The sequence below is a fragment of the Euryhalocaulis caribicus genome (assembly GCF_000412185.1).
GTDB classification, from domain to species: Bacteria; Pseudomonadota; Alphaproteobacteria; order Caulobacterales; family Maricaulaceae; genus Euryhalocaulis; species Euryhalocaulis caribicus.
This window is the reverse complement of the sequence record NZ_ASJA01000011.1, coordinates 55,735-113,244: the sequence shown is the minus strand read 5'-3', so window position 1 is coordinate 113,244 and position 57,510 is coordinate 55,735. Positions and strand designations below refer to the sequence as shown.

At 64.3% G+C, this 57,510-nt stretch carries 53 protein-coding genes and 1 tRNA gene (1 of these 54 only partly in view); 32 read left to right on the top strand and 22 right to left on the bottom strand.

The genetic code is table 11. The features are described 5' to 3' along the window. Window positions 1-135 precede the first annotated feature (135 nt). The 8 genes from L338_RS10420 to L338_RS10385 form a co-directional block, all read right to left on the bottom strand. Window positions 136-402 (bottom strand): DUF4170 domain-containing protein, encoded by a 267-nt coding sequence (locus L338_RS10420; protein WP_022698328.1) that lies wholly within the window; start codon window positions 400-402, stop codon window positions 136-138. Between the two features lie 40 nt (window positions 403-442). After that, window positions 443-1,237, bottom strand: coding sequence for a 3'(2'),5'-bisphosphate nucleotidase CysQ (locus L338_RS10415; RefSeq protein ID WP_022698327.1), 795 nt, complete (start codon window positions 1,235-1,237; stop codon window positions 443-445). Next, complete coding sequence (locus L338_RS10410) at window positions 1,234-2,598, bottom strand: TldD/PmbA family protein (RefSeq protein ID WP_022698326.1); 1,365 nt, start codon at window positions 2,596-2,598, stop codon at window positions 1,234-1,236. Before L338_RS10410 ends, L338_RS10415 begins: the two co-directional genes overlap by 4 nt. Before the next feature lie 51 nt (window positions 2,599-2,649). Continuing rightward, window positions 2,650-3,066: a hypothetical protein gene (locus tag L338_RS10405; RefSeq protein WP_022698325.1), complete on the bottom strand. Its 417-nt coding sequence runs from the start codon at window positions 3,064-3,066 to the stop codon at window positions 2,650-2,652. Between the two features lie 19 nt (window positions 3,067-3,085). Further along, window positions 3,086-3,538, bottom strand: a complete 453-nt coding sequence (locus L338_RS10400; protein ID WP_022698324.1) for a hypothetical protein — start codon at window positions 3,536-3,538, stop codon at window positions 3,086-3,088. A gap of 64 nt (window positions 3,539-3,602) precedes the next feature. Next, a complete protein-coding gene (locus L338_RS10395; protein WP_033311106.1) occupies window positions 3,603-4,241 on the bottom strand; it encodes a DsbA family oxidoreductase in 639 nt (212 codons plus the stop codon). Window positions 4,242-4,297: 56 nt separating this feature from the next. Continuing rightward, a complete protein-coding gene (locus L338_RS10390; RefSeq protein WP_022698322.1) occupies window positions 4,298-4,753 on the bottom strand; it encodes a hypothetical protein in 456 nt (151 codons plus the stop codon). 94 nt (window positions 4,754-4,847) lie between these two features. Continuing rightward, complete coding sequence (locus L338_RS10385) at window positions 4,848-5,168, bottom strand: 2Fe-2S iron-sulfur cluster-binding protein (protein WP_022698321.1); 321 nt, start codon at window positions 5,166-5,168, stop codon at window positions 4,848-4,850. Window positions 5,169-5,276: 108 nt separating this feature from the next. Between L338_RS10385 and tsaE the strand changes: the two genes are divergently transcribed. The 6 genes from tsaE (at window position 5,277) to trxA (ending at window position 14,515) form a co-directional block, all read left to right on the top strand. Continuing rightward, the gene (gene tsaE / locus L338_RS10380; protein ID WP_022698320.1) at window positions 5,277-5,738 is read left to right on the top strand and encodes a tRNA (adenosine(37)-N6)-threonylcarbamoyltransferase complex ATPase subunit type 1 TsaE; all 462 of its coding nucleotides are present in this window, start codon (window positions 5,277-5,279) and stop codon (window positions 5,736-5,738) included. Continuing rightward, the gene (locus tag L338_RS10375) at window positions 5,725-6,807 is read left to right on the top strand and encodes an aminoglycoside phosphotransferase family protein (RefSeq protein WP_022698319.1); all 1,083 of its coding nucleotides are present in this window, start codon (window positions 5,725-5,727) and stop codon (window positions 6,805-6,807) included. The genes tsaE and L338_RS10375 overlap by 14 nt, the downstream gene beginning before the upstream one ends. Then, a complete protein-coding gene (locus tag L338_RS10370; protein ID WP_022698318.1) occupies window positions 6,804-7,523 on the top strand; it encodes a nucleotidyltransferase family protein in 720 nt (239 codons plus the stop codon). Before L338_RS10375 ends, L338_RS10370 begins: the two co-directional genes overlap by 4 nt. A gap of 5 nt (window positions 7,524-7,528) precedes the next feature. After that, a complete protein-coding gene (gene addB, locus L338_RS10365) occupies window positions 7,529-10,561 on the top strand; it encodes a double-strand break repair protein AddB (RefSeq protein ID WP_022698317.1) in 3,033 nt (1,010 codons plus the stop codon). Beyond that, entirely contained in the window at window positions 10,558-14,097 is a 3,540-nt protein-coding gene (gene addA, locus L338_RS10360) for a double-strand break repair helicase AddA (RefSeq protein WP_022698316.1), read from the top strand. The genes addB and addA overlap by 4 nt, the downstream gene beginning before the upstream one ends. Window positions 14,098-14,176: 79 nt before the next feature. After that, window positions 14,177-14,515, top strand: a complete 339-nt coding sequence (gene trxA / locus L338_RS10355; protein ID WP_022698315.1) for a thioredoxin TrxA — start codon at window positions 14,177-14,179, stop codon at window positions 14,513-14,515. Window positions 14,516-14,600: 85 nt separating this feature from the next. On the opposite strand, the gene L338_RS10350 is transcribed toward trxA, so the two are convergent. Further along, a complete protein-coding gene (locus L338_RS10350) occupies window positions 14,601-15,503 on the bottom strand; it encodes a hypothetical protein (protein WP_022698314.1) in 903 nt (300 codons plus the stop codon). Window positions 15,504-15,587: 84 nt separating this feature from the next. Here L338_RS10350 and L338_RS10345 point away from each other — a divergent pair, with 84 nt between their 5' ends. The 3 genes from L338_RS10345 to mdoH all read left to right on the top strand — a co-directional run bounded on the left by L338_RS10345 (window position 15,588) and on the right by mdoH (window position 20,313). Beyond that, on the top strand, window positions 15,588-16,250 hold the full coding sequence (locus L338_RS10345; protein ID WP_022698313.1) for a Fe2+-dependent dioxygenase: 663 nt from the start codon (window positions 15,588-15,590) through the stop codon (window positions 16,248-16,250). 296 nt (window positions 16,251-16,546) lie between these two features. Beyond that, entirely contained in the window at window positions 16,547-18,217 is a 1,671-nt protein-coding gene (locus L338_RS10340; RefSeq protein WP_022698311.1) for an OpgD/OpgG family glucan biosynthesis protein, read from the top strand. Continuing rightward, window positions 18,214-20,313: a glucans biosynthesis glucosyltransferase MdoH gene (mdoH, locus tag L338_RS10335; protein ID WP_152485872.1), complete on the top strand. Its 2,100-nt coding sequence runs from the start codon at window positions 18,214-18,216 to the stop codon at window positions 20,311-20,313. The genes L338_RS10340 and mdoH overlap by 4 nt, the downstream gene beginning before the upstream one ends. A 23-nt stretch (window positions 20,314-20,336) precedes the next feature. Here mdoH and L338_RS17395 read toward each other — a convergent pair. Then, a tRNA-Arg gene (locus L338_RS17395) sits at window positions 20,337-20,421 on the bottom strand. Window positions 20,422-20,573: 152 nt separating this feature from the next. Here L338_RS17395 and L338_RS10330 point away from each other — a divergent pair. Further along, a complete protein-coding gene (locus tag L338_RS10330) occupies window positions 20,574-21,932 on the top strand; it encodes a tyrosine-type recombinase/integrase (RefSeq protein ID WP_022698309.1) in 1,359 nt (452 codons plus the stop codon). Window positions 21,933-22,056: 124 nt separating this feature from the next. Continuing rightward, complete coding sequence (locus L338_RS10325; protein ID WP_022698308.1) at window positions 22,057-23,130, top strand: restriction endonuclease PLD domain-containing protein; 1,074 nt, start codon at window positions 22,057-22,059, stop codon at window positions 23,128-23,130. 49 nt (window positions 23,131-23,179) lie between these two features. On the opposite strand, the gene L338_RS10320 is transcribed toward L338_RS10325, so the two are convergent. The 7 genes from L338_RS10320 to L338_RS10290 form a co-directional block, all read right to left on the bottom strand. Continuing rightward, window positions 23,180-24,697, bottom strand: coding sequence for a UvrD-helicase domain-containing protein (locus L338_RS10320; RefSeq protein ID WP_022698307.1), 1,518 nt, complete (start codon window positions 24,695-24,697; stop codon window positions 23,180-23,182). Beyond that, on the bottom strand, window positions 24,687-26,453 hold the full coding sequence (locus L338_RS10315) for an ATP-dependent nuclease (protein WP_022698306.1): 1,767 nt from the start codon (window positions 26,451-26,453) through the stop codon (window positions 24,687-24,689). Before L338_RS10315 ends, L338_RS10320 begins: the two co-directional genes overlap by 11 nt. Further along, window positions 26,450-29,695, bottom strand: a complete 3,246-nt coding sequence (locus L338_RS10310; RefSeq protein ID WP_027068450.1) for an N-6 DNA methylase — start codon at window positions 29,693-29,695, stop codon at window positions 26,450-26,452. Before L338_RS10310 ends, L338_RS10315 begins: the two co-directional genes overlap by 4 nt. After that, a complete protein-coding gene (locus L338_RS10305; RefSeq protein ID WP_081639585.1) occupies window positions 29,692-31,845 on the bottom strand; it encodes an N-6 DNA methylase in 2,154 nt (717 codons plus the stop codon). Before L338_RS10305 ends, L338_RS10310 begins: the two co-directional genes overlap by 4 nt. Next, window positions 31,781-33,631: a DNA methyltransferase gene (locus tag L338_RS10300; protein WP_051122761.1), complete on the bottom strand. Its 1,851-nt coding sequence runs from the start codon at window positions 33,629-33,631 to the stop codon at window positions 31,781-31,783. The genes L338_RS10305 and L338_RS10300 overlap by 65 nt, the downstream gene beginning before the upstream one ends. 17 nt (window positions 33,632-33,648) lie before the next feature. Then, window positions 33,649-33,882 (bottom strand): ribbon-helix-helix protein, CopG family, encoded by a 234-nt coding sequence (locus tag L338_RS10295; RefSeq protein ID WP_022698302.1) that lies wholly within the window; start codon window positions 33,880-33,882, stop codon window positions 33,649-33,651. A 145-nt stretch (window positions 33,883-34,027) separates the two neighbouring features. Then, a complete protein-coding gene (locus tag L338_RS10290; RefSeq protein WP_022698301.1) occupies window positions 34,028-34,621 on the bottom strand; it encodes a DUF6088 family protein in 594 nt (197 codons plus the stop codon). Window positions 34,622-34,907: 286 nt separating this feature from the next. On the opposite strand from L338_RS10290, the gene L338_RS10285 reads away from it, so the two are divergent. Continuing rightward, on the top strand, window positions 34,908-35,816 hold the full coding sequence (locus L338_RS10285; RefSeq protein WP_022698300.1) for an ArdC family protein: 909 nt from the start codon (window positions 34,908-34,910) through the stop codon (window positions 35,814-35,816). Here the strand turns inward: L338_RS10285 and L338_RS17085 are convergent. Further along, complete coding sequence (locus L338_RS17085; RefSeq protein WP_022698299.1) at window positions 35,813-36,685, bottom strand: RES family NAD+ phosphorylase; 873 nt, start codon at window positions 36,683-36,685, stop codon at window positions 35,813-35,815. The two genes, L338_RS10285 and L338_RS17085, sit on opposite strands and share 4 nt — an antisense overlap. 188 nt (window positions 36,686-36,873) lie before the next feature. Between L338_RS17085 and L338_RS10275 the strand changes: the two genes are divergently transcribed. From L338_RS10275 to L338_RS10250, 6 genes are all read left to right on the top strand, one after another. Beyond that, entirely contained in the window at window positions 36,874-38,979 is a 2,106-nt protein-coding gene (locus tag L338_RS10275) for a ParB/RepB/Spo0J family partition protein (RefSeq protein ID WP_022698297.1), read from the top strand. 99 nt (window positions 38,980-39,078) lie between these two features. Next, a complete protein-coding gene (locus L338_RS10270; protein ID WP_022698296.1) occupies window positions 39,079-39,489 on the top strand; it encodes a hypothetical protein in 411 nt (136 codons plus the stop codon). Next, complete coding sequence (locus L338_RS10265; protein ID WP_022698295.1) at window positions 39,486-39,704, top strand: DUF6117 family protein; 219 nt, start codon at window positions 39,486-39,488, stop codon at window positions 39,702-39,704. Before L338_RS10270 ends, L338_RS10265 begins: the two co-directional genes overlap by 4 nt. 94 nt (window positions 39,705-39,798) lie before the next feature. Continuing rightward, on the top strand, window positions 39,799-44,094 hold the full coding sequence (locus L338_RS10260) for a strawberry notch family protein (protein WP_022698294.1): 4,296 nt from the start codon (window positions 39,799-39,801) through the stop codon (window positions 44,092-44,094). Next, complete coding sequence (locus L338_RS10255; protein ID WP_022698293.1) at window positions 44,094-45,158, top strand: DUF7146 domain-containing protein; 1,065 nt, start codon at window positions 44,094-44,096, stop codon at window positions 45,156-45,158. Before L338_RS10260 ends, L338_RS10255 begins: the two co-directional genes overlap by 1 nt. A 324-nt stretch (window positions 45,159-45,482) precedes the next feature. Then, entirely contained in the window at window positions 45,483-46,403 is a 921-nt protein-coding gene (locus tag L338_RS10250; protein ID WP_022698292.1) for a DUF2493 domain-containing protein, read from the top strand. 84 nt (window positions 46,404-46,487) lie between these two features. Here L338_RS10250 and L338_RS10245 read toward each other — a convergent pair whose 3' ends face one another. From L338_RS10245 to L338_RS10230, 4 genes are read right to left on the bottom strand one after another with little or no spacing between them, the layout of a single operon-like run. Beyond that, the gene (locus L338_RS10245; RefSeq protein ID WP_022698291.1) at window positions 46,488-47,642 is read right to left on the bottom strand and encodes an MFS transporter; all 1,155 of its coding nucleotides are present in this window, start codon (window positions 47,640-47,642) and stop codon (window positions 46,488-46,490) included. 8 nt (window positions 47,643-47,650) lie between these two features. After that, entirely contained in the window at window positions 47,651-48,046 is a 396-nt protein-coding gene (locus L338_RS10240; protein WP_022698290.1) for a rhodanese-like domain-containing protein, read from the bottom strand. Beyond that, window positions 48,043-49,209, bottom strand: a complete 1,167-nt coding sequence (locus L338_RS10235; protein ID WP_022698289.1) for a glycine cleavage T C-terminal barrel domain-containing protein — start codon at window positions 49,207-49,209, stop codon at window positions 48,043-48,045. Before L338_RS10235 ends, L338_RS10240 begins: the two co-directional genes overlap by 4 nt. Beyond that, a complete protein-coding gene (locus tag L338_RS10230; protein ID WP_022698288.1) occupies window positions 49,202-49,810 on the bottom strand; it encodes a TetR/AcrR family transcriptional regulator in 609 nt (202 codons plus the stop codon). Before L338_RS10230 ends, L338_RS10235 begins: the two co-directional genes overlap by 8 nt. 211 nt (window positions 49,811-50,021) lie before the next feature. Here L338_RS10230 and L338_RS10225 point away from each other — a divergent pair, with 211 nt between their 5' ends. The 14 genes from L338_RS10225 to L338_RS10165 all read left to right on the top strand — a co-directional run. Continuing rightward, window positions 50,022-50,459 carry a hypothetical protein gene (locus tag L338_RS10225; RefSeq protein ID WP_022698287.1) on the top strand — a complete coding sequence of 146 codons (438 nt, stop codon included), beginning with the start codon at window positions 50,022-50,024 and terminating at the stop codon, window positions 50,457-50,459. A gap of 580 nt (window positions 50,460-51,039) precedes the next feature. Then, complete coding sequence (locus L338_RS10220) at window positions 51,040-51,360, top strand: DUF736 domain-containing protein (protein ID WP_022698286.1); 321 nt, start codon at window positions 51,040-51,042, stop codon at window positions 51,358-51,360. Between the two features lie 184 nt (window positions 51,361-51,544). Then, entirely contained in the window at window positions 51,545-51,805 is a 261-nt protein-coding gene (locus tag L338_RS10215) for a helix-turn-helix domain-containing protein (RefSeq protein WP_022698285.1), read from the top strand. Window positions 51,806-51,825: 20 nt separating this feature from the next. Next, on the top strand, window positions 51,826-52,194 hold the full coding sequence (locus tag L338_RS10210; protein ID WP_022698284.1) for a DNA -binding domain-containing protein: 369 nt from the start codon (window positions 51,826-51,828) through the stop codon (window positions 52,192-52,194). Between the two features lie 117 nt (window positions 52,195-52,311). Further along, the gene (locus L338_RS18240) at window positions 52,312-52,647 is read left to right on the top strand and encodes a transcriptional regulator domain-containing protein (protein WP_422110945.1); all 336 of its coding nucleotides are present in this window, start codon (window positions 52,312-52,314) and stop codon (window positions 52,645-52,647) included. Continuing rightward, on the top strand, window positions 52,595-53,065 hold the full coding sequence (locus tag L338_RS10205) for a DUF2285 domain-containing protein (RefSeq protein WP_033311091.1): 471 nt from the start codon (window positions 52,595-52,597) through the stop codon (window positions 53,063-53,065). Before L338_RS18240 ends, L338_RS10205 begins: the two co-directional genes overlap by 53 nt. A 132-nt stretch (window positions 53,066-53,197) precedes the next feature. Continuing rightward, on the top strand, window positions 53,198-53,470 hold the full coding sequence (locus L338_RS10200; RefSeq protein ID WP_022698282.1) for a helix-turn-helix transcriptional regulator: 273 nt from the start codon (window positions 53,198-53,200) through the stop codon (window positions 53,468-53,470). Between the two features lie 8 nt (window positions 53,471-53,478). Further along, on the top strand, window positions 53,479-54,654 hold the full coding sequence (locus tag L338_RS10195; protein ID WP_022698281.1) for a replication initiator protein A: 1,176 nt from the start codon (window positions 53,479-53,481) through the stop codon (window positions 54,652-54,654). After that, on the top strand, window positions 54,651-55,289 hold the full coding sequence (gene parA / locus L338_RS10190; protein ID WP_022698280.1) for a ParA family partition ATPase: 639 nt from the start codon (window positions 54,651-54,653) through the stop codon (window positions 55,287-55,289). The genes L338_RS10195 and parA overlap by 4 nt, the downstream gene beginning before the upstream one ends. Further along, the gene (locus L338_RS10185) at window positions 55,286-55,537 is read left to right on the top strand and encodes a ribbon-helix-helix protein (protein WP_022698279.1); all 252 of its coding nucleotides are present in this window, start codon (window positions 55,286-55,288) and stop codon (window positions 55,535-55,537) included. The genes parA and L338_RS10185 overlap by 4 nt, the downstream gene beginning before the upstream one ends. Beyond that, a complete protein-coding gene (locus L338_RS10180) occupies window positions 55,534-56,055 on the top strand; it encodes a DUF2840 domain-containing protein (RefSeq protein ID WP_022698278.1) in 522 nt (173 codons plus the stop codon). The genes L338_RS10185 and L338_RS10180 overlap by 4 nt, the downstream gene beginning before the upstream one ends. Beyond that, on the top strand, window positions 56,052-56,597 hold the full coding sequence (locus L338_RS10175; RefSeq protein ID WP_022698277.1) for a S26 family signal peptidase: 546 nt from the start codon (window positions 56,052-56,054) through the stop codon (window positions 56,595-56,597). The genes L338_RS10180 and L338_RS10175 overlap by 4 nt, the downstream gene beginning before the upstream one ends. A gap of 48 nt (window positions 56,598-56,645) precedes the next feature. Continuing rightward, window positions 56,646-56,981, top strand: a complete 336-nt coding sequence (locus L338_RS10170) for a DUF736 domain-containing protein (RefSeq protein ID WP_022698276.1) — start codon at window positions 56,646-56,648, stop codon at window positions 56,979-56,981. A gap of 3 nt (window positions 56,982-56,984) precedes the next feature. Further along, window positions 56,985-57,510, top strand: the 5' portion of a protein-coding gene (locus L338_RS10165) for a lytic transglycosylase domain-containing protein (RefSeq protein ID WP_022698275.1). Its footprint extends 242 nt past the window's final position; 526 of the gene's 768 nt are visible here — the first part of the coding sequence; its start codon is at window positions 56,985-56,987; its stop codon lies beyond the right edge, outside the window.

The following is a 57,510-nucleotide window of genomic DNA, read 5'->3' as shown; positions in this document are numbered from 1 at the left end:
CGGGTTGAACCAGAACGCCCTATCCTGCGCCGCTCCCCTCACCCATTCAGTCGGCCAAATCCCCTGATGAGGATTTGGGACTTCATTGCCCTCTCCCCTTCACAGGGGCGAGGGGAAGGCGAGGGCGGAAAAACGCTACTGCGTCTTCTGATTGTGCTCGGTGCCCGTCTGGGGGTCGAGGAGGCGGTGGGCGTGGATGATGAAGTAGCGCATCATGGCGTTGTCCACGGTGCGCTGGGCGGCGCCGCGCCAGGCGGCGTGGGCTTTCTCATAGGTCGGGTAGGCGCCGACGAAGTCGATCGCCGAGCAATCCTTGAACTCCACGCCCTGCGGGTGTTTCAGCTCCCCGCCGATGACGATGTGCAGGAGCTGTCGTTCGTCGTCCGTGGTCTTTTCGGCCATGGCGTATATTCCCTCTTCGCTTGTCCGGTTCCTTGCCCTGTCAGCGGCGCGGGAAGGCGCGCACCCGCTGCAGGATCTTTTCATGTATCTCTGGCGCGGCGCAAATAACGCCGGAATGCCTTGTGCGCTCTTGATTGTAGCGAAACTCCGCGCCGTCAAGGCCGGTCATCCGCGCGCCGGCCTCCGTGGCCAGAATATCCGCAGCGGCGATGTCCCAGTCCGACTTCGGATTGGGGGCAAGGGCCGCGTCCCACGCGCCGCTGGCCACCAGCGCTATGCGGTAGGCCATGGAATTGCACAGCTCCACATGCATGTCGGGCCACGGCTCGGGCCATTTCTTCGAGGCGATGAAGTCCGGCTGGCAGACCATGCGAATGCCGTCGAGGCTGGCTGGCTGCGTGGCGCGGACGGGCGCATCGTTCAGGAAGGCGCCGCCGCCCAGATGCGCGGAATAAAGCTGTTCCCGCGCCGGGTTATAGACCACGCCCGCGATGGGGCGGCCATCCTCCACCACCGCGGCGCAGACGGTGAAATGCGGCTTGCCGTTGATGAAGGCGCGGGTGCCGTCGATGGGGTCGATGATGAAGACGCGCCTGGCGCTGTGGCGGGCCGGATCCTCCGCCGACTCCTCGGACAGCCAGGCGTAGTCGGGGCGCGCGCCCAGCAGGCGCTCTTTCAGCAGGTCGTTGACGGCGAGATCGGCGGCGGTGACCGGGCCTTCATCGCCCTTCTGCCGGACCTTCATGTCCTTGTCGCCCTCGAACCAGGGCATGGCCGCCGCGCCGGCCGCAAGCGCGGCCTGTTTCAGGAGGGCGAGGTCTTCGCCTGCGCTCATTGCCCCGCGACGCTTAAGTCGTCCACGCGCAGGGACGGCGAATTGATCTTGCCGCGGAAATCCAGATCGTCGGCGGGCTGCAGGCGGCCATAGATGTCGATGAGGTTGCCCGCGACCGTGATCTCGCTGACCGGGGAGGTGATCTCTCCGCCCTCGATCAGGAAACCGGAAACGCCGACCGACCAGTCGCCGGTATTGGCGTTCAGGGACGGGCCGAACATCTCTGTCACGAACAGGCCGGACTGAATATCGGCGATCATGCCGTCGCGGGATTGCGCGCCCGGCTGGACCCAGAGATTGGACGGCGAGACGCCAGGCGATCCGCCGACGCTGCGCGCCGCGTGGCCGGTCGTCTCCAGCCCCAGCTGCCGGGCGGAGGACGAATTGAGAAGCCAGGTCGTCAGGACGCCGTCCTCCACCACGTTCCAGCGCTTCACGCTCACCCCCTCCCCGTCGAACGGGCGGGAGCCGCGGCCGCGCACCAGCGAGGGATCATCAACGATATTGACGCCCGGCGCAAAAAGCTGCTGGCCGTGATGGTTCTTCAGGAAGGAAACGCCCCGCGCCACGGACGGGCCTGAAATGGCCCCGGCGAAGGCGTTGAACAGGGCCGGGGCGACGCGATTTTCGAAGATCACGGTGCGCTTGCCGCTTTTCACCTTGGCGCCGCCAAGGCGGGCCGCGGCGCGGCGGCCGGCTTCCGCGCCGACTTCCTCGACCGATTTCAAATCTTCCAGATGGCGCGCGGAGTGGGCGTCGAAATCACGCTCCATCGCGCCGTCACGCTCGGCGATGGCGGCGACCCCGAAATGGCGGGAGGAGGAACGCCAGCCGCTCCCGAACCCGCCCGTGGTGGCGAGGCGGAACACGCTGCCCGCCCAGCCGGCCCAGGCGTGGTCGGTCTTGGTCACGTCCGGCACGGCGCGTGCGGCGGCCTCCACGGCCAGCGCGCGCTCTTCCAGGTCTTTGGGATCGGGCGTGGTCGCGTCGAACAGGTCCAGCTCCGGCAGATCGCCGGCCGCCAGCCGGTCTTCCGGGGCAAGACCGGCGTATGGCTCGTCCGGGGAGGCCTTGGCCATGGCGATGGCGCGCTCGGCCAGCTCGGTCAGGCTGTCGCCGGAAAGGTCGGAGGAGGAGACGCTGGCGGTCTTCTTGCCGACGAAAACGCGCAGGCCCAGATCGCGCGATTCCGCGCGCTCCACGTCCTCCACCTCGCCATTGCGGACCGTGGCGTCCAGCGCCCGGCTCTCCACAACCACCGCGTCCGCCTGATCGGCGCCGCTGGCGCGGGCATGGCTCAGAAGCTCGTCCAGAAGGGATTCGAATGCGCGCGCGTCGAGCGCGGAGTCATCGCTTGGCATGGGGCGCGGTTATAGGGCTCACACGGCGCCGCACAAGGACGGAGCGCGGCGTCAGTCGGGCAGATTCAGCTGACACTCGACGAAAATCACCTGCATCGTGGTGGCCGTGTCCTGAAGGTCGGAGAGCGTCATCTGGCCCATGATGTCGTCGGCGCGGTCGTCATTGCCCGCCAGCTTGGCGGAGAAAAAGGCATAGACCCGGCCATCCAGCCGTTCCGCGGCCTGATCGGCGGCGCATTCGCAGGCGGCCTCGCTGTTGCCGGTATCGGCGACGCAGGCCTCGACCAGCTGGGCGCGGTCCTCGGCGGGAATATCAAGGGGTTCTTCCGGCGCGGCCTCCGCCGTTTCCGGCGCGGGCGCGGTTTCAGCCGGCGCGGCGTCCTCACGCGCGGCCTCGTCATCGCCGCCGCAGGCGGCCAGCATCAGCGCCGCGCAGGCGGCGAATAGAATTGAACCCCGATTGATCATGTGGAACTCCCCCGTCCGTTTATTCCTCACCGGCCTCGGCGAGGCAGGTTCTGTTGGCTTCAAGATATCCCGCCGCCGCCGCTTCGCGCTCTTCCGCCGTCAGGCGGGCCGTCACGACCGGGGCAAGATCGGCGCGCGCCCCGAAGGTCACGCCGGTGACAAATACCGCATCGGCGCCGAATTCGGCGCGCAGATTATTGCGGATGCAGCCGCACAGGGCGTCATCCATCCCCCGGTCGCGGCACATCTGGTTGAAAACCGAACGCGCATCGGACCACGGGGTCTCGTTCCAGTCGCCGGGCTCGGGCTCTCCGGCGCCGGCGTCCAGCGCGGCCAGATCTTCGGCGATTTCCTCTGAAAAATCGGGCGCCGCCGGCGCGGTTTCGGTCTCGGCGGCTTCCTCTTCCGCCGGACCGCCGCAGGCGGCCAGCGCCAGCGCGGCGGACAGGGCGAGGATGGATCGGGTCATCATAAGCAACGGCCTCTTGCGGGCGTGAACGGGTTAAAGAGATTTTACGGGTGGCGCGGGCCGGGGCTCAAGCGGCCTTGCGGGCCTTTTCGATAATCCCGATGAGGGTTTCAGGCTCCTGCGCGCCGCTGACGCCGTACTGGCCCTCGAATATGAAGGTCGGCACGCCTGAAACGCCCAGGCCGCGGAAATAGTTTTCCTCCGCCCGCACCTCGCTCTTGTCGCGGTCAGTGGCCAGCAAATCCGCGACGATTATGGAATCGAGCCCGGATTCGCCCGCGATTTCGCTGAGCACCGCCAGATCGCCAATATCGCGCAATTCGTCGAAATAGGCGCGGAACAGCGCCTCCACCACGGCGTCGCCCTTTTTCTGACCCTGCGCCCAGCGGATCAGCCGGTGAGCGTTCAGGGTGGAAGGGCGGACAGTCAGTTCGGAGAAGCGGAAATTGATGCCCGCGTCCGGGGCGGCGGCCTCCAGATGCTCGCGCATTTTGGTGAAGCGGTCGTCAGGGCCATCGCCGAACTTGGCGCGCATATAATCTTTGTAGGCGGTCCCGGCCTCCGGAACCGCCGGGTCCAGCTCATAGGGCCGCCAGGTGATTTCGGCGGTCTCGCCGCTTTGCTCAAGCGCGGCCTCAAGCCGCTTCTTGCCCAGCCAGCACCACGGGCAGACGACGTCGGAAACAATATCGATGCGAACAGTCATGACGCCCGCGACCATGCCTCAGCGGCGGCGCGGGCGCCAGTCATGCCGGATGCGGCTCAGGACGCGCAGGATTGCCGCGCGTCTTCAAAGGCGTCCAGCGTGTCGGCGTGCATGTCGCCTTCATAATCGACCGCCATGGCGGCCGCGCCTTCCGTGTCGCCGGTATAGGAGGCGGTCAGATAGGCGGTCTGGTCGGTCTCCAGACGGTCATAGATGCAGGTGCACGCATCGGCGGTCTGGTCCAGAAGGCTGGTGCAGATGCCGGCAAAGCGCGTGGCCGGATCGGATTCGTTGACGCCGGAAGCCTGCATGGAGGCCGGCGCGGAAGCGGGCTCTTCCGCCGTTATGGCGTCGCCGGACATTTCGACGCTGGAATCGGTGTTGGAAGCAGCATCCCCGGCGGCGCTGTCGTCCATCTCGCTCATGTCGCTGATGCCGGACTCGTTATCGTTGCCGCAGGCGGCCAGCGCCAGAATTGACAGGACCGAGGCGGCGTAAAGATGGGCTTTCATGGCAGTCTCCTTCCATACGCGGAGACATTTGCGCCCCGCGGAAGCCAGAGAAACGCCGCGACACGCCGAAAGGTTCTTCGATTTTTGGAAAAAACTAGCCCTGCGTGCGGGGCAGCTTGACGGTCAGGCCGTCCAGATCGTCGGTCACCGGGATCTGGCAGGACAGGCGGGAGTTCTCCTGAACCTCCTCGGCGAAATCCAGCATGGACTGCTCCATCGCCTCCGCCGCGCCGACCTTTTCGCGCCATTCCGGCTCCACATAGACGTGGCAGGTGGCGCAGGCGCAGGCGCCGCCGCAATCGGCGTCGATGCCGGGCACCAGGTTGCGGATGGCGGCTTCCATGACCGACATTCCGGGCTGGGCGTCGACTTCGTGGCGTTCGCCGTCGCACTCGATATAGATGATCTTGACCATATTCACGCAACTAGATGGGTGGGTGCGGGCCGATGTCGATAGTCGGGCCTGCGCGCCCATGCAAGCCGCCCGTCGCATTTACGCCGCGCACGCGCTCTAATGCGCTGTATGGAATCAGCGGAAAAGACCATCGAACTGGCGGATGAACCGGCGACCGAGGCGCTGGGCGCGGCCATCGCCGCGTGCCTTGCGCCCGGCGCGGCGGTCACGCTGACCGGCGATCTGGGCGCGGGGAAGACCACGCTGGCGCGGGGCGCGGTGCGCGCCCTGCTGGGTCAGGTGGAGGTTCCCAGCCCCACTTTCACGCTGGTCCAGACCTATGAGACGCCGGAGTTCGAGCTGTGGCACGCCGATCTCTACCGGATCGAGCATGAAGACGAGCTGGACGAGCTGGGGCTGGAGGATGCGTTCGAGGACGCGGCCTGTCTGGTCGAATGGCCGGAGCGTCTGGGACCCCGCCTGCCGGAGCGGCGTCTTGACGTGAGGCTTTCCTTCGCCGAAGGCGGAGGACGCCGCGCGGTTCTGACCGCGCACGGGGAATTCTGGGTAGGACGACTTGAACAGATCTGAACGGGATGCGGCGATCGCCGCCTTCGTGGCGGAGGCGGGCTGGGGCGATGCGGAAATCGGCCCGCTGGCCGGCGACGCCTCGACGCGGCGTTATCTGCGCCTGACGCGTGGGGCTGAAACCGCGGTGGTCATGGATGCGCCGCCGGGCGCGGAGGCGCCGGCCTGCCCGCCGGACGCCGGGCTGCAGGCGCGCAAGGACCTTGGCTATAACGCGCTGGCGCGTCTGGCCGGCCCGCGCGGCGCTGCCTATGCCGGGCTGGCGGACTATCTGGAAAAACAGGGCCTGTCGGCGCCGCATATCCACGCCGCGGACCTGACCCGGGGCCTGATGCTGCTGGAGGACCTGGGCGACAAGCTGTTCGCCCGGCAGATGGCGCAGGGCGCGGACGAGCGCGAACTATATCACGCGGCCGCCGACGCGCTGGCCATGGTGCATGACCGCAAGCCGCCGGACGCGGTGGAATATCAGGGCGAGACGTGGCCGCTTCTGACCTATGACGACATCGCCGCCATCGCCGAGGCGGACCTTCTGTTCGACTGGTACCTGCCCTGGCAGGGCGCGAAGCTGGACGCCGAAGCGCGGCGCGGCTGGGAAGCGGCCTGGCGCGAGGTATTGGCCGAAGCGCCGGGCGGCTCGGTTCTGACCCTGCGCGACTATCACGCGGAGAACCTGCTTTGGCTGGATGACAGGGAGGGCGCGTCGCGCGTCGGCCTGCTGGACTTTCAGGACGCGCTGATCGGGCACCCGGCCTATGACCTTGTTTCGCTGGCCGAGGACGCGCGGCGCGATGTCTCGCCCGCCATGCAGGCCGATATCATGGACCGCTATTGCAGCGCGGCGGGCATCGCCGACCGCAAGAGCTTCGAGAGCGCCTACGCCATCTGGGGCGCGCAGCGGAACGCCAAGATCCTGGGCATTTTCGTGCGCCTGACACAGCGGGACGGCAAACCGCGCTATCTGGATTTCCTGCCGCGGGTCGAGGCTTATTTCCGCCGCGACATGGCGCACGAGGCCCTGACCCCGGTGCGGCAATGGATGGAGCGCCATGCGCGGGAGCTGATTGCATGAAGGTGACGCGCGCCATGGTGCTGGCCGCCGGCATGGGCCGCCGGATGCTGCCCTTGACCGAGACCACGGCCAAGCCGCTGATCACCGTGCAGGGCAAGGCGTTGATTGATTACGCGCTGGACCGCATGGCCGATAACGGCGTCGAGCGCGCCGTGGTCAATGTCCACCACTTCGCCGACAAGATCGAAGCGCATCTGGCGCAGCGGACCGCCGCGCCGGCCGTCGATATTTCCGACGAACGGGACGGCGTGCTGGAAACCGGCGGCGGGCTGGTTCACGCGCGGTCCCTTCTGGGCGAGGCCCCGGTGTTCGTGACCAATACGGACGCCATTTTCCGCGCCGACGATCCCGCCGTGAAAGGTTTTCCGCAACTGACCGAGGGGTTCGATCCGGCAAAAGAGGACGCCCGCCTGCTGCTGGTCCGCAAGGACCGCGCGCTGGGGCTGGACACCGCCGGCGACTTCCATCTGGAGCCGGACGGGCGGCTGCGGCGGCGCGGGGCGGAGGGCGGCGCACCCTATTATTATACCGGCACGCAGGTGCTGAACCCGGCGATCCTGGACGGCTGGCCGGAAGAGAAATTCTCCCTCAACGAAATCTGGAACCGCAGCCTTGAGGCCGGACGCCTGACCGGCGCGGTCTTCGAGGGCGACTGGCTGCACGTGGGCGACCCGCAATCGCGGGACGAGGCGGAAACACGGATGAGGGCGGCCTGACGGGCGTGAGCGGCCTGTTCGCCATCCCCGGACCCCGCGTCTATTCCATCCCGCCCTCCGCGGCGTTTCTCGACCGGCTGGCGGCGGCGGTGTGGGACGAGGCGGGCCGCGATCCGATGCGCCTCACAGACTTCACCGTGCTGCTGCCCACAAGGCGTTCGGCGCGGGAGTTTGCCGACAGCATCCGCAAGGCGGCGGGTTCCGCCGCCCTCACCCCGGAAATCCGCACCATCGGCGATATCGACACCGACGCCCCGCCCTTCGAACCCGGCTCGACCGCCGCCGATTTTCCGCCGCCCTGCCCGGCAGGCCTGCGCCGGTTCGAGCTGGCGCAGCTGATCGCCGCGCTGGACGCCCGCAAGGGCCTCGCCCCCGACCCGGCGGCCGTTATCGCCGCGGCGGGCGAGCTGGAAAGCGTGCTGGACGAGCTGGCGATTGCGGAGATTGAGGATCTGTCGCCGCTGGAAGACGGCATCGACCGCTTGCCCGAACACTTGCGGGAGGCGGCGCATTTTCTGGAGATCGTCGGGCAATTCTGGCCGGCGCGGCTGCAAGAGCTGGGCTATGCCGATCCGGGGCGCCGCCGTTCCGCCATGCTGCACGCGCTGGCCGATGAATGGATGGCGAAACCGCCGGACCACCCGGTTATCGCGGCGGGGTCCACGGGCTCCATCCCCGCGACGGCGGCATTGCTGGGCGTGATTGCCGGACTGCCTCAGGGTTGCGTGGTGCTGCCCGGTCTGGACGCGGACCTGGACGACAAGGCCTGGAACAAGATCGACCCGCAGCATCCCCAGTCCGGCCTCAAGAGCCTACTGGACCGGATCGGCATGACGCGGGAGGACGTGAAGGCGTTTCCCGGCGTGCGTGAGGACGCCCCGGCCCGCCGCCGCCGGCGTTTCGTGAACGAGGCGCTTCGCCCGGCCGAGGAAACCGCGGACTGGCTGTCCCGGCTGGAGCGGCTGTCGGAGCTGGAAAATCTGGACACCGCGCGCCTGACCGCGGACGCGCTTTCCGGCGTCTCTCTGATCGAGGCGGAAACCCCGGAGGGCGAGGCCGCCTCCATCGCGCTGGCGCTGCGGGAGTTTCTGGAGGCCGAGGACGGCACGCACGCCATTCTGGTCACGCCCGATCTTTCCATCGCGGCGCGGGTCAGCGCGCGCCTGAAACGCTGGGGCGTGGAGATCGACTCCTCCGCCGGGTGCCCGCTGCGCGAGACCGCGGCGGGGGCGTTCCTCAACCTTGTGCTGGCGCTGGCCGAGGACCCGCATGACCCGGTGGCGCTCGCCGCGGTGTGGAAACACCCGCTCTGCGCCCTTGGCATGCCGCGCCCGCGCCTGCGGGAGCTGGCGGCGCGGGTGGAGAAACGGGCGCTGCGCGGGGTGCGGCCCTCTGACCGGGATATTCTGAAAACCCGGCTGACCAGCAAGGAGGGCGCGCTGGACGAACGCGCCTGGGCGCTGATTGAGGCGACGGACGCCGCGCTGGCCCCGCTGCGTGACGAAGCCCTGCAAAGCGCCGCCGACTTCGCGCGGGCGCTGGGGCAGAGCGTGGAGGCGTTTGCGCAGACCGGGGAGGCCGAAAGCGGCAAGCGCGGCTGGGCCGGGCCGGCGGGCGACAAGGCGGCCGCACTGATCCGCGACCTTATGAACGAATCGGCGGCCCTGCCCGCGATGGACCTTTCCGCCTTCGCGCGCATCGTCTCCCTGATGAGCGAGGAGCGCACGGTGCGCGAACCGCCGCCCGATCATCCGCGCCTGCAGATCATGGGACCGCTGGAGGCGCGGTTGCAGCAGGCGGACATGGTGATCCTCGCCGGGCTGAACGAGGGGACATGGCCGACCCTGAAGCGCGCCGAACCCTTCTTCTCTCAGGCCATGCGCAAGGATCTGGGCATGGATCCGGTGGAGCGGCGCATCGGCCTGTCCGCGCATGACTTCGCGCAATTGCTGGGGGCGCCGCGCGTGATCCTGACGCGCGCCGAACGGGTGGACGGGGCGCCGTCCGTCGCCTCCCGCTGGCTGTGGCGGCTGAAAACGCTGGCGCGCGGGGCGCTGGGCGAAGAGGCGGCGCGCCAGGCGCTGGCGCCGGATTCGCCCTATACGGACTGGGCGCGGCGCATCGACCACCCGGCCATGAACGAACTTGCGCAGATCCCCGCGCCCCGCCCCTGCCCGCCGGTCGAGGCGCGGCCGCGGCGCATATCGGTCACCGGGGTGAAGACCTGGGTCCGCGATCCCTATTCCATCTATGCCCGCGACGTGCTGCGCCTGAAGTCACTGGACCCGCTGGACAAACCGCCGGGCGGAATGGAGCGCGGCAACGCCATTCACGACGCGCTGGAAGATTTCCTGAACGCGCATATGGACGATCTGCCCGCAGAAGCAGCGCACAGGCTGACGGCGCTGGGCGAAGCGAAGCTGCACGAGGCCGGGCTGTCCGATGCGCAGATCGTCGCGGAAATCCCCCGCGTGCGCCGCGCCGCCGAATGGTTCGTGGCGCGGGAGCGGGAGCGCCGGGGCGTTGGCTACGCGCCGCTGCTGATCGAGGCGAAGGGCTGTATTGAAATCGACGCCCCCGCCGGGCCTTTCACCCTGACCGCCCGCGCCGACCGCATCGATGCAGGCCCGCTGGGCCCGGCGGTCATCGACTACAAGACCGGCGCGGCGCCGACCGCCAAGGTGGCGCGGCTGGGCTTCGACCCGCAACTGGCGCTGGAGGCGGCGATCCTGGCCGAGGGCGGTTTTCCGGGCGACAAAAGCGCCGCGCGGCAGGCGCCGCAGAGCCTTCTCTATATCCGCATCCGGGGCGGGCGTTCGGTCGGCGAGATGCGGGAGCTGATCGACGCCGACCATGACGGCGAGAGCCTGATGCGCGCTGCCCGCGAGGGGATCGGGGAGCTGATCGCGCGCTTCGACGCGGCCGACCAGCCCTATCTCTCCCAGCCGCGCGCCCAGTACGTGAACGAATATGGCGATTATGACGACCTCGCCCGGCGCAGCGAATGGGCCAGCCAGGCGGAGGGGAGCGGCGAATGAGCGATCCCGTCGCCCTTGCAACGCAGAACCAGCGGAAGGCCGCCGACCCGGCGACCGACGCCTTCGTTATCGCCAATGCCGGGACGGGCAAGACCAAGGTGCTGGTCGACCGGGTGACGCGCCTGCTGCTGCGCGATGCGAAGCCCGACCGCATTCTGTGCCTGACCTATACCAAGGCCGCCGCCTCCGAGATGCAGGAGCGGTTGTTCACCCAGCTGGGCGACTGGTCGGTCACCGATGACGAGGCCCTTGCCGCGGCCATCGAGAAAGTCACGGGAAGCGCGCCGCCGAAAGACGATCTGGCCAAGGCGCGGCGGCTGTTCGCGCGCGCGCTGGAAACGCCGGGCGGGCTGAAGGTCCAGACCATTCACGCCTTCTGCGAGCGCATCGTGCGGCAATTCCCGGTCGAGGCGGGCGCGCCCACCGGCTTCCGCGTTCTGGAGGAAGCCGAGGCCGCGCGCCTGGCGTCCGACGCGCGCGCCGAGGCGGCCCGCACCGCGATGGCTGATCCGGACGGGCCGGCGGCGGAGGCGTTCCGCATCCTAGCCGAGCGCGTGGACGACATGACGGCGGAGTCGCTGTTCAAGGAGATCGTCGCCAAGCGCGTGAAGCTGAATGCAGCCCTGACCGCGCGGGGCGGATATGAGGGCGCGCGGGCGGCGGCGTTCGGACGTCTGGACATAGAACCGGACCTGACCGCGGCCCGCATCAAACAGGCGCTGTGGAACGCCCTGCCCCGCGACGCGCTGCAACGCGCGCGCTCGGCGCTCAGCGCCGGCGGCAAGACGGATGTCAAATGCGCCGAAGCGTTGAACGCGCTGTTCGCCGCGCCGGACGCGGACGCCGCCTTCGAAGCCTTGCTGGCCGCCTGCCTGACGGGCGGCGGCGACGTGCCCGCGCGGGGCGTCGGGACCAAGGGCGCGCGGGAAGCCTGTCCGGAGATCATCGATTTGTTCGGCGATCGCGACGCCCCCGGTTCTGTCACCGAAAGCCTGCTGATGGCGCGCGACCGGCTGGCCCGGCTGAACTGCGCGGAGCTGACAGCGGGCGTCTATGCGCTGGCGGACGTGATGATCGCTGCGTTCGAGCGCCGCAAGCGTCTGATGCGGGCGCTGGATTTCTCCGACCTGATCGAACATGCGCGCTACCTCCTGACCTTGTCGGACGCGCGCGAATGGGTGCGCTACAAGCTGGATGGCGGCATCGACCACATCCTGATCGACGAGGCGCAGGACACCGCCCCCGACCAGTGGAAGCTGGTCGACGCCCTGACCGAGGAATTCTTCGCGGGCGAAGGCGCGGCGGAACTGGACCAGACCCTGTTCGCCGTCGGCGACGAGAAACAGTCCATCTATTCCTTCCAGGGCGCCGAGCCGGCGAAATTCCTGGAACAGACGCAGGACTATATCGGCCTCGCCGCCCATGCCGGCCGGCGGGCCGAACAGATTCCGATGGAGACCTCCTTTCGCTCCTCCCCCGCCATATTGCAGGGCGTGGACGCGGTGTTTGACGGGGAAACCGCCGCCGCCCTGCTGCCGGACCGGCCGCCGGGCGGGGATATTGCCCGCCACATGTCCGGCCGCGCCGACCGGGAAGAACGCCGCGGCGCGGTGGAACTGTGGCCCGCCACGCCGGTGCCGCCCGAGCCGGTGGAGGAAAATCCCTGGGCCCCGGTGGATGCGCCAAGCCCGGACAATGCGCAGGAGAGGCTGGCGCGCGAGATCGCGGCGCGCGTGAAAGCCTGGCTGGATGACGGGCTGGAGGTCTGGGAGCGCGGACGCGGCTATCGCGCCGCCCATGCCGGGGACGTGATGATCCTGATGCGGCGGCGCAGCGGCTTCTTCTATGAGGTGATCCGCCAGCTTAAGGGCGCGGGCGTGGAGGTGGCCGGCGCGGACCGTCTGAAACTGACCGGGCAACAGGCGGTGCGGGACCTGCTGTCGCTGGCGCGGTTCGCCCTGCTGCCCGAGGACGATCTGTCTCTGGGCGAAACCCTCAAAAGCCCCCTCTTCCATCCCTGCAACGCCGATGCGCCGCCCATCGATGACAACGCCCTGTTCGATCTCTGCCACCCGCGCGAGACATACGCCTCCGTCTGGAGCGCGCTGCAGGACACAGGCGATCCGCGCCTGACCGAAGCGAAATCGGTTCTGGGCGAGGTTCTGGCGACGGTCGGCGTGGCGACGCCCTTCGCCTTCTTCTCCAATCTCCTGAACCGGCTGGGGCCGGAAGGGCAGAGCTTCCGCAAGCGGATCCTGCGGCGGCTGGGGCCGGAGGCGGAGGACGCAATTGACGAATTTCTCAGCCGGGCGCTCAGCCATGAAGGGGCGGACGCGCCCTCTCTCCAGCGTTTCGTGTGCGAGATGGAAGCCGATTCCAGCGACGTGAAGCGGGAGCTTCTCCCCGGTCAGCAGGCGGTCCGGGTGATGACCGTGCATGGCTCCAAGGGGCTGGAATCGCCGGTGGTCATCCTGCCCGACACCACCCAGACGCCGAAAAATCGCGGACTGGGCCTGATGGAGGACGAAGCGTGCGGCTATCTGTTCTCCCCCTATAAGAGCGAGGACGCCGGACCGGCCGGCGAACTGCGCGAGGCGCAGGAACAGCGTGATTATGGCGAGTATCTGCGCCTGCTCTATGTCGCCATGACGCGCGCACAGGACCGGCTGGTCGTTTGCGGTTACCGCCACGGACGGCGCGGCAAGGAAGGCGGGCCGACCGAAGAGGGCCGCATTGACGAGGATAGCTGGTACCGGCGGGTGGAGACCGGCCTGTTGCGCGCGGAAGCGGAGCCGATAGACACCCCGCTGGGCGGGGGCCTGAGACTGGGCGAGACCGAACGGACCATGGCCCGCGAGACGCCCCCGGAGACAGCCGCGCCCCTGCCGGGCTGGATTGCCACCGCCGCCGCGCCGCCGGAGCGCCGCGCCCAGAGCGTTGCGCCCTCACGGCTGGGCGAGGACGAGGCGGCCGGGACGGAACGACCCGGCTTCTCCCCGCTGGAGGACGAGACCGGGCTGCGCTACCGGCGCGGCAATCTGATCCATAAATTGCTGGAGCTGCTGCCCGAAATCGAACCCGAACGCCGCGACGGCGCGGCGGAGGCCTGGCTGGACCGGCAGCCCGATCTGGACGCGCAGGCGCGCGCCGATATCCGCGCCAGCGTGTTCGGCGTGCTGGACGATCCGGCGTTCGCCAAAGTTTTCGGCCCGGGCTCGAAAGCGGAAGTCGCCATTGTCGGCGAATCCCCGGAACTGCCCGCCGGGCAGTCGATCAACGGTCAGATCGACCGGCTGGTCGTCACCGATTCCGAAATCCTGATCGTGGACTACAAGACCAACCGCCCGCCCCCGGCAAAGGCGGAGGACGCAGACCCGGCCTATATCCGCCAGCTGGCCGCCTATCGCGCCGTGCTGAGAGAAATTTTTCCCGGGCTGGCCATTTCCTGCGCCCTGCTATGGACCGAATCTGGCACACTGATGGAGCTTCCCGCAGCCATGCTGGACGTCGCGCTGCCCGCACGTCCGGCGACTTGACGGGGTGAAAGGGCATACATACCTGTCTGCCCACGCCGCGGCGGTCTGCGGCCAAAGAATTTGAACAAGGAGGTTCGCAATGGCGACCAAGAATGTGACCGACGATTCCTTCCAGTCCGACGTTCTGGAGTCCTCCGGCCCGGTGCTGGTGGATTTCTGGGCGGAATGGTGCGGCCCGTGCAAACAGATCGGCCCGGCCCTTGAGGACATCGCCAACGAAATGGATGGCAAGGTCACCGTCGCCAAGGTGAACATTGATGACAATCCGGGCGTGCCGACCAAGTACGGCGTGCGCGGCATCCCCACACTGATGCTGTTCCAGAACGGCCAGGTCGCCGGCACTAAGGTTGGCGCCATGCCCAAATCCAAGATCAGCGAGTGGATCGAGGAAACCGTCGCGGCCAACGCCAGCGCCTGAACCGGAGCGCGCGAGCCGCCAGACAGAATAAAGGCCGGAGCGGCGATCCGCTCCGGCCTTTTTCTTTGGCGTTCGGGCTTTGCCTTTACAGGCTGGCCGCCGCCTCCGTGGCCGCCTCGCTCGCCGACATCACGTCCGCCGCCGGAACCGGCGGCGTGTCCGGGCGCTGGCCGTTCGGGTAAGCCTGTCCCAGCAGGGACAGCGCGCTCTCGAACGTGGTCAGCGCCTCGGCGTCCGCGCTCTCGATGGCGGGCAGGGCGGTTTCACCGCGCTTTTCAGCGGCCTTGAACAGGCCATAGCCGTCCAGATAGGCGTGGCTGTCTTCGGCGCTGTTGAGCGCCAGTTGATATTGCAGGGCCGCGCGCTCGATCAGATCGCCAAGGATCTCGCCTTCCACGGCGGCCTGGGTCGCCTCGCCTTCCGGCGCCACGGCCGCCGCCTCGTCGAGCTGAGCCAGGATATCGTCGATCGCGGTGCGGATTTCCGCGTCCTCCGCGCCGTCGAAATGCAGCATCGCCGCGCCGTTCAGCGTCTCGTACATGTCCGGGCCGCCCGCTTCCTGCAGCACCGGCTCGAAATCCAGATAGATTTCGGAAATCGGGTGAGCCAGCAGCTCCGCCGTCGCGCCGCGGTCGCCCGCCTCCAGCGCGTCGATGGCGGCGTAATAATGGGCGCGCATCACGTCGATGGCGGTCAGGAAGACCACCGGATCGGTGGCCGCGGCCTGCGGGTCGATGCCGAACTCGCCGCCGGAGCCGCCTTCGCCCTCGCCTTCTCCTTCACCCTCGCCTTCGCCAACGACGGAAGAGGTCTCGGCTTCGGCGGGCGCGGTATCCTGCGCCGGCGCGGCGTCGGCCGGGGTTTCGGTGGCCGCCGGTTCGGCGGGGGCGGCGTTCTCGCCGCTGTCGCCGCAGGCGCTGACGCCGCCGGCCAGCAGGGCCGCAGCGCCGATGGAGGTCCACAGACGGGTCTTCTTGCGAATGGGCATGAGAAAATTTCCTTCGATATGATTGCATTCGGGCCGCGCGGCGCCAGACTGCGAGGCCTAGCGCACCTGCAAATCATTCGCAACATGATCCTGATACTCGACAGCATCCTTTCCGACGCCGAGCTGAAAACGCTTCGCGACACACTCTCCACGCGCGAGGGGTTCCAGTCCGGCAAGGCGACCGCCGGCTGGGCCGCCAAACCGGTGAAGAACAACCTCCAGACCAGGGCCGGGGCGCGTTCGGACGGGCTGAAGCGCATCGTCGAGGCCGCGCTGATGAAGCACGAAGTCTTCAAGGCCGCCGCCCAGCCCAAGCGGATCGTCCGCACCGTGTTCAGCCGCTATGAGGCCGGCATGGCCTATGGGACGCATATCGACGATGCGATGATGGCCGGCGCGCGCACCGATCTCTCCTTCACCCTCTTCCTCAATCCGCCGGAGGACTATGAGGGCGGCGAGCTGGTCATCGAAAGCCCGGAGGGCGAGGCCGATATCAAGCTGCAGGCCGGGCAGGCCGTGCTTTACCCCACCCAGCGCCTGCATCATGTGGCGGAGGTAACCTCCGGCGCGCGGCTGGCGGCGGTGGGATGGGTGCGCAGCCTGGTGCGCAGCGCGGAACAGCGTGAGATGCTGTTTGACCTGAGCCAGACCGTTCAGCAGCTGCGCAATATCGAAGGCGCGAACGATGCGCTTCTGAAGGTGCTCAAGACCAAGGCCAATCTTCTGCGCATGTGGGGCGACGACTGAAAGCCGCGCGTAGGCGATCCTGTTTCCGGCCCCGCGCGGTTCAAACTCTCGTCTTATTTGTCTATTCATCTGCGCCGGGCAGGGTCAGGGCGTCAAACCTGATCCACGCTGCGGGCCGTGAGGGACAGATCATGCTGCAAGCGCGAATATTTCCGGCGGGCCGCCGGCGTATCAACACGAGCGCGCGAAAGATCGCCTTGTTGTTGCCGCAGCTTGCGTCCATACACATATATGCTGCGGCGCAACATGACGCCGCGATTGATGCGTGCGTCAGGCAGACTCGGCAAGGCCGATAGATGAACCAGAAAATTATATATTCGGTCGTTCTGGCCGTTCTCTTCGCCGGCCTTGTCCTTGCCGGGGTGATGGTGACCCATCAGCGCAACACGTCCACGGACGCGGCGCCGCCGGAACAGGCCGCGCCGGAACCCGCCCCCGTTCAGCCCGTCCCTGCGGAGGAAGAGACAGCCGCGCCGGAAAATACGCCTGTCGACGATGTGGTGCTGAACTGGGCGCGGCCCGTTCCCGCCGCGCCGGAGCCGCAAATGGCGTTCAGCGTGGTGGTGGAGAAAGCGCGCATTCTTGCCGAAACCTCCTATGAAGCCCCGGAATCCAGCCTGCCCGGATCGGTGACGGAGCTGAACTATGACGCCTATCGCCGGATCGAATACCGGCGCGAAGCCGCCGACTGGGCCAATGGCGCCAGCCAGTTCCAGATCCAGTACGACCCGCAGGGCTTCCTGTTCAAGAACCCGATCAAGATCAATCTGGTTGAAAACGGCGAAGCCGCCCCGCGCCCGTTCCGGCCGGAGGATTTCAATTTCTTCGACCTGCCCATCACCGAGGAAGACCGTCAGGCCCTGGGCTTTGCGGGCTTTCGCGTCACCACGCCGCTGAACGCGGCCGGCAAGTTCGACGATTTGATCAATTTCCGCGGCGCCAGCTTCTTCCGGGTGCTGGCGGCGGGCACCCATTATGGCGCGTCGGCGCGCGGCATCGCGGTCTCCACCGCCTCCACCAGCGGCGAGGAATTCCCGGCCTTCCGCGAATTCTGGATCCTCAAGCCCCAGCCCGGCGCCTCGGCCATTATTATCTACGCCCTTCTGGACGGCCCCAGCCTTTCCGGCGCCTACCGCTTCACCGTGGAGCCGGGCGGCCAGACGGTGGTGGATGTCGACATGGTGCTGTTTCCTCGCCGCGGCATTGCCGATTTCGGCATCGCGCCGATCACCTCGATGTTCGATTTCGCCCCGCACGACCCGGCGGACGGGCGGCAGGATTACCGGCCGGAAGTGCATGATTCCGACGGGCTGATGGTGCGCCTGCATAACGGCGAATCCGTCTGGCGCCCCCTGATCAATCCGCGGGAGCTTCAGGTTTCCGTCTTTGCGCGCCAGGCCCCGCTTGGCTTCGGCCTGATGCAGCGCCAGCGCCAGTTCGCCGCCTATCAGGACCTTGAGGCCGATTATCATCACCGGCCCAGCGTCTGGGTCGCGCCCAAGGGCCAGTGGGGCGACGGCGCCCTGACCCTGATCGAGATTCCGACCAGCAACGAATATAACGACAATATCGTGGCTTTCTGGCAGCCCTCCACGCCGCTGGAAAAGGGCAAGGCCGCGCGCTTCGGCTATCGCATGTATTGGGGGCTGGAAGCGCCGATGCATCCGTCCGTCCCGAAAATTTCGGACACGCGGGCCGGGATGGTCCCGGACTCGAAAAACCGCCTGTTCGTGATCGATTTCCAGAGCCAGGACTGGCCGGCGCCCGAAGCCATGGCCGCCGAGGTTTCCGCCTCCACCGGCGAAATCCTGAACAAGCAGATCGTCCGCAACCGCGAAACCGGCGGCCTGCGCCTGACCTTCCAGCACAAGCCCGAAGGCGTGCAGAGCGCCGAGCTTCGCGCCCAGCTGACCCGCGCCGGACAACCGGCCAGCGAAACCTGGCTCTACCGGTGGACGCCGCGGTGACCCTCGACAGCCCGCGGCCGCCCGAGGCGCCGCTTTCCATGCCGGCGCAGTCCTTCGCGAAAAAGCCGGACAAGCGGCATGGCCTGGTGCCCTCGCGCCGCTGGCGCAAGGCGGCGGTGGGCGTGGCCGGGGTCGCCACGTCCGTCTGGGGCACGGCGGAGATGTACCGGGTGCTGGATGTGGCGGGCGTCACGACGCTGGAGTGGATCCTGCTGGCGCTGTTCGCGGTCAATATCTGCTGGATCGCCTTTTCCTTCGCCAGCGCCACGTTCGGCCTCGCCGCCGCGCTGGCCGGCATGAGAGCCGGGCGCAAGGCGGACCGGGACGAATCTCCGATCAAGGGCCGCACGGCCATCGCCTTCCCGATCTATAACGAGGAGGTGCGCCGGGTCTTCGCGACCGTCGCCGCGACCGCGGAGACGTTGAAAGACGCGCCGGGCGCGTTCGACTGTTTCATCCTCAGCGACACCACAGATCCCGAAATCGCGCTGGAAGAGGAAGCGGCGTTCCTGAAGCTGCGGGAGCGCGGCGCGGACAATGTCTATTACCGCCGCCGCACCATCAATCGCGCGCGCAAGGCCGGCAATATCCACGACTTCGTCAGCCGCTGGGGCGGTCGTTACGACTATATGATCGTGTTCGACGCCGACAGCTATATGGAGGCGGACACGATCCTGAAGCTGGCGCGCCGCATGGAGGCCGCGCCCGATATCGGCCTGATCCAGACCGTGCCCAAGCTGGTCGGCGGCGAGACCCTGTTCGGCCGGGCGCAGCAATTCGCCTCCTCCCTCTATGGCCCGATGCTGGGCAGCGGCATCGCCTGGTGGGCGCAGAGCGAGGGCAATTTCTGGGGCCATAACGCCATCATCCGCACGCTTGCGCTGGCCGAGGCGGCGGGCCTGCCGGAAATGCCGGGCCGCGCCCCGTTCGGCGGCAATATCCTCAGCCATGACTTCGTGGAGGCGGCCCTGCTGCGCCGCGCGGGCTGGCGCGTGCGCATCGATCCGGACCTGAACGGGTCCTATGAGGAAGGCCCGCCCACCATGATCGACATGATCACGCGCGACCGGCGCTGGTGTCAGGGCAATCTGCAACACATGGCGGTGCTGGCGCGCGGACGCGGGCTGAAATGGACCAATCGCCTGCATCTGGGCATGGGGATCTGGGCCTATCTTTCCTCCCCCGCATGGCTGCTCTTCATCCTGATCGGCCTGGCGCTGTCGCTGCAGAACAGTTTCCTGATCCCGAAATATTTCGGCGAAAGCGCGATGCTGTTCCCCAGCTGGCCGATCATCGACCCGGCGCGCGCCCTCAACCTGTTCATCATCACCATGGGCATCCTGTTCGCGCCCAAGCTCTACGGCATGATCTACGCCGCCGCATCCGCCAAATGGCGCAACAGCGTCGGCGTCGGGCGCTCCGCCGCCGGCGTGATCAGCGAGACGCTGATCTCCGCCCTCGCCGCGCCCATCCTGATGGCGGAACAGACCTGGGCGGTCATCTCCGTCCTCAGCGGGCAGGACTCCGGCTGGTCGCCGCAAAAACGGGGCGCGGGCAATTACACATTCATCGACGTGCTGCGCCGCCATGCGCTGGCGACGATTCTGGGCATTGTCCTGTTTGCGTTGGCGCTGGCCATCTCGCCCATCTTCGCCGCCTGGCTGTCCCCGGCCGTCGCCGGACTGATCCTGGCCGCCCCGCTTTCCTATTTCATCGGGTCGGAGGCGCTGGGCCGGGCGACGCGCAAAGCCGGCCTGTTGATGACGCCGCAGGAACACGCCGTTCCGCCCGCCTTCGCGGCTTCCCGCCGCGAGCAGGAAAATCTGGACGAACTGGCGCCGCCCGCCTTCCAGACCCTCCTGACCGACGGATCCGCGCGCGAACGCCGCCGCGCCCTGCCCGATGCGCACTGGCCGTTGCTGGAGACGGACGTCCATATCCCGCTGGCCATCGCCCGCGCCCGCGCCGACCGCGTCAACACGCCCCCCGCCTTCGAGGCGGCGCTGTCAAAGCCCGAACTGCTCGCCCTGCTGAACGCCCCGGTCATACTCGACCGGGTCGCGGACAAGCTGGCCGACACGCCGCCCGCCTCGTAAAATCTGGATCGGGAAAGAGAAAATGGCGCGCCTATCAGGATTCGAACCTGAGACCTCTGCCTTCGGAGGAAATATGTCTGTCTTTCCGAAAAACACGATAGAATGCGCTGTGGCACGCTAAGCTCCTGACTTTAATTGCATTTTCAGGTCATCCTCCCGCAAGCTTCTATCCTAACCTACGCTCTGGTTTCCGTCCGCGTGCTTACGTGGTGCTTACGTGACGCTTACGCGAAGTCCGAGCCCGGAAAGGAGACAACGACATGGCACGGATCACGAAGCGCACGGTCGACGCCGCCAAAACCAAGGCCAAGGACTACGTCATTTGGGATGATGAGTTACCTGGGTTTGGACTGCGCGTGTTCGCATCAGGGAAGCGCAGCTACGTCATCCAGTATCGCGCGGCCGGTCGGTCACGACGCTACACGATCGGGCTACATGGCATATGGACGCCGGAAACAGCGCGCCGGGAGGCGCGGATACAACTCGGCAAGGTCGCGCAGGGCGAAAACCCTGCCGAAGAGAAGCAGATCAACCGAAATGCGATCACCGTCAAAGAACTGTGCGAGCGATACGTGGAGGACATGAATGCGGGCCTGGTGCTTGGAAAGAGCGGTCAGCCCAAGAAGGCGTCAACGATCGGGACCGACATCGGCCGCATCAACGGGCACATCATCCCTCTGTTGGGGAAGCGGCGTGTCCAGGATTTGACCCGAGCCGATGTGACGAAGGCGATGAATGACATTATCGCAGGAAAAACCCGCGCAGTTCGGAAGAGCAAGAAGCTACGCGGCAAGTCGATCTTGCGGGGCGGCACTGGCACTGCGGCCAAGGCGATATCGCTGCTCGGTGCTATCCTGACCTATGCAATCAACGCCGGGATCATAGAGCACAATGTGGCCCACGGGGTGCGCAAGCCGAAAGACAAAGTGCGCGACCGTCGTCTTACTGAAAACGAATACCGCACGCTGGGAGAGATGCTCCGCGAAGCCCAAATGAACGACAAGTACAGCATAACCGTCGAAATCATTCGCCTGCTGGCCCTCACGGGCTGCAGGCGAAGCGAAATCATTGGGTTGCTGTGGGCCGAGGTGGACACTGACGGAAGCTGTCTGCGGCTCACTGATTCCAAGGAAGGCGCATCCACTCGTGCCATCGGCCTTCCGGTTGTGGATTACCTCGATCAACGTCGGAAGGACGTGCTCTCCCCTTACGTCTATCCAGGAACTCGCGGAGGCGAGGCCTTCGGCAGCTTCCCCAATCATTGGAAGCAGATTTTCGATGGCTCACCGCTGGCCGGGATAACACCGCACATTCTCCGGCACAGCTTTGCCAGCGTCGCGAATGATCTCGGCTTCACGGAGGTGACGATCGCGGCATTGGTCGGCCACTCCAAGGGAACAGTCACGAGTAAGTACATCCACTCGCTCGACACAGCACTCATTATGGCGGCCGACACAATTTCTGGGTACATCGAAGCGCTTCTTGATGGCTCCGAGTTTCAGAAAACGGTTCACGCTTTGGATCGGAGATCAAGACGCGCTGCGCTTGACCAGTTCCTTCGAACTGCCGTCGAGGATCCGTCTCCGTTACATAACTTGCCCAATCAATGCGCCGCCTAGTCGGCCGAAATCAGAATCCCCCTGAAGCTGAGAAACCTCTTTGAAAACGCAAGACAAAGTCCGAGGGTAGATCAGAGCCTGCCTTGGCCGTGAGTACGGTGCGGCTCAAAAAGGGGAAGGATGGATGCTGATCATTCAGAATCAACTACAGCCGGGCGCAATCCAGAACGCGCTGTTCGATTTGATGAGGGAAGGGCTTGAAGCGGTCCGGGTCTGTAGTGCTTACATGTCCGTGTCCGGTAGCGAGATTCTGCTGGATGGCATCCGGCGATCGGCGGACGGCGGAAACCTCGACCGGATAGAAAAGACGATCGTGACGTCGCTGGATTTTGGGATTACCGACCCCGACGCCCTCGCTTTTTGGGGCGACGTGCCGGGAACGAGAGTCTTTGTCGCTGGCGCTGCCCTGCTCGACCACGGCAACCTGGTGCCGCAGGTAGCATTCCACCCGAAGCTATATGTATTCGACAGACCCGAAGGGGCGATCGGCAGCCTTGTCGGGTCCGCCAATCTGACAAACCGTGGTCTGACGATTAACAGCGAGGCGGCTTGGGCGGAGTCAGCACACGATCGCGCTGCAGAGATGAACATAGCGTGGGATACGGTTACACACGGCGCGGTCCCGCTCACCGGCGAAATTCTTGCGCGGTACCGTGAGCTTCGGCGGCGCATGCCGCGCGAGCGGGCCATAGAAGAATTGGAGCCTGTGCCCGCACCTGCAATTGGTCCGCAAGGCAGGTACACGCCGTTTGCCGATGCGGATGTCGATCCGCAGGCATTCACACAGATGTGGATTCAATCCCGTGGTATGCAGGGCGGCGCCCGAACCCAGCTTGAAATGCCGCGCGGGAGCCACCGCTTCTTCGGCGCGACATACGAAGGCTACGACTACGACAGGGTCGAGCATATTGCGGAGCCGGAACTTTTCTCGGGCCGCATGGAGTGGCGCAATCGACCGGTCACCTGGCACGGCGACAACCGCATGGAGCGGATCAATCTGCCCTCCGCTGCAATGGGCGGATTTGCCTATGAAAACTCTCTGATTTTGTTCCGGCGCGTTGCCCGGAACAGATTTGAATTGCGCGTCTATCCCTGGGATTCGGATTCAGCCCGCGCCTATGTCGAAGCATCAAGGCGCGCAGGACTGGTATTTCGTGTGGGGCGCAATAGTGACCGCCTTGCAGGATTTCTCCCGTAATCGTCGCGAACGATGCGCGCCGGGCATCAACGATGCCACGATGAGCAAGTCAGACCTTGAAAAGCGGACAGGGATCACTTCTCGAAAGAACAAGCGTGAGCGAACGCTTGGCACGGCTGATCGCGACATAAAGCCTGCATCTCGAGTATAGCGTGGAAGAAAAACGACGGTCGCAGGGCAGTATGAGCGCATTATCGCATTGCAGCCCCTTGGCCTTGTGAATGGTGCTGATAGCGCGCGCAGGCGGCACCGGATGAGCAAAGGATCGCCTCCTTCCGAGTTCGGCAAGGCCGTCATGCGGATCGGCAAATTCGCCCAAACGAATCGCATCGCGGTATTCGCTGCGATAGTCGATATTGATCGCCTCGAACCCGGAAACACGGTCTCGGCGGAACCCGGACAGAGCAGTTAGGCACTTGGCAACGCCGACATGGTTGGGCTCATCGAGGATCAGGCGGGCAAGCTGCTGGACATGGATAAACTTGCCGCGCGCCGCGCCCGTGCAGCCTTGGCTCACTTCCTGAACAAAGCGGTTGCCGTGGCTCGACGGACTGAATCCGGTGGCCACGCTTCCCATAAAACCCACGAAGGCGCGCGCGACCGCGACCGGGTCGCCGGCGGCGGCTTCATTCGCGCTGATAAGCCGGTCGAGGGCTGGTCTCGTATGACCCTCCCATATCGGAATTGACCGGTTCCAGAATGCGGCTAGCGCTTCGGTCATGTCGTTTTGCGACGTCAGGATCAGAATCTCGCTGCCGGGGCGAGTGATACCGTTTAACGGCGCGCGTTCGGCATCGCTCAGCCGGTAGCCGCGCCCGGCGGCACTATTGTCCGCATAAAGAACCGTGAGGCCTAGCGGGAGCGCGCCGGTCAAGTCGATGGGGCGGCCTTCTTTCAAGGCGTCGCGGCTCTGCAATATCCAGTTGCCGAGTGCGGGCGTGCCGTCGTCCCACCGGTGCGGCGTCTCAAGCTCGGCATAGGCGCCCGCCGCCTTGGTTTCCTCCCACCGCGCCTGCGCCTGCTCAACCGCCGCCTTGGTCTTCGCGTAGATGCCCTGCATCGGATCGCCAAAAACGCGGAGCTTCGCACCGGCTTCGCGCAAGGCCATGAGAACGCCATGCTGGTCGGCGCTGGCGTCCTGGTGCTCATCGGCAATGACGATCGGGAACCGCGCGGCCAGCGCAGCGGCAACGAACGGCCTACGCGTAATCAGCTTCCCGGCGCGCGCGGCTAGAGTGGCATAGGCATCCCCGCCCTCCCGCCGCGCCCAGGCGGCCGGATCGGGGGGAAGATCGAGCGATTTGTGGTAGGCGCTGGCAATCTGGACGATCAAGGAATCGAGCGTTCTGATTTCGACTTTACGGTGGGCGGTCCTTGTCGCCTGCGCGAACGCGGCACATGCCGCGTGCGTGTGGGTGAGAATCAGGACGCACCCGGTCGAAAGCGCCGAGGCAGCCCGCAGCGCATAATGGGCACCCTGATAGGTCTTGCCGCATCCGGCCGGCGCCTCCACCACGACCAAAGGCGCGTTTGAATTAAGAAGGGCTGCGACATCCTCATCCGTCATGGGCAATATCGGCGATCGTAGCTTGCCCAAGGGCGGCACGGATCGCATTGAAGAATGGCAACAGATCAGGTTTGAGCGCCGGCCAGATACTAAGGGCAAACATCTTGGCGGCGAGTTCGCGGCCGCCCGGGGCCGATTTGAACCACCGCCGCCCGTGCCGGCTCCACATTTTCGTGGCCTCATCATCGGGCGCGCCGTCCTTGCTGCCGGTTGCGGCCGCGATCAGCAGCGGCCGAAAATCATCGGTTGCCGCGAGGATGGCCTCCAGGCTCTTGTCCTCAATGCTGAGGCGCGTCGCGAGGGTAACACGCCGCTCGGCGGCAACGCCCGCATCGTCATGACCGATCAGCTCTGCAAGCCGGTCCTCCGGCACCAGCTTTATGATGGCCTCTTCGGTACAGCCTCCTTGCCACTGGAACAGGCGATCGCCCATCTTCGTTTTGAGCGCGGTCCAACGGCCGGATGCTTGCCCTTCGTCATCGGCGAAACCGCCGAACGCTAGACCGCCGCCCGCGAGCGCTTCGAGAAGATCCAGTGTCGCGGGATTGCCCTGTCCGTCGCAAACGCGCACGCCGTGGTCGGCAAAACTGCCGTCGATCGCGCGTTCCAGCATGTAAGAAAGAAAGCCCACCTCGGTCGGGCCTTCGGCGATGACGGCGAAGCGCGACAGGAAGGTTTCGGGATCGCGCTCCTGCTGCCTTGCGATCTTTGCATGCGGCAACGCGCCGATATGGCCGGCACCGTCGAGATACCACAGGCTTGCCTTGTCAGCCGCATTGATCGCCGCAGCACTGTGCGTGGTGACAAAGCTTTGCGCGGCCTGGGCCTGCAAGCTCTTGACCAGCTTGCGCTGGCGGTAGGGTTCGAGGCCGCGTTCGATCTCATCGATCACCGTGATGCTGCTCTCCGCTTCGCTGGCGGCGGCGATTTGCAGCGCCGTCATGCGCCGCGTCCCGGCGCCCCAGCTCGCAAGGGGAAGCGAGACGCCGGGAGCACGATCCGCCATCAGACCGATCAATGCGCCGATGGACAGGCCCTGACTGCTGGTTAGCGCGAGATCGAGGCCACTCGGCAAGGCTTCGGTCTTGAGAGTCCTATCAAGCTCTTCGAGCGCCTTCTTGGCCTCATCGCCAAGATGAGCAGCGAGATCGATTTCAGACACGCGCTGCCCTATCCGGGCACGCAAGCCCTTGTCGGCCAGCAGACGATCAAGGGCCGAGCCGTAAACCAGCCGGAGATCGCGGTCGTTACGGTCGTCACCGCCAAGGCGAACGACGCCGATATCCCGGCGTACAGCAGCCGAGAGAAGATCGGTTTCATCGTTGGGCTGGACAATTTCCCAGTAAATTTCCAGCTCGGCAGTACCGCGCACCTGCAGCCGGTAAACGGGCCGAGCGGAAGCAGGCGCCCCCTGCTCTTCATCTTCATCGCCGACCGGCGGTACGGCATTGCTGCCGTTCCATTCCCACGGCCAGACAAATTTCTGCTGCTGTCCGATTTCCGAAGATGCGGGCAGGGCCAAGACCGCCTGAATAACGAACTCGTCTTCCACCTTGCGCTGCCAGTAGTCTGCCTCCGAGAGCACGATGCTATTGGAGGGGCTGAGCAAAAGCGCAATCGCATCGAGGATGGTGGTCTTTCCGGCGTCGCCGCCGCCAAGCACGATGTTCATCCCGGAGGTCGGATTCCAGTCGAGCGCTTGAAGACCGCGAAACCGGTCGATCTTCAGTTTGAGGATTGTTGGGGTTTCTGTCATGCGCCATCCGCTCCGGCCGCCTCCGGCTCGTCTTGAGGCGCGCTCGTGCCGAGCAACGCGGCACAAAGCTTTTCGAGTTTTTTCTTCTCGTCCGTTGCTGCCAGCGCTTCGCGCATTTTTCGGCGCCGTACCGGCAATGACCGGTTCGGATCGCCGAGATACGCATCGCCTGCCACTGCCGCCGCGGCAATGGCCGCGAGCTGTCGCGCAAGCTCTGCAATGCGCTGGTGATCCTCATTGAATGGATCGAAAGCCGGCATTAGCCTGTAGGGAAGCGTGTGGATATGGCGCGGACCAAAGTCGCCTTCGGGATTGAACGGCAGGATCGCATCGGTCAGCGCGCTGCTGTTGAGCACGCCGGTTCTGAACCACGCTTCGTGCTCATCCGGCACAACCTGCCAGTACAATGTCTGGTCGATCACCAGCGCGTTGGCTTCGGTCAGCGGCAGGCACGCAGCGCAGATATGCTTACCGCCCGCGCCTGAGAGAACAAGACAGCCGGCATCGCCGAATTGCTGGTTGGTCAGCTTGTTGCGGACATTGATCCTGTATTCGAGCGTGTTGCCGGCACCGACACTTGCCAGTCGCGCATTTATCGCGGTGAAGCGCCGCGCGGTATTAGTGAAACCCATGCGGCGGATTTCAGCAGGCTCGTAAATCTGCCACGCACCGGCAGCGTCACGGCTTGCCGGGATAGCAACCGGGGCGCGGTCGTCACCGAGCACGAACGGCAACAGATTTTCCGACTGCGCCATCAGGTGGATGAAGCGCGGCGCGACATGGCCAGGGAAGCGCTCGCCTGCGAGCTCCTTCACCTGCTTGACGGTGAAGCCCCATGTCGTATCGCGCGTCGGGGTATCAACGCGAAACTCGTTGCCAGAGTTATTCAGGATTTCTACACACACGGCACCGCGCGGCATGATGTCCGCGCCCTGTTGCGAGACTTCCTCGCTGCCGGCCGGTGCGGCGGGCATTCCGCCTTTTTCCAGCGCCCACGCCGTGCGCGTCGTACCGATCCTGCGGATCGAGAAATCGGCCGCTTCCGGCCCATCCTGCCTGGCTACAAAGCCACGCTGCGGCGCCGTGTCGGCAGCACCGGGATCCGATTCCTTATGCCCGATCAGCGCGGCACCGGGATATTTGAAGGTGCCAGGCGCAACCTGCCAGACTTCGGAAACACAAAGAGGAACCGGGCGCGGGCTGGTCAGATAGGCGCGCTGCCGGAACCGCTCATGGTGGGTGCCGTTGAAAATCGTGCCGGGAACGAGACAGGCAACCGCTGCCCCCGGCGCCAGATAGCGATCGACCGCATGCAGCAGATGCGTCGTGCCAAGCTCAAGATGCAGGAAGGATTGCCCTGCGGGTTTGACGCCGTAGAGCGCTGCGCGTCGCGAGAGCACCTCGCGGTAGGGATTGTCGGCGAGCGCGCTCATCGCCAGCCAGGGTGGATTACTGACGAGCCCGTTGAACTGCCCTGCAAGCAGACCGGGCCGGTAAGTGTTGCGCAGAATGAAGGCCCAGATACCGTTGCGTCCGGCAGCAGCAAGCTCCTTCATGCGGTTTGCGAGCGCGAGCACAGCGGTGATCGCCGCCTGCCGGAGCTCCGCTGGCAGACTGACGACGCTCGCCGCTACCGCCGTGTCGAGTGTCGCGGCGGCATCATCTTCGGTGAGCGCAGGGGCACCTTTATCGCGCGCTTCATCATAAGCCCAATCGATGATCCGGTCGAAAAGCTCGCGATAGTCCGGGTGAACGAGACCGGCGGGCAATGCGATCGTCTCGCCGTCGAGCGTGATGTCGATCACATCACCCTCCCCGAGCATTGGGATCGATGCCGAGACCGGCGTCACCGCAAATAGAGAGTCGGCGTGATAGACGGGGATCGTGACCGGCGCGGCAGCGGCATTGATTTCTGCCGCGAGGGTAATCACCCAGGTCGTCTTCGATAGCGCAACCGCGAGCGGATCGATGTCGAAACCGGTGACGACTTCATGCAACGCGGTGATCTCGGCATAGCCGTAGCGATCACGCGCGGCCTTGATAACTTCGGCCAAGATCGCGCCCGAACCGCAGCACATATCGACGATCGCGGGCGCTTCGCCCTCGGGCAAAAGATCGAGGCAACGCTCGGCAAGATGGCGGGAGAGCCAGCCCGGCGTCCATTCCTGGCCCAGTAGTTTGCGCTGGCTCCGGCGGGCAAGCTGGGCCATCAGGCGGCCGAACAAATCCTCTTCAGCGCGCCGCGAGAAATCGTAGGCGTAGAGGTCGCGCTGGATTTCTCGGGCGACGGAGAGAAAGCCGCCGATATGCGCGGTTCTCGCGATCCACCCGAAATAGTCCTGCTCGACGAGGTTGCCGAGCTGATAGCGGTCGCGAAAATAGGCACCGTTCAATATCGCCTGAAGCTCATCATCGGCGCTAACGATTGCAGAACTAGCGAGCGCGTTGGCGCTCAGCAGCCGAGCGAGGATGTTGAGATAAATCTCGTCGACATAAGGTTCGGTCCGGAATCCGCCGCCGGCACCTTCGAGATGATCGACGAAGTGCGACCACAGATCGGTAGCCAGAGAGATCGACGGATCGCTCTTGCGGCCAGCATCGACCAGCTCTGTCAAGACTTTGACGTTGCGCCGGTAGGCCGGGCTTTCCAGGCCGAGATCGAAAGAGAGATTTTCCGCGATCAGCGGGCGCGATTGCTCGCGCGCCAGATGACGGCGGAGGAAAAGTGTCAGGCGCTCAGCAGCCTGTTCGTCATCGCTTGTCTCGGTGAAATTCTCAACTTCGGTGAGATGGATGTCGTCAATGGTGCAACTGGCCGGATCGACACCGGCACGCAGCGCAACATCGTAGGCATACCACTCGACGGTATCGGAGAGGATGCCGCGGACTTGCGAGTCTTTCGCTCCGGCGCGAATGAGCCCGGCGGCATGTTCCTTGACTTGATTGAAGCCTTCATCGCGCTTCGCTTTGTTGCGCAGATCTGCTTCATATTCGATCGTTGTCGATCCAATAAGATTGTCTATGAAACGGTCCGCAGCCTTGCCCGTCTTGGTGCCGACCTTGGTATGGGCTTCGGCGCCTTCGCCATAGTGATTGATCCAGCCTTCATCGTCAGAGTCCGGAAAAATGCGGCGCAGCCGGGACTGGAACTCACCGCGCAAGACGGCTTCCACTACCGCCTTCTGCCGCAAGCCGCGACAGCGTACAATTGCCTCACGGGCCTGACCCAGATCGGAACTCATGCAGCACCTCGCTGGCGCCCTGCGCCCAATGCAGCGCGGCGTTCGTTGAGGCGTTCTGCGAAGGCGTCGACATCGCTATCGGAGGCCTGGTTTCCCAATATCGCCTGCAAAACGATCCGGTCGCAGAGTCTTGGATCCTGACCACCAATGCCGGCGTCATTCAGACTGGCGATTGCCTCTCGGTCGAGCTGCGGCACCGCCATCGTACGAAGGTGGACAGCCTCAAGTTTGAGAGCACCGCCGCCAAGCTGCGTGCCCGTTGCTTCCATCACGGCGCGGCACCACGCGCTATTCAGTAATGCAGTCAGGCCGGCCACCGTCCAGCCACGGTCTTCGGTCCAGAACGTCGAAAAGTTTGCATCAATAAGTATGGCCGGGCTCGCATTGGCGTAAACCTGAGGCACGCCATGAATGATCCGAGGCACAAATGCCTGTGGCAGATGGCGCGGCATAAAGTCAGGGAGCATGTACCAGTATCGCGGCAACGCGCTCTTGCGGCCAGCACGCGCATTCGTCCTAACAGCTGACATCTCCGGGATGGGCTTGGCATTTTCACCGCTTCCGATCCGAGTTTCGCCCGCTGCACGGACATGGGCGGCCAGTTCGTCAGGCATGACCGCCGGCAACTCGTCAGAGTGCAGGAGTTGATACGCTGCGGCTTCATACACCTGGTCCATATCTTCCGGGAGGACAGCGCGGCGAAGATCGAGGACACGGGTGGCGGGAAGTATGCCATTTCGCCATGCTTCAAGATCGGCCTGACGGTGTAGGACCGGGATGAGCGCGCTTTCCGGAACCGGCACGACACGCCCACTACCAAATACCGGGTCGGTCTGAACGCGCATCACGGCATCATTCTCGTCGCCGATCAGCTTGACATAGAAAAACCGGTTGCAGCCCGTTCGCAGTCCCTGACCAGCGTGAATACCGGCCGAGCTGAGCGGGCGCAGCGCGCACCCGTCAAATGATCGTGGCAAGAGGTCGCGCAGCGCTTCGGGCACGGACGCCGTGCTTGAATCGGATTCCACGGCAGCAGATCCATTGGCCCCTGCCGGCTCCAATGATTTCACCCAGGGACGCGCGTCGGCCTGCCCCCGCAGTGCCACCCATTCCTCTTCAAGAGAGAATGTGCGGTCACGAATTCCGAGAACCTCCGGCCGTACGGAATTGCGGCACCAAGCTGCGAAAGCGTCTTCCGGCTGCCTGCCGGAAAACGCAGCCCCCACAAGCGATTCCGTGCAGGCAGCCTCGGGGGCAACCTGTACCCAGAGGGCTTCGGGCCAGTTCCGGCGTACGTTCAGCGGTTCGGCCATTTCCGCGTCCGGCAGGCGCCGCGCCACAATGAGATGGGTGCGGACGAGCGCATCGGAAAACCAGCCCGGCTGCGTATCCTCAATGACTAGTTCCAGCCGAAAACAGCGCAGCAGTAGGTAACGGATTACATCCGCATAGGCGCGGGAACGCCACGTCGCTGGCACAACGAGCGCGAGACGGCCTTCGGGCCTGACGAGCAGCGCGCTTAGCAGCCAGGCCGGCACTGATAGATCGGCAAGTCCCGAATAGCCGTCTGTCAGCGACCTCCAAATTTCCTGTGCGACGCCGGACAGGCGCTGTTCTACAATGTCGGACAGCCCGGACCTGATCTTTGATCCACGGCCGTTGAGGGATTGATAGCGCACATAGGGCGGATTGGTGATCACCAGGTCGTAGCCGGAGCCCGATAGTGTCTCATGCGTCGCCGGCTGGAAGGCATCACCGCAGATGATGCGGGGGACAAGATCGCCCCCAATAGTCACACGCCGTAGCCTCGACTCGCACATTGCCGCAGTGGTCTCATCTACCTCGATGGCATCGACACGAAGCAACCGCGTTCCGCGTGTGGAAGCCGTCTCACTTGCGGCATCGAGAAGGTCGCCGCTTCCGGCCATCGGATCGAGAATGCACTGCGTTCCGGCGTCAACAGCGAGCGCAGCAAGAGCCCGACCGAGCGGCATTCCGGTAAAAAACTGGCCAAGCTCCTTTCGTTGCGAGGCCGGCAACGCCTCTTCGAAAGCGCGTGCCTCGCTTCTGATGGCTATGTTCGCATCATACTCCCGCACAGTGGGCTGCCTTTGCCATATGGTGCGTATCGTGCCACCGATAGAAGTCATCGGCGTCAAGCGGCACCTTCTGGTGGTTCGTCAGGAAGTAACTGACGAGCCGTGAATAGAGCCTTTGCGGAGTCTGCTCTGACGGATCAAGTGTGAGGGCGGCATCGCTGAGCTGCGCGGCAATTGTCCAGACACATTCGGGCGTCGTCTCTTCGGTCGCAGGATCTTTCCCCAGCAGCAGCACGGGATCACCTCTCACTGCGCCCGATGTCGTGACCTGCTTGAAGCTGCCCTGCGTTTTGTCGAGAACGCCTGCGCATTCCACGTTCAATCCCGCGCCGGTATAGGCGGTCTGCAAGGCGTTCCAGACCTCTGCCGATGCGGAGTGGAACACAAGTGTGGCCTGCCCGTGCGGTTTCAAAATACGCCGCACTTCCGAAAGAGCAGTGGTCAAAAGGTCCTGATATTCCGAAAGGTTCTTCTTCTGGCTATTGCTTACTATGATCTCGTCCGCCCGGTCGGTGTAATCTCCCAGCCAAGCTTCATTGATGAAGCTGATTTCCGCATAGGGAATATTGCCGCCGAACGGGGGGTCGGTGAAGACGTAGTCGATACTGCCGTCGGATAGGTCGACAGCACAGCTCGACGCCTGACAGACCTCAACCTTACCAGCGCGCCCGTGGATGACCGAAAACGCTTCCGCAATTGTTTTGAGCTTGCGTTGCAGTCCGGCGAACAGATTCTTCTCGACCGGCAGACCGCTGATATAGAGAACGCCCGGCTGCGCGCTCGTAACCACAAGGTCTTTCTGCCCCGACTTCGCGACAACACGCGTCATGACGGTCGCATGCGCTGCATTGTAGCTCAGAAGCCAAAATCGCAGAGCGTCGCGCAATCGGCCTTCATAGTCTCCGGTCAATTCCCAGAGCCGGGCAAACACGATCAAGTTCCGGCGGGTATAGAAGTGATGCAGGTGGGTAATACCCTGATGGTAGCCGCGCCGGTAAAGATCGCCCCAAGGGATGAGTACGTTCGGCACGGATTCCGGAATGGGCTCATCCGCGATGCGCTCAAGCAATGCCATGTCTGCTTTGCTGGGTGAACGCGACCACCGCGTTTTGCCTGTGACGCCATAAATGCGTGCGATCTCCCGCGCCCGACGTTCGGTCTTATCCCCCGTCACATCGTCTGCCACGGTTTCGGTAAGTCGCTCAATTTCGTCGAAGCTCGCTTCGTGACTGCAGCGCGGGCAATGGAACGCCGAGTCGATGCTGGCGGGTTGGAGCGAAACGCACGCATCCCACAAAGTGACCTTCCGGCGGCAAGCCGGACACCGCAGCAGGTCGCTCCAGACCGCATGACGGATCGCGCCTCTGTTGCCATCAGGGTCGATGGCTCCATACATCCAGCCGGTGTCCTTCTCGGCCCGGCTCAAGATCTTGCTTGCGGCCTTTCGAAACGATTTGGGGTCGGGCGGGCTGGTCAGCGTCTTCCCTACAAAAGAACCCAACGCCCCGAGTTCGTAGAGCACGGCGTTCCGTGCGCCCCACTCAACTTGCAGCCCGAGCCTGTCCGCCTCGGCGCGCAGATCATCGGACGGGTTCTCGCAAAGCAGCGCGGCAAGCCCGGTTGTGCCACTCCCAGCGAACCCGTCGAACACGGTGTCGCCCGGCTTCGTATGGGACGCTATATATAGAGCGATGGCTTCCGGGGAGATTTTTGTCGGATAGGGAAACGCGCCATAGAGCGGACCGGTGCGCTTGGCTGGGAGAGCACGCTCATAGAGCGCGTTGAGGGTCTGCTTGCTTGTCGCCCTGTTCTGTTTCGATCCGTTGAAGCGCTTCACTGGTTTCCCCTCGTAAATCATTGTTTGTCGCTCACTCTGTGAGCCGGCTTTTCGGCCTTCTGCGGCATACGCAACGGCAGAGCAGGTTCGGCCTCATGGCCGTGGTTGTCGAGATACTCGTCGATGGCGCGGCGCACGACCCAAGACACGGATACGTCGTCTTTCTCAGCGAGTATCGACAGGGCGTCGTAGTCACCGCCAGTGAGACTGACAGTGACACGCGGTCCGAATTTTCTGAGCTTTCCAGGCATGACGATTGTCGCTATGTTCCCTTTATGTTCACTCTGCCCGATTCACATCGATAGTGCAACAAAGTGATGCACTTTGACTCTACCTGCAACACTTATGCGCTGCTCCAACCCTGCAGGGCAATCATTAAAAGAGTGAAAGAACGCCTCAGCCATAGGCGACCTTGACCACGCTTTGCGCGAGCCAGGTGGGAAACTGCGGAGCCGCTGACGCCAATTCCTCGAACGTGCTCGGTGGCAGCGTTCGTTTCAATTTCTTGAGCGCCGGTTCCGCTTGTTCGGGACCGAGCCACGCCAGAGCGCGAACTGCCTCACCTGCCGGCCTGTCGGCAAGCGCCAGTTGCCACCGCGGCGCGTGCCGGAGCTCGACGATCTGCTTGCCCAGCTTCGTATTGCGGCTGCGACCCGATGTCAGAAAGATCGAGCGAACCGGCACCTGTGTGGTCAAGCCAAGCGTATTTGCCGCCGCCGCACCGGCAGATACGATCACTTCACCGCGCTGCCTGCCAAGCGCCTCGACCGCCTGTTCCACCGAAGGTGTGCGTGTGCCGAACCGCCCTTCGACGGGACGAAGGTAGACACCGCGACCGGCTCGGATCAGGTGGCCTCGCTCGGCAAGACGCGACAAGGCCTGATCCACCGCGGCCCGTTTTCCGAGATGGAGCAAGCCTTTGGCAGAGATAGGTTCCCCTTCGGGCAATCTCTTCGCATGGGCGAGAATTTGTTCTGTCAGTCTTTGCACGTGTCATTTCCTGTCAGAAATATACGCAGATTTCTGACACTTTTCAATCTTTATCCCATGGCAGCAGCAGGTTGGGGCATTCGTGGCCACCGGACGAAGACGAACTTCCTGAATATCCGGGAGGGGAAAGCCTTCCCCTGCGGCCAAGCCTGTAGTCTCGGCCGACCCCTTCGAGCGGGGGAATTCCCCCGCAACGCCCCCTTTTAGAGTGAGAGTGCGGACCGGTTTGCCGTGACGGGATGAGGACCGGAGGAGAGGCCTCCGGCGCCCGTCGCGGAGAACCGCGATGTCCAGACAGACCCGCAAATCCGGCGCCCGGCGCGACCGGACCAATCTTTATTCCGAAATCACCGACAAGATCATCGCCGAGCTAGAGGCCGGCCGAGTGCCTTGGGTTCAGCCCTGGGGAACGTCGGCGGCGAAGGCGCCCCTTGGCCTTCCGAAGAACGCCTCCACCAATCGTCAGTACTCGGGCATCAACGTCCTGCTCCTCTGGGGCGCCGTGATCGAACGCGGCTTTTCCGGCCAGAGCTGGCTGACTTTCCGCCAGGCGCTGTCGCTTGGCGGCAATGTCCGCAAAGGCGAGCGCGGCACCACCGTCGTCTATGCCGACCGATTCGTGCCGGAGGACGAGAAGCGCCGTGCGCGCGAGACCGGCGAGGACGCCCAGGCGATCCCGTTCCTGAAGCGCTTCACCGTTTTCAACACCGATCAGTGCGAGAACCTGCCCGAGGATGTAGCGATCACGGCGCCACCGGTGCCGACGGGCCTGATCGAACCGCGCGTTGAGGCGCTGATCGCCGCGACCGGCATCGATTTCCGCATCGGTGGCAACCGGGCGTTCTATGTGCCGACCCACGACTATGTGCAGGTGCCGCCGCCGCAGGCCTATTTCGAACCCATCAACTGGCACCGCACGGCGTTGCACGAACTGGGCCACGCGACAGGCCATACCTCGCGTCTGGAGCGTGATCTCTCCGGATCCTTCGGCACCAAGAAATATGCCTTCGAGGAGCTTGTCGCCGAGATCAATGCCGCCTTCTGCTGCGCCTCGCTCGGTATCACACCGACCGTCCGGCACGCCGACTATATCGGCTCCTGGCTCGAAGTGCTGCGCGAGGACAATCGCGCCATCGTCCGCGCTGCTAGCCAGGCAAGCAAGGCCGCCGACTGGCTGTTGGCACTGCTCGACTAAGCGCCGTCTTTTTCGGGACTTTCATCAGGGCTCGTAGAGCCGAGGGGCCGGATATCGGTAATCACATTACGGACAAGGACGGGTTTTCCCTCGTCATCAACCTGCACGAAATATGGATTGGTCGTTTCTTCATGTTTGAATTCGACATCACGGACTTCATGCAAGGCGCATGTGACAAGCTTCGCAGCGTCTAGATCGAAGAGCGCGATGTTGAATCGATCCGTTCCGAACGCGCTTCGGTAGGCGACCCCGTCAAATCCCTCAGACCTGAAAACCTCGGCGATGATCTGCGTCGGAGCATACTCGGCGACATCATCGTCGCGAGTCGCGGGTTCCCTGAATGCGCTTGCCATATGGCTCCAGACTACCTGGTCTCTCTCGTCGGCAGCCGGTTCGCCTTCGAGAAAGAAGCGACTTCGATCCGCATCCCGGGTACAATCAACAACCTTAAGAGCCCGCTCCATCCGGAAAACACCAAGCGATACCAAGGATCCGATCCACGGCCTCGCTTCCGCCAATGCAGTATGTTTGTCGTTCGCCATGTAGAGGCAGGGAATCCCTTTCGAATTCACCCGACCCTCTCTGGCACGATCCCGCAACGGGTTCATCCGGGTCGGAAGGGCGGGCCCGGGAAAGCTTTCGCCGACGTCTGGCTCGAATACGTCGTTATGCGCGACCTGGGCGCGAAAGAAATGCTGCCCTTGGGAAATATTGACTGAACGCTTGTGACAGGAGGCCGCGACAGCCGCCAAGAAACTTTCAGCCGGCTTCGAGCGGACATAACGCCAGTCCCGTATGACTTCTCGACGAAAGTTCCAGTAGCTACGCCAAGTATCAAACTCGCCGTCTCCAGGCTTTTTCTTGTTCATTTCATCACCATCAGTACTGCTGCTACGAGATAGCTTACCCCGCTCCACGTCAGATGAGCGAGTGCGTACCTGAAATCCCGTCTCCCGGCGGAGAGCCAGCGAAGAAGAGTGAGAGGGCTGCGCCCTTTTCCGTGACGGGTTTCAAGCCGAGAGAGAGGCTCTCGGTGCCCGTCGCGGAGTAACTCACCATGGCGACAGCAGCCAAGAAGGTCATCCTCAGCGCCTCGCGCGACATCCCCTTCAACAAGCTCGTCCTCTCCCAGTCCAACGTCCGGCGCATCAAGGCCGGCGTCTCGATCGAGGACCTGGCCGAGGACATTGCCCGCCGCGGCCTCCTGCAGAACCTTAATGTCCGACCAGTGGTGGACGGCGAAGGCAAGGAGACCGGCATGTTCGAGATTCCAGCCGGCGGCCGCCGCTTCCGGGCACTCGAACTTCTGGCCAAGAAGAAGCGGTTGGCCCGGACCGCGCCGGTCCCGTGCCACGTGCGCGCCGCGGACAGCGACATCTCGGCCGAGGAAGACTCGCTCGCCGAAAACGTCCAGCGCGCAGCGCTGCATCCCCTCGACCAGTTCCGCGCCTTCCAGACCTTCCGGGAGCAGGGCCTGAGCGAGGAAGACATCGCAGCGCGCTTCTTTGTTTCGGTCAACACCGTCAAGCAGCGCCTCAAGCTCGCTTCGGTGTCCGAAAAGCTCCTCGACCTCTACGCCGAGGACGCCATGACGCTCGATCAGCTCATGGCGTTCACGGTTTCCACCGACCATGCCCGACAGGAACAGGTCTGGGAGGCAATCGAGCATAGCTGGTCGAAGGAGCCCTATCAGATCCGCCGCATGCTCACCGAGAATACCGTGCGGGCCTCGGACCGGCGCGTGCGCTTCGTCACGATCGAAGCCTATGAAGAGGTCGGCGGCGCCGTCCTGCGCGACCTCTTCCAGGACGATGACGGGGGCTGGATCGAGGACGTGGCCCTACTCGAACGGCTGGTCGGCGAGAAGCTCACTTCCGAGGCAGAGACCATCGCCGAGGAGGGCTGGAAATGGATCTCGGTCGCGGCCGATTTCCCCTATGGCCATACCAACGGCTTGCGGGCGCTCCCCGGCACGCCGGTCGATCTCACCGACGAGGAACGGGCCGCCCGCGAAGCACTGCGCGAGGAGTTCGACCGTCTGGAAGCCGAATATGCCGAGGCCGACGAACTGCCCGACGAGGTGGATGAACGGCTCGGCGAGATTGAGGTAGCACTCGACGCGTTTGAGGATCGGCCGAAGCAATACGATCCTGCCGAGATCGGCCGCGCCGGTTCATTCGTCAGCATCCGCCACGATGGCCAGCTTTCCGTCGAGCGTGGCTATGTCCGCCCCGAGGACGAAGTGTCCGAGGGCGACGACGCGAAATGCGATGGCGACGCAGCAACCGATCGCCGCACCGTGCAGCGTACCATCATTACCGTGGGTGGCGAATCCGAGCCGCAGGACGAGGAGGACGATGCGATCAAGCCGCTGCCCGAGCGGCTGGTGATCGAACTGACGGCACATCGGTCCCTGGCGTTGCGCGATGCGCTGGCTGACAACCCTTCGGTCGCGATGACCGCGCTGATCCACAAGCTGGTGCGCGACGCCTTCCAGCACGTCTCGTCACCGGGATGCCTGGAGGCATCGGTTCGGCAAGTCTATTTCCCGGTCCAGGGTGATGACCTGAAAGACAGCGCCGCCGCCAAGACCGTCGACGATCGGCACGAGGCCTGGAAGGCTGACTTGCCCCTCGAAGACGATGAGGCGCTCTGGGCGAAAATCGACGGTCTCGACGATGCGAGCCGCATGGCGCTCCTCGCCCATTGCGTCTCCTTCGGCGTCAATGCGCTCTACGAGAAGGCCAATCCCTATGGCGCGGGGCCGACGGCGCGCGGCGTTCAGCAGCGTATCCACGAGGCGGACCGGCTCGCCCGCGCCGTCGGGCTCGACATGGTGGAGGCCGGATGGCGGCCGACGGTCGACAACTATTTCGGCCGGGTGACCAAGCCCCGTATCCTCGAAGCAGTACGCGAGGCCAAGGGCGAAGAAACCGCGCAGCTCATCGACCATCTGAAGAAGCCGGACATGGCCAAGGAGGCCGAACGGCTGCTCGCCGACAGCGGCTGGTTGCCCGAACCGCTGCGTCTGCCCGGCATCGACGACGGCACTCCCTCAGATGCCGAAGGGGACGACGCTGAAGCCCTGCCGGCCTTCCTCTCTGACGAGGACGACGGCGAGGACGAGCCGGTCGACGCGCCGCAAACCGTGGCTGCCGAATAGCCGCTCCTGCGGGGCGGCCAGGGCCGCCCCGCATCTCACACCATCATTCCCAACCCGGCCCGGTCATCGCACCGGGCCTTTTCGTTTCAGGAGCCTGTCATGGCCGACTACTTCACCCACTTCTCTTGCGTCCTTAACGTCAGAACACCCGAGAACGCGGCGCGCGCGCTCGATCTCTACAACCATCTCTCCGAAGAAAACGCATCGGAAGACCCGCCGTCCGAAGGCTTCGATCTTTCGATCGTGCCCGAGCATGGCGGCACCTGCCTCTGGATACGCGACGATGCCACCGGCGATCCGGAACATGTCATCCAGTTCGTCAAGCGCTGTGCCGCCGCGTTCGCTCTGACCGGACGATGGGGCTTCCAATACGCCAACACCTGTTCGCGGCCGCGCATCGATGCGTTTGGCGGCGGCGCGCATGTCCTCGACCTTACCACCGGCGAGACCATGGCCTGGACCTATACCGGCGAATGGCTCGCCGATACCCTGGCGGGAGGCCAGTCATGAGCATTCCCGACCATGCCCGCGCCAATTTCCAGACACTGTTGCGCGCCGCCGCCGACGGCAATCTCGCCCTGCTCGAATGCGCCGACGCCGAGACCGGAGCGGTGCGTTATGTGATCTGCGCGGTCGGCCGGGATGCCGGCGAGTTCCTCTTCACGCCCTTTGGCCATCTTGCCGATGGCAATCCCTACGAGGCCTATCGGCCGCCCGAGCCTTGAGAGGGAGAGGGTTGCCGGGACGGGTTTGAGCCGGTGCGGTCCAGAGAGAGCGCTGCCCGGCTTGTCCCGTTCCGCTCTCCCGAGGTTCTCCTCCATGACAGAGATCGTTCCCGCGGCGGCGCTCGCCCGTGCCGCCCATCAGCTCCTTCCGCTTCTCGAACAAGGCCGCCGCATCGATGCGCCCGCGCTCCGCATCGCGATGGACGCCGCCTTCGGCGGCTCCGATACCGATGGCGCCTGGGACTGGAAAACCGCTTATGACGTCTGCGAGGGCGCCACCGTCCTGTTTCTGCGCAAATACGGAAAGGCGCTTCTGCGCAAAGCCGGGTCTCCGGCGGCTGCGCTGCCGTTGCTCACCAGGATCGCCGCTCTCCAACCCTCGCACACCCGCCGCTCAGAAGAGAGCGAGGCCTTGCAGCAATTCTCGACGCCGATCCCCCTGGGATTCGCGGCGGCGACGGCCGCCGCGATCACCGTGGACGATATCGTGCTGGAACCCTCCGCTGGAACCGGCCTGCTCGCCATTCTCGCCGAAATCGCCGGGGCCCGGCTCCGTCTCAACGAGTTGGCCGAGATGCGCGGCGCGTTTCTCTCGTCCCTCTTTCCGGCTCTTTCGGTCACACGCTTCGATGCAGCCCAGATCGACGACTATCTGGATGCGAGTGCCGTTCCCAGCGTCGTGCTGATGAACCCGCCATTCTCGGTGATGGCCAATGTCTCCGGGCGCATGGCCGACGCCGCCTATCGTCATGTCGCCTCGGCGCTGGCCCGTCTCGCGCCCGGTGGACGCCTCGTCACCATCACCGGCGCCAGTTTCGTACCCGATGCGCGGAATTGGCGGGATACCTTCGTGCGTCTGCAGGAACGCGGTCGTGTCGTCTTCACCGCTGCAATCGACGGCAAAGTCTATGCGCGTCACGGCACCACAATCGACACGCGGCTGACGGTGATCGACAAGATCGCGGCCGACGATCCCACCGCATTTCCGGCATTACGGGGGATCGCCCCCGATGTTGCAACGCTGCTTGATTGGATCGAGGCGGACATGCCGCCGCGCGTAGCCGTCACCTTGCCGGCGATCTCCGGAAAGCGGATCACCGCGTCGCGCTCGGTCTCGGCCGCGCGCAGCAATTCGTGCGGTTTCACGCCCGCACCCCCCGTTAGCGAACAGATCGGTGAAGAGCTCTTCTATGAGACGGTCGAATGGACCCCGCCGCAGGGCGGGCATCTCACCGATGCGATCTACGAGGAATACGCGCTTCAGTCGATCCGTATTCCCGACTCTCAGGCGCATCCCACCAGGCTCGTCCAATCCGCCGCCATGGCCTCGGTCGCGCCGCCCAAACCGGACTATCGCCCGCATCTGCCAGCGGGGCTCGTGGCCGACGGCACTCTCTCCGACGCCCAGCTCGAAAGCGTGATCTATGCCGGCGAGGCCCATGCCCAGCATCTCGCCGGAGCCTGGGCCGTCGATGAGACCTGCGATGTGGTCACTGCCGCAGCGGAAGACGCCGACGACGCGGTCCGTTTCCGGCGTGGCTGGTTCCTCGGCGACGGCACCGGCGCGGGCAAAGGCCGCCAGGTCGCCGGCATCCTCCTCGACAACTGGCTGAAGGGTCGTCGCCGTGCCGTCTGGGTATCCAAATCCGACAAGCTGCTTGAGGACGCGCAGCGCGACTGGTCCGCGCTCGGCCAGGAACGACTCCTCGTCACGCCGCTGTCGCGTTTTCGCCAGGGCACGCCCATCCGTCTGCCGCAGGGCATCCTATTCACCACCTATGCCACGCTGCGCTCCGACGAGCGCGGATCCAAGGTTTCGCGTGTCCGGCAGATCGTCGATTGGTTGGGAGAGGATTTCGATGGAGTGATCATTTTCGACGAAAGCCACGCCATGCAGAACGCCGCCGGATCGAAGGGCGAACGTGGCGACCAGGCCGCCTCGCAGCAGGGCCGCGCGGGACTGCGCCTACAGCACGCGCTCCCCAACGCACGCGTCGTCTATGTCTCGGCGACCGGCGCCACGACGGTCCACAATCTCGCCTATGCCCAGCGGCTTGGTCTCTGGGGTGGCGAGGATTTCCCCTTCGCCACCCGCGCCGAGTTCGTCGAGGCGATTGAGGATGGCGGGGTCGCCGCCATGGAGGTGCTGGCGCGCGACCTCAAGGCGCTCGGCCTCTACCAGGCCCGCTCGCTGTCCTACGAAGGCGTCGAATACGCGCTGGTCGAGCACCAGCTCACCGACGAGCAGCGGCGCATCTACGACGCCTACGCCGGCGCCTTCGCCATCATTCACAACAATCTCGACGCCGCCATGCAGGCGACCAACGTCACCGGCAGCGAAGGGACGCTGAACCGGCAGGCCAAGTCTGCCGCCCGCTCAGCTTTCGAAAGCGCCAAGCAGCGTTTCTTCAATCACCTCATCACGGCGATGAAGACGCCATCGCTGATCCGCGCCATCGATGCCGATCTCGAAGCTGGCAATGCGGCCGTCATCCAAATCGTTTCCACAGGCGAGGCGCTGATGGAACGGCGGCTCGCTGAAATCCCGACCGAGGACTGGAACGACGTCCAGGTCGACATCACGCCGCGCGAATATGTGCTCGACTACCTGGCTCACTCCTTCCCTGTGCAGCTCTACGAGCCCTTCACCGACTCGGAGGGCAATCTGTGTTCCCGCCCGGTAACTCCCGATGGCCAGCCCGTCGAAAGCCGCGAGGCCGTCGCAAGGCGCGACAGGCTGATCGAGAAGCTCGCGTCGCTGCCGCCGGTCCCCGGTGCGCTCGACCAGATCATCCAGCGCTTCGGCACCGACATGGTCGCCGAAGTCACCGGCCGCTCGCGCCGCATCGTCCGCAAGCCCGGTGCCGGCGTCACCGCTGATCGCCTCGCCGTCGAAGGCCGCGCGATTTCGGCAAACCTCGCCGAAACCCAGGCCTTCATGGATGACCTAAAGCGCATTCTCGTCTTCTCGGACGCGGGTGGCACAGGACGCTCCTACCATGCCGACCTTGCGGCGAAGAACCGGCGCCTGCGCGTCCACTATCTGCTGGAGCCGGGCTGGAAGGCCGACGCGGCGATCCAGGGCTTGGGACGTACCAACCGTACAAACCAGGCGCAACCGCCGCTGTTCCGGCCGGTCGCCACGGATGTGAAAGCGGAGAAACGCTTTCTCTCCACCATCGCCCGCCGCCTCGACACGCTCGGAGCGATCACGCGAGGCCAGCGCCAGACCGGCGGTCAGGGCCTGTTCCGCGCCGAGGACAATCTCGAAAGCGCCTATGCGCGCGACGCGCTGCGCCGGCTCTATCTGATGATCGTCGGCGGCAAGGTTGAAGGTTGCCCGCTCCAGACCTTCGAGACCTCGACCGGTCTGAAGCTCGTGGATGATACCGGCATCAAGGACGAGCTGCCGCCGATCACAACCTTCCTCAACCGGCTCCTGGCACTCACCATTGATCTGCAGAACATCCTGTTCACGCATTTCGAGCAGATCCTGACCGCCCGGATCGAGGGTGCCATCGCCAGCGGCACATATGATGTCGGGCTGGAAACGCTGAGGGGCGAGCAGTTCACGGTCACCGACCGACAGGTGATCCACACGCATCCAGCCACCGGCGCGGAAACCACGCTGCTCACCATCGCACAACGGGAGCGTAACCACCCGGTCAGCCTGGACGAGGCGCTCGACCATCTCGCCGATCCGCGTGCCGCCCTGTTGGTCAACGAGCGATCAGGCCGAGCCGCGGTGCGTGTCCCGACCACCAGCGTGATCGACGACGACGGTGTCGTCGAACGCCGCGTGCGCCTGATCCGACCGATGGAGGCGACCAAGGTGCCCCTCGCAATGATGGGCGACACGCACTGGGTCGAAACCGACCGCGAGACCTTTGCCCGCATCTGGGACACCGAAGTGGCGGCGGTCCCCGAATACACCGACAGTACCGTTCACATCGTTTCCGGGCTGTTGCTGCCGATCTGGAAACGCCTGCCCAATGAATCGACGCGGGTCTATCGGCTCCAGACCGACGATGGGGAGCGGATCATCGGCCGCAAGGTTTCACCGGCCTGGGCCGCGAACGCCGCGACCGCAGGCACCGCCAGCCTCTCGGGGGACGATGCCTTCGCCGCCCTCAGCGAGGGCCGCACGATCCTCGACCTCGCCGAAGGGCTTCAGCTTCGCCGCGCCCGCGTCATGGGCGCGAACCGCATCGAGCTCACCGGCTTCACCGACACGATGCGCGACCGCCTCAAGGCCTATGGCCTCTTCGGCGAGATCATCTCGTGGAAGTTCCGGCTGTTCGTCCCGACGGACGCATCCGGCGCGAGCGTTCTCGCCCAGTTGCTGGAGCGGTTCCCGGTCGAGCGCATCGCCGAGCGGGAGGCAGCATAATGACCCGCGATGCTTCAGACCTCGCACATCGTCTCGGCCGTCAGGCCGAGGCCGTGTGCCGCGAATATCTCTCCAGCGGGCGGCGCGAGGGCCGCTACTGGATCGTGGGCGACGTGCGCAACACCAGGGGTCGCTCGATGTTCGTGCGCCTGACCGGCCCTGAGTCCGGCAAGGGCGCGGCGGGCAAATGGACCGATGCCGCCACCGGTGAACATGGTGATCTCCTCGACGTCATCCGGGAAAGTTGCGGTTTGACCGAGTTCAGGGACGTGGCCGACGAAGCGCGGCGGTTTCTCAGCCTGCCGCATCCCGCGCCGGAACCGGCATCATCGCCTGGACGCAAATCACCAGCACCAACGGGCTCGCCGCTCGCGGCCAAAAGGCTGTTCTCGATGGCGCAGCCGGTTACGGGCACACTCGCGGAATCGTATTTCCGCAAGCGCGGCATTACGGCTTTGCACAAAACCGGATCGCTGAGGTTCCATCCGCGCTGCTACTACCGGCCCGACGAGCACAGCCCGACAGAGACATGGCCCGCACTGATCTCGTCGGTCACCGATCTCGACGGTCACCAGACTGGCGCCCATCGCACCTGGCTCGATCCTAACGGGTTCAGCGAGGCGACGCTCGGCAAGGCTCCGATCGAGACGCCGCGACGGGCAATGGGCGATCTGCTCGGCCATGCGGTGCGCTTTGGCCTGGCGGGCGAGGTCATGGCGGCGGGTGAAGGCATCGAGACCATGCTGTCGCTGCGATGTGTCTTGCCCCAGATGCCGATGGCAGCCGCGCTCTCCGCAGCCCATCTTGCCGCCATCCTGTTCCCGGACACGCTGCGCCGGCTCTACATCGTGCGCGATGACGATCCGGCGGGCGACGGCGCACGGGATACGCTCGTCGAACGGGCAGACGCACTCGGCATAGAAGCGCTGCCACTCTCGCCGATGCTGGTCGATCTCAACGAGGATCTCCGCCTGCGTGGTCTCGACGCCTTCCAGGCCTCCATCCGGGTCCAGCTCGCGCCGCAGGATGTCGCCAGGTTCATGGAGTCCGTTCTGTCCGCCTGAACGGGGCAGCGGTGCGGGCTTTGGCGGTGACGTCGCAGCCTTCGTCAATGGCTCCCTGTAGATTCCGGAGAGGGCCGCGCCCCGGCCTTCCTGAGAGGGCGACCGGACAGCAGACGGCCCGGCCCGGCAATGGCTGCGGCCAACGATTTTCCCTCGGCCCTTCGGGCCTTTCCATCGCGAAACAAAATCGCCGGCCTCCGCCATCCTCCGCTGACGCTCCGGTCCTTGCGCTGCCGCTTCAGGATGCAGGCCCGGCCCGCCCGCCGTCTTTCGGCGCCATGAAGGCCGCGGCGGGCGCGGCCAACCGACAAAGGGAGCCACCCGATGACACTCGACGACGACACCTTCGAACCCCATCACGAATCCTCGCCGACCGAGCACGCGCTGAACGAACTGGAACTCCATGGCTACCGCCATGACGGGCACGGTCCCGACCCACGCCTCGTCCCGGAGGATAACGTCATCACCGGCGCCGTCTCCGACATCTTTGACGCCCTGATCGCCACCATGGCGGATACCGCCCTCGATGGTGAACTCGACGATCTGCTCTGGTCGACGGTCAATATGTTCCACCGTGCGGCCGACCGGCTCGAACGCAAGCTCGACGACAACGAGCAGGCCCAGAAGCGCGAGCAGCGCGAACAGGATGGCTCTGAAATCAAGGCCGTCGAGCTCGAACGGCTCATCGAGACCGGACAAGGTCTCATCGAACGGCGCGACAGCCTGGAGGTCTTCCGCGACAGCGCCGCCGAGCACTATCTGCGTACCACTGGTTCACCCTGGTCCCCGCGCACCGGGTCACAAGTCAACCGCCGCGCTTTGACTTCGGCCATGATCGACAGTCGGGATTTCATCTCCGAGCGCAAACGGGCCAATCGTGAGGTGCTTTTGCCAGCAGGTCCGAAGGTCGCCGTCTCTGGTGGCGCCGACTACAACGATCACAAGCTGATCTGGGACAAGCTCGACCAGGTGCATGCAAAGCACCCCGACATGGTGCTGATGCACGGGAAGTCGCCGAAGGGCGCCGAGAAGATCGCCGCGCGTTGGGCCGATCACCGCAATGTCACCCAGATCGGTTTCGCGCCGGACTGGACGAAGCACGGTCGGGCAGCACCGTTCAAGCGCAACGACCAGATGCTTGATGTCCTGCCGATCGGCGTCATGGTCTTCCCCGGCACGGGCATTCAGGAAAATCTCGCCGACAAGGCGAGGAAGCTCGGCATTCCGGTCTGGCGGTTCGCATGAATCGCCGCAAAGGCGGCTTAGCGGGACAAACCGGACCTTCGCAATCATGGCTCGAAAGACCGCTTTGAAGCTGGGCAGTTGTGGCTACTTCGATCCGGGCAAGCACGACAGATTTCCCAGTGTCATGAGCCCGGCGGCGATGAACGTCGATCCAAGACCAATCTGTTCTGCCAGCGACCCGGCGACGATTGGGCCGATCACTGCCCCCACCGAGAAGATCAGGAATGTCAGGCCGAAGCCGGATGAGGGACGCGCGGCATAGATCGTCATCGCCCAGGCTCCAAGCTGACTGGTCGCCATGATGTATGCGAACCCGAACACCCCGCCACTCATCAGCACGAAAGTTTTCGTGTCGGTCGCCAATCCCGACAAACAGAGGGCAGCACCCGTCGCGAAGATCGCAAGCATGTAGGTTGATTTCAGACCGAGGTAGCGAAGGAGCGGAGCGGCCACCACACCCGCCGTTCCGGCCAGCCCGAGAATGATCCAGAGGAGCGTCCTCATCTGCACCATCTTTCCGAAAATCGACATACTCTGACCGTCTACCAGAGCGCCAGCAAAGGTCCAGAATACCGTGGTGGTGACACCCAGCACGAAGCTCCCAAGAAGGAGTGCTTTCGCATCCCCATGTGGTAGCCAAAGCATCTTTGTAATCGGTTCGCTTTGAGCGTCACGCTGTGCGCGACCAGGCACGAGGAAAAGAACGCCGAGTGTCGAAGCCAGACCGAGCGCGGCGAACAAAGCCCAAGACGTCTGCCAATCCACGAGCAGCAAGAAAACGACCGCGCTGAGGACCGCCCCAAGACCCTCACCCGCATTCATGGTCGAAAAAGCTGGTCCCTGATCGTCCTGCCCGAAGAGGATGCTGATCGCCTCGGAGATCGGCGAGAACACCAGTCCGGGGCTGGCGCCAGCCAGCACACAACCGATCACCAGCATCGGTGCGCTCTTCGCTGTCGCGATCAAGATCATGCCCGCCGTGGCCAGCCCCAGACCGGTTAGCAACATGATGCGCGCACCCGTGCGAACCGTCAGCGTCATCGCGACAATCGAAGACGCAAAGTAACCCAGGTAGGCTCCGCTCGATATCGCGCCGAGTTCGGCATTGGTCAGGCCAAAATCCGCCGCCATGTCTGGCAGAAACAGTCCGAACCCATAGCGCGCAATGCCGAAGGACACCGCGATGGCGAGAGCACCTTGCCCTAGAAAGAGCAACGGTGAGTGCGACAATGCGACCAACAGACCAACTACCCAGCGTCCGCCGGACCACCACTGGCCTTCCAGCCTTTGAAACCGTCGCTGATGTGTCTGACCTGCGGAAAGCCCATATCAATGAGAGTTGCGGCCGAAAGAGCTGAGCGCCATCCTGAGGCGCAATACAGCGTGAGCGTCCTGGAAGGGTCGAAGAAGGGTTTATGGTAAGGACTCTTCGGATCGGCCCAGAACTCCAGCATCCCGCGCGGACAGTGTTTGCTGCCTGGGATGAACCCTTCGCGTTCTCGTTCCCGGATGTCCCGGAGGTCGATCAAAACGTCCGAAGCCGAGGCTTCACTCGCATTGTATTCCTCGGCTTTGATACTGGGCACCCGCTTGTTTGCTTCTGCTACGAGCTCCGATACCGGACGGATGGAAACGCTACTCATAGATGATCACCCGTGATCTCTGGCCACGTCTTCGCCCCTCGTGGAATAGACTTGTCGGCATCATAGAAGGGGAGGCGGACGATCTCAGCTCGACGCGCCCCAAAACCGGTCTCGACATCGACGGTATCGCCGAGGGTGGCGGAGTTGGCTTCGATCAAACCGATGGCGATATTTTTCGACAGACGGGGCGAAAAGACGGCGCTTGTGACGGTGCCAATCCATTGCCGCGCCCGATGGACCTGCCAATACTCCTCGTTCGGATGAGGGAATGCTGGCCCGTCGATGATCATCCCGACGATTTCACGCCTGGCACCCCGCTCACGTTCCGCCAGCAGCGCGGCTTTGCCCACAAATTCAGTTGGCTGATCAAGATCAAGCAATTTTGGAGAGGCGACTTCCAGCGCTGTGGTTTGAATGTCCATATCGGCGATCATCGCCAGGATGCCGCCTTCGATGCGCCGCGCCGTCGATGTGTGACCAACGGCAAGGCCGTGCGCCTGACCCGCATCCACCACCCGGTCCCAGATCGCCGGGCCATCCTCTGACAAGGGATAAAGCTCGAATCCAAGCTCGCTGGTCCAGCCTGTTCGCGTAATCAGCACGTCTGTGCCACCGACCCTGATCGTCCCGTTCCGATACCATTGGAGATCATGTATCTGCGCGCCAACAACAGCCTCCATCACGGCAACGCTTGCCGGGCCTTGGACTTGCATCGCGGCGACATCCACTTCGCGCACAGCAACGTCCTGGGTTGCGTTTTCAGCGAGGCCTAAAACCCAGAGGATGAGATCACCGTCCGCAGCAGAGAGCCAAATTCTGCCGTCTTCGGTGAAGGTGATCACGGGATCGCTGATGACGCCGCCATTCGGAGCGGTGATCAAGGCATAGCGGGACTGGCCGGGCTTGAATCTTTCGAGATTGCGCGGCGTCAGCGTTTGAACAAAGGCTAGAGCATCCGGTCCAACAACCTCGACCTGTCTTTGAGGGGTTGCGTCTATGAGGACGACCCTTTCGGTGATGGCTCGATAGTTTGCATCGACATCTCCGAAATCCCGAGGGGTCAGGATATGATTGTAAATTGAAAAGCTGGTGCATCCGGCATCACGCGTGCGCTCAAAATAGGGTGATTTCCGGACCTGAGTCCCGAAGAGAGGACTAGTCATCTCTTCGCCCCTGACCTTCGGAATTGGGCGCGACGAAGAACCCGTCGAATACCAGATTTGCAAAGTTGGAGAGAGGTTCCGCCGATTGCTCGATCCGCATTCGGAGCATCGCCCCTTCCCATCCATTCAGGATGAACTGGGCAAGCTCTTCCGGCGAGACGTCAGACCTCAGCTCACCGGAGCGCTCTGCCCGAGTGAGGCAGTCTGTGATCAGATCCTGCCATCGGTTCATAACCTTCGATGCCGTCTGACGCAGAGCCGACGATGTGATGCTGGCCTCCATGCCTATGAGCCCGATCAGGCAACCGGTTTGGAATTTCTCATCTTCGAGGCGCTCGATGCTTCCGACGAAAAATCGCCTGAGCTGCTCGCGCGGCAACAGGTCGGGGTTTTCGAAGCAGTCTACGAAGAAGTCGTCAAACTGACGATCGTAGCTTTCCAAAACCGAGGCGGCGAATGCCTCTTTGGATGCGAAGAAATGATAGAAGGAGCCCTTTGGGACCCGCGCGGCACCAAGGACATCTTTCAGGCCGGTCCCGGCGTAGCCTCGATTGATCAACGCCGCCTTGCCCGCTTCAATAATTTGGTCAGAGGTTTTCATGGAAATAATATTAGACCGGTCGTCTAGTCTGTGTCAACCGTGGGATGGCTTTTGGTAAGCAGCCGTTCGTTAGCACCGCAGCATCCGACACAGTGGGCTCAGAGCGGACCTTCCCATTCGCAGCTCAACCCTAAGTATGATACACTTTTGATTGCGCCGTGGTGGTGGTGGAGGCGCGACCGTTCGAACCTCATCTTACGGAGATGCCACCATGATTATTGCTATTCTCGGATCCATCGCCGCAATTGCGGTCCTCTGCTGGTTGCTGTTCACGCTCGCCATCTACGCATTGCCCGCGCTCGGGGGCGTCGCGGCAGGCATGTGGGCCTATGAGACCGGCGCCGGCCTGCCGGGCAGCGTCCTTGTCGGGCTTGTCGGCGCGGGCCTCGTGTTCGGCCTTGCGCAATTCCTCATCTTGTTCGCCCGACCGATGTGGGTGAAACTCGCCGTGGCGCTCGCCTTCGTCGCACCTGCGGCCATCGCGGGTTTCCACGCCACTCACGGGATCGTCAGACATCTCATGCCGTCGGAAACCTGGCAGACCGTCTTCTCAGTAATCGGCGCGGTGGCGGTCGGCATCACGGCCTTCGTGCGCGTGACCTCAATGGCCCCGCCCGGACCTGCCGGGCAGACCGCCGCCAGCATCTGAACACAACGGTAGGTGAAGCCGGGACAGGGGCTGAGGTTTTGTGCCGCGCCCATATCGAAGGGTGAGCAATGTGGGGCGCGGTACGGGACGGATCGGCGATTTCGGTTGAGCGCCGGCACTCCCGGACGCCATGGCGTGATTTGCCCCGAAACGTGCGACCGGTGACGGACGCAGAGCGGCTTGTTTCCGCATCAGGTGGCATCGCTGGGTATGAAGCGGACTGGCCTGCAGGACCAAAGACGATTTCCGTGCCTTCGCCGGACTTAAACCGGGGGGTTCGGTATTGCCATTCTCTCCTTGAACTATCCCTGTGAGCCGACCGCTCCAAACGGCCTCTTCAATGGGCTGATCTGGCCGAAGGCCGGCTGCGCCTCGATCGCCTATGGCGCAATGGCGCCTTCCAACTTTCATCCCCTGGCCGCTGCGCGCCCATTCCTCGCGCAACAAGAAAGTTCTTCGGCTGCCATCCTCCGCTGACGCTGCGGTCGCAAGCGATGCGCCGTCGATCACCTCCGGCCTCTCCGATCGCCATCGAGGCCGCGTGGTGCGGGCTCGAAACCAGTGATCAAGGAGAACTACCATGGCAACCATCGGCACCTTCAAGAAGTCCGGCAACGAATTCACCGGCGAAATCGTCACCCTCAACGTGCAGGCCAAGAACGTCCGCATCGTCCCCGAAACCAACCAGACCAGCGAGAACGCTCCCAGCCACCGCGTCCTGGTCGGCCGCGCCGAGATCGGAGCCGCCTGGTCCAAGCAGTCGAACGAGGGTCGCGACTATCTCGGCCTCAAGCTCGACGATCCGAGCTTCACCGCTCCGATCTATGCCAACCTCTTCGACGACGAGGACGGCGGTTACAGCCTCATCTGGTCCCGCCCCACCCGCCGCAACGGCGAGTGACGCCGGACAGATTCCCGCCCGGCAGGTCCGGGCGGGACCTCTTCTATCGCCGACCGAATCAGATGCGCCGTCAACCGCCGATGGCCCGATTCAAAACGGTTTTTCCGCTTCCAAATCTGGCAAAGGCGACTATTATAGTCGTTTTAGTGGCGTGAATGCCGGGGTCTGTAGGAGGTGATCATGCATGATCACCGCCCGACAGGCACGGGCCGCGCGCGCATTGCTCGGTTGGACACAAGAGATGCTCGCTGAAAAGGCCCTGGTTTCGCTGACCGCGCTCAAGCGCCTCGAGTCCGTCAACGGACTCAAGGTGCATGAGAGCACATGCGACCAGATTCGCCGGGCGCTGGAAGCAGCTGGCATCGTCTTCCTGTCCTCTGACCGAGGCGAAGGAGTGATGATTGTCGATGCCACGAACCCTAACAAGCCAGAAGCGCTGGCCTGACAACGGAGGTGTCAGGCGCAATGCGCCACACCTTTCGCAGCGATTTTTCAGCGCGCCTCTACAATTTTCGGCAAATTGCGTTAACCATACGCACCGAGGCCTCGCGCCAAGAGACTGGGGAACAGATGGGGCAAGCTGACTTTCTGGACGAGCCGCCGCAAAGCGAACACTTGACCGAATACGATCGTGCACATTTTGCGACCTATCTTCGCTTGCTCGATGCGGAGGCCGACGCCGCGCATTGGGCTGAAGCGGTCCGCATCATCTTTGGTCTCGATCCCAACGTGCAGCCCGATCGCGCTCAGCACGTTCACCAGACACATCTCGCCCGCGCGCACTGGATGACTGAGAACGGCTACCGCGATCTCCTTCGATCCGCCTATCACTGACAGGTGATGCGCAACACGCATCTCTTTATGCCGGTTGCCCGGCTATCCAAGTTTCAATTTTAACGCGATCTTCCAACGACGTGCGAACCACCGCGTAGAGTCGGGGAGGAAATCGGCATGGTGGCGGAAACGAACTGGCGCGACCCGACGGACTATCGATATCTGAACGGTCTGAATCCTTCCGAACTCGCTTGGGAGTTCCTCAGGCGCAACCCTGAATACGAAAAGGAAGTCTCGGCCTCCGATCCCGCGGACGATCACTCTGCGACAGCGCTGACGGCGCACTGGGGGTTACGCTTTCCCGATAGCGCCGTACTTGTCCGCGCCAAATGCCGACATCTTCTGGAGCCCTGCTGTCGACCCAAGCGTCCTGATCTTCGCCCCTCAGCAGGGGCTAAACATGACAACCGTGAACTTCAAGGTCGTTCCGGACGACGCCCGAACATCGGATGAAGGACTCTATATTCACTTTGTGATCGACACCGAGCACTTCGTGGCAATCTGCCTCGATGGCAGAGCACCTGACGGACCGGTGGCGGCCGTTACCCTCATCGACCAGTTCATGCAGGATCGAGTCGAGGCGATTATTCGGTTCCGCGATGCTGCCCTTCATCACCGAGCATCGGCTGACACGCGAATTACGCCGCAACGCCGACAACGCCTCATCGAAAGCCTCCGCGCGATCGACGGTCGACGTGCAGGGGCCACCTATCAGGAAATCGCCGAAGCCGTCTTCGGCGCCGCTCCAGTCAACGCCATCACCTGGAAGTCCACTCCTTTGCGCGACACCGTGATGCGTCGCACCGCCTCTGGTCTCGATCTCGTTGCGGGCGGTTATCGCAGGCTTCTTCTCGGACATCGCCCCGCCTGAGACCAGCAGCCATCGGGGTGCGAATTTTCTTTCGAATCTTCGCACTCCCCCACGCCCTTTATTCTCCGCCACCGTGACCCTGACGCTCCGCCGATATCCGGCGGCGCCAACAAGGATCACGGAGGCACGATCATGTCCGCAGCCACCGCCGGTATACCGCCGCGCTATCTGAGAACGCCCGAGGCGGCCCGTTTTCTCAGCCTTTCCGCCCGAACCCTCGAGAAACACCGAACCTACGGAACCGGTCCCGCCTACCGCAAACTCGGTGGCCGTGTCGTCTATGCCGTCGATGACCTGCAGGCCTGGGCGGAACGTGGCGCCAAGCGATCCACCTCCGACCCCGGCGTCGGTACGGTCCTTCCGGCCAAACGTCATGACGATCCGTCGTCAGCCGAGAACCGCTGATTACTTCCATGACGGCGCGGCCCCGCAGATCGGAACGGGAGCAGCTTGAGCTGTTCCGCGCTCTGCCGAGCGATCTCGCGCCACGCGACGCGCAGGACCTCATGGCCTATCCCTTCTTTTCCCTCTCCAAGTCCCACCGCGTCGAGCCGATCGACTTCCGAGCGGGCGAGATCGCCATCCGCGTAGAAGCCGTCCCAGAGCATGGCATGGCCACAATCTGGGATGCGGACATCCTGATCTGGGCGGCCAGCCAGATCGTTGAGGCGCGCGACAACGGCTTTCGCACGTCGCGCCTGATCGCCACCACCCCATATGAAATCCTGACCTTCATCGGACGTGGCACCGGCGCGCGCGACTATCGCCGTCTGAGGGCCGCGCTCGACCGCCTTCAATCGACCACGGTCGCGACCACCTTGCGGCAACCTCCGGCGAATCCTCGAAGCCGCATTGAGCCCAACTCTGTTGCACCAGCGACCGGTCGGCGCATGCACCGCTTCTCTTGGATCAACGAATGGACCGAACGCGCCGATGCGTTCGGCAATCCGGATGGCATCGAACTCATCGTGCCGGACTGGTTCTACAAGGCAGTGTTGGACGAGGCGCTCGTCCTCACCATCGACCGCGCCTATTTCGGCCTCACGGGCGGGATCGAGCGCTGGCTCTACCGGATCGTGCGCAAGCATGGCGGCCGGCAGAAGCGCGGCTGGCGGTTCGACTTCCGGCACCTCTACGTCAAATCCGGAAGCCTCTCGCCGTTCAAGCGTTTCGCCTTCGAACTGCGCGCGATCATCCAGCGCCAGCCGCTGCCAGGCTACTCCCTGTTTCTCGAAATCGAGGCGGGCGGACGCACGCTGCTCGCTTTCGAGCCGACGCCCTGTGGGCAGGCTGTGGAAGCCGTCGTGCTATCGGGAACCCGGACTATCGTGCCATCGGGAACCGACCCATCGTGCTATCGGGAACCCAAACCGCATCTAACCTCTTCCGCACAAAGCGAAAATCGACCCCTTAACTTAGAGTCTAACAAAGAATCTAACTTTTGTAGGGGCGTGCCTTCTGGGGAAAACCGCTCTCCGACGGGCCAAAAAGAGGAGAAACACGGACGCCCGACGGCATTTACTGAACGCGATGACGACGCTGCCTCCAAGAGCGATCCGGCCCGTACTGGTGCGGGAGACGCTTCATGATTGCGGCGTTCGTCAATCAAAAAGGCGGTGTCGGCAAGACAACGCTCGCATTGCACCTCGCCGGCGAATGGGCGCGAGGCGGAAGCACCGTCACCCTGATCGATGCCGACCCGCAGGGATCGGCGCTCGACTGGTCCGAACGGCGCAGCCACGAGCGTCTGCCGCGACGCTTTGGCGTCATTGGCTTGGCGCGGGATACGCTCCACCACGAAGCGCCTGAACTCGCCCGCTCTGCCGATCATATTGTCATAGACGGTCCGCCGCGCGTCGCGGGACTGATGCGCTCGACGCTACTTGCCGCCGACGTCATCCTCATTCCGGTGCAGCCGTCACCCTTCGATGGCTGGGCCTCGGCGGAGATCCTGCGCCTGATCGAGGAGGCACGGATATTCCGGCCGCAGCTCGCCGTGCGCTTCCTCCTCAACCGCTGTCCGGCACGAACCATCATCGCGCGCGAGACCGGTGATGCGCTCGCCGACCAGGACCCGCCCGCGCTCCGCGCGACGATCGGCCAGCGCGTCATCTTTGCGTCGGCCGCGCAGTCCGGCCGCCTCGCTTGCGAGTACGACGCGGACAGCATCGCCGCGCGGGAAGTGGCGGCGCTTGCGGCCGAGATCGGAAGGCTCGCACCATGAGCGACCGCCCAAACCGTCGCGCCTTTGCCACGAGACCGGGCGATCCCGAGCAATGGATCAGGTCCGCCGATGCCGCACCCCGTGACGGCAAGCCCTCTGGATTCACCGCACGCCTGACCGTCGACATCACGCCCGAGCTGCGCGGGCGCATCAAGATCGCCGCCTTCCAGAGCGGCGTCACTGTCGCAGACATGCTGCGCGACCTGCTCGCCCGTGAGTTCCCGACAGACGAAGGAGACTCCAAATGACCGGCACCGCGGCGTCCCGCGCTGGCGGCGGCCAGATGCCGTTAGCCCATAACACCGACGCGCACACCCATGTCGAACTGACCTGGATCGAGGGCAGGATTGAATACTGGATCCGCTTCGGCCATGAGGTCGGCGAACGCGTCGTGGATCGCCGCCGGCGCATCGTATCCTTCCGCCCCGGCGCCGTCTTTGCATTCGTGCGATGGGCGGCCAACGACTACGGCACCGTCATCTCGCGCATCGACATCGTGCGCGCCGTCGAGCTCGGCAGCGCCTACCAGACGCTGCCCTTCGTGCGCCCCGGCGGGGAAATCCTGCTCAAGATCGAAGGCTGGCCCAAGGTCGAGAAGGTGCTCCAGCACATCGACGCGGTGGAAGCCGCCGACGTCGATCCCTGCGACGCCGCCCCCGATCACTGGCGCCATGTGGCGCACCGGATGAGCGCCGGCCACGAGCCGCGTCCCTACACGCGGGAGCGCCACCAGGCGTGGCTCAAGCGGCGGGAGATCGAGCAATGACCCGCTTCGGCTACGTCATGCTGACCTACTTCACCGCCATGGGCGTCGCCGCGGCCGCCATCGTTCCGACATCGCTGAAGTTCGTCTGGAACGTGTCGGCCAGCGCACCGATCGGCCTTTATCGGATCGAGCCCGCGGCGCATCTCGGCGTTCCCGATCTCGTCGCCGTCATGCCACCTGAGCCGCTTGACGATTTCATGGTCGAGCGCGGATACATCGGCCACGACGTCCCGATCCTGAAGCGCGTCCTCGGCCTGCCGGGACAGCGCATATGCCGGATCGGCCGCGACATCACGGTCGACGGAATCGTGATGGGCGAAGCGCGCGACCGCGATCGCCTGGACCGCCCGCTGCCGGTCTGGAGTGGCTGCCGCACCGTCGCCGAAGACGAGCTCTTCCTCATGAACTGGCAAGTCCCCGACAGCCTCGACGGGCGGTATTTCGGTCCGCTTCCGGCGACGACCGTCATCGGCCGGGCTGTCCCTCTCTACACCGACGAAGACGGCGATGGCCGCTTCGTCTGGCGCGCGCCGACGCGGTGACGACGCAAGCTTTCTCGCAATCCCACCGCATCCAAACAGGAGTTCAACATGCCCCAGATAGGTCAATTCACGCGCACGGAAAATGGCTACAGCGGTCGCATGCGCTCGCTGTCCTTCGACTGCGAGCTTACATTCGCCACGGCCGAGAATGCCGACAGCGAGAACGCGCCCGCCTACCGCGTTCATCTCGGCGACGAGACCGGCCCCGAAGTCGGCGCCGGCTGGAAACATACCGGCGACCGCGCGGGCACCTTCATTTCCGTCGTCCTCGACGATCCCGCCTTTCCCATTCCGGTGCGCGCCCGGCTGTTCCAGTCTGATGAGGACGGACGCGACTGGGGTCTGCACTGGACGCGCCCGAAGAAGCGCGACGAGCAGGACTGATCGATGCCGCTCATCGGTCCGTCAGCACCATCGCGGCGGTGCGGCACCTGCGGCCGCATCGTCCTCCTTCTCCTTTCCGGCCTGGTCATCACCACCCTCGACATCGGCAGCGCATCCGCACAGCCAGCGCCGGCCGGGCGACACGAAGTCCGCGATCCCATTGCCGCCCATATCGCCGAGGCGGCGCAGCGGTTCGGCATTCCGGAACGCTGGATCATCGTCGTCATGCGTGCCGAAAGTGCAGGCAACGCACGCGCGGTTTCCCATGCCGGCGCGCGGGGGTTGATGCAGGTCATGCCGGCGACCTGGGACGATCTACGGGTTCGACATCGGCTCGGGACCGATCCCTTCGATCCGCGCGACAACATCCTGGCGGGCGCGGCTTATCTGCGCGAGATGTACGACCGTTACGGCACGATCCCGGCAATGCTGGCGGCATACAATGCGGGTCCGGATCGCTATGACGAGCACCTCGCGACGGGGCGTCCGCTGCCCGCCGAAACACGCGCCTATGTCGATCTGCTTGCAC

Coding starts and splice junctions, on each gene's coding strand:
- L338_RS10180 (WP_022698278.1), top strand. CDS start 55,534: ATGACCGGCACCGCGGCGTCCCGCGCTGGCGGCGGCCAGATGCCGTTA.
- L338_RS10275 (WP_022698297.1), top strand. CDS start 36,874: ATGGCGACAGCAGCCAAGAAGGTCATCCTCAGCGCCTCGCGCGACATC.
- L338_RS10350 (WP_022698314.1), bottom strand. CDS start 15,503: ATGCCCATTCGCAAGAAGACCCGTCTGTGGACCTCCATCGGCGCTGCG.
- trxA (WP_022698315.1), top strand. CDS start 14,177: ATGGCGACCAAGAATGTGACCGACGATTCCTTCCAGTCCGACGTTCTG.
- L338_RS10370 (WP_022698318.1), top strand. CDS start 6,804: ATGAAGGTGACGCGCGCCATGGTGCTGGCCGCCGGCATGGGCCGCCGG.
- L338_RS10210 (WP_022698284.1), top strand. CDS start 51,826: ATGCGCCACACCTTTCGCAGCGATTTTTCAGCGCGCCTCTACAATTTT.
- L338_RS10395 (WP_033311106.1), bottom strand. CDS start 4,241: ATGACTGTTCGCATCGATATTGTTTCCGACGTCGTCTGCCCGTGGTGC.
- L338_RS10305 (WP_081639585.1), bottom strand. CDS start 31,845: ATGACTTCTATCGGTGGCACGATACGCACCATATGGCAAAGGCAGCCC.
- L338_RS10390 (WP_022698322.1), bottom strand. CDS start 4,753: ATGAAAGCCCATCTTTACGCCGCCTCGGTCCTGTCAATTCTGGCGCTG.
- L338_RS10420 (WP_022698328.1), bottom strand. CDS start 402: ATGGCCGAAAAGACCACGGACGACGAACGACAGCTCCTGCACATCGTC.
- L338_RS18240 (WP_422110945.1), top strand. CDS start 52,312: ATGGTGGCGGAAACGAACTGGCGCGACCCGACGGACTATCGATATCTG.
- L338_RS10415 (WP_022698327.1), bottom strand. CDS start 1,237: ATGAGCGCAGGCGAAGACCTCGCCCTCCTGAAACAGGCCGCGCTTGCG.
- L338_RS10285 (WP_022698300.1), top strand. CDS start 34,908: ATGTCCAGACAGACCCGCAAATCCGGCGCCCGGCGCGACCGGACCAAT.
- L338_RS10340 (WP_022698311.1), top strand. CDS start 16,547: ATGAACCAGAAAATTATATATTCGGTCGTTCTGGCCGTTCTCTTCGCC.
- L338_RS10250 (WP_022698292.1), top strand. CDS start 45,483: ATGACACTCGACGACGACACCTTCGAACCCCATCACGAATCCTCGCCG.
- L338_RS10315 (WP_022698306.1), bottom strand. CDS start 26,453: ATGACAGAAACCCCAACAATCCTCAAACTGAAGATCGACCGGTTTCGC.
- L338_RS10345 (WP_022698313.1), top strand. CDS start 15,588: ATGATCCTGATACTCGACAGCATCCTTTCCGACGCCGAGCTGAAAACG.
- L338_RS10330 (WP_022698309.1), top strand. CDS start 20,574: ATGGCACGGATCACGAAGCGCACGGTCGACGCCGCCAAAACCAAGGCC.
- L338_RS10220 (WP_022698286.1), top strand. CDS start 51,040: ATGGCAACCATCGGCACCTTCAAGAAGTCCGGCAACGAATTCACCGGC.
- L338_RS10235 (WP_022698289.1), bottom strand. CDS start 49,209: ATGACTAGTCCTCTCTTCGGGACTCAGGTCCGGAAATCACCCTATTTT.
- tsaE (WP_022698320.1), top strand. CDS start 5,277: ATGGAATCAGCGGAAAAGACCATCGAACTGGCGGATGAACCGGCGACC.
- L338_RS10400 (WP_022698324.1), bottom strand. CDS start 3,538: ATGATGACCCGATCCATCCTCGCCCTGTCCGCCGCGCTGGCGCTGGCC.
- L338_RS17085 (WP_022698299.1), bottom strand. CDS start 36,685: ATGAACAAGAAAAAGCCTGGAGACGGCGAGTTTGATACTTGGCGTAGC.
- L338_RS10265 (WP_022698295.1), top strand. CDS start 39,486: ATGAGCATTCCCGACCATGCCCGCGCCAATTTCCAGACACTGTTGCGC.
- L338_RS10205 (WP_033311091.1), top strand. CDS start 52,595: ATGACAACCGTGAACTTCAAGGTCGTTCCGGACGACGCCCGAACATCG.
- L338_RS10225 (WP_022698287.1), top strand. CDS start 50,022: ATGATTATTGCTATTCTCGGATCCATCGCCGCAATTGCGGTCCTCTGC.
- L338_RS10240 (WP_022698290.1), bottom strand. CDS start 48,046: ATGAGTAGCGTTTCCATCCGTCCGGTATCGGAGCTCGTAGCAGAAGCA.
- L338_RS10385 (WP_022698321.1), bottom strand. CDS start 5,168: ATGGTCAAGATCATCTATATCGAGTGCGACGGCGAACGCCACGAAGTC.
- L338_RS10260 (WP_022698294.1), top strand. CDS start 39,799: ATGACAGAGATCGTTCCCGCGGCGGCGCTCGCCCGTGCCGCCCATCAG.
- L338_RS10175 (WP_022698277.1), top strand. CDS start 56,052: ATGACCCGCTTCGGCTACGTCATGCTGACCTACTTCACCGCCATGGGC.
- L338_RS10295 (WP_022698302.1), bottom strand. CDS start 33,882: ATGCCTGGAAAGCTCAGAAAATTCGGACCGCGTGTCACTGTCAGTCTC.
- L338_RS10325 (WP_022698308.1), top strand. CDS start 22,057: ATGCTGATCATTCAGAATCAACTACAGCCGGGCGCAATCCAGAACGCG.
- L338_RS10255 (WP_022698293.1), top strand. CDS start 44,094: ATGACCCGCGATGCTTCAGACCTCGCACATCGTCTCGGCCGTCAGGCC.
- parA (WP_022698280.1), top strand. CDS start 54,651: ATGATTGCGGCGTTCGTCAATCAAAAAGGCGGTGTCGGCAAGACAACG.
- L338_RS10320 (WP_022698307.1), bottom strand. CDS start 24,697: ATGACGGATGAGGATGTCGCAGCCCTTCTTAATTCAAACGCGCCTTTG.
- addA (WP_022698316.1), top strand. CDS start 10,558: ATGAGCGATCCCGTCGCCCTTGCAACGCAGAACCAGCGGAAGGCCGCC.
- L338_RS10310 (WP_027068450.1), bottom strand. CDS start 29,695: ATGAGTTCCGATCTGGGTCAGGCCCGTGAGGCAATTGTACGCTGTCGC.
- L338_RS10200 (WP_022698282.1), top strand. CDS start 53,198: ATGTCCGCAGCCACCGCCGGTATACCGCCGCGCTATCTGAGAACGCCC.
- L338_RS10410 (WP_022698326.1), bottom strand. CDS start 2,598: ATGCCAAGCGATGACTCCGCGCTCGACGCGCGCGCATTCGAATCCCTT.
- L338_RS10195 (WP_022698281.1), top strand. CDS start 53,479: ATGACGGCGCGGCCCCGCAGATCGGAACGGGAGCAGCTTGAGCTGTTC.
- L338_RS10185 (WP_022698279.1), top strand. CDS start 55,286: ATGAGCGACCGCCCAAACCGTCGCGCCTTTGCCACGAGACCGGGCGAT.
- L338_RS10270 (WP_022698296.1), top strand. CDS start 39,079: ATGGCCGACTACTTCACCCACTTCTCTTGCGTCCTTAACGTCAGAACA.
- L338_RS10230 (WP_022698288.1), bottom strand. CDS start 49,810: ATGAAAACCTCTGACCAAATTATTGAAGCGGGCAAGGCGGCGTTGATC.
- L338_RS10170 (WP_022698276.1), top strand. CDS start 56,646: ATGCCCCAGATAGGTCAATTCACGCGCACGGAAAATGGCTACAGCGGT.
- L338_RS10215 (WP_022698285.1), top strand. CDS start 51,545: ATGATCACCGCCCGACAGGCACGGGCCGCGCGCGCATTGCTCGGTTGG.
- L338_RS10405 (WP_022698325.1), bottom strand. CDS start 3,066: ATGATCAATCGGGGTTCAATTCTATTCGCCGCCTGCGCGGCGCTGATG.